The organism is Sphingomonas sp. URJC2, assembly GCF_059803575.1.
On sequence record NZ_JAPFGX010000015.1, the window covers coordinates 1 to 57,671 of the forward strand.

General features: G+C 62.6%; 44 protein-coding genes, 5 pseudogenes, 1 CRISPR repeat array and 1 other annotated feature. Of the genes and pseudogenes, 23 read left to right on the forward strand and 26 right to left on the reverse strand.

The genetic code is table 11. The features are described from left to right. From OPU66_RS07510 to OPU66_RS07550, 9 genes and pseudogenes are all read right to left on the reverse strand, one after another. Window positions 1-231 (reverse strand): FecR/PupR family sigma factor regulator (locus tag OPU66_RS07510; protein WP_498552991.1); only part of this gene is annotated, 231 nt, incomplete at its 3' end. A 27-nt stretch (window positions 232-258) separates the two neighbouring features. Further along, complete coding sequence (locus OPU66_RS07515) at window positions 259-771, reverse strand: RNA polymerase sigma factor (RefSeq protein WP_498552992.1); 513 nt, start codon at window positions 769-771, stop codon at window positions 259-261. 98 nt (window positions 772-869) lie between these two features. After that, on the reverse strand, window positions 870-1,034 hold the full coding sequence (locus OPU66_RS07520) for a hypothetical protein (RefSeq protein ID WP_498552993.1): 165 nt from the start codon (window positions 1,032-1,034) through the stop codon (window positions 870-872). A gap of 159 nt (window positions 1,035-1,193) precedes the next feature. Further along, a pseudogene (locus OPU66_RS07525) lies at window positions 1,194-1,322 on the reverse strand (helix-turn-helix domain-containing protein); the annotation flags it as partial. A 245-nt stretch (window positions 1,323-1,567) separates the two neighbouring features. Further along, window positions 1,568-4,069 carry a S8 family peptidase gene (locus OPU66_RS07530; protein WP_498552994.1) on the reverse strand — a complete coding sequence of 834 codons (2,502 nt, stop codon included), beginning with the start codon at window positions 4,067-4,069 and terminating at the stop codon, window positions 1,568-1,570. Between the two features lie 5 nt (window positions 4,070-4,074). Continuing rightward, the gene (locus OPU66_RS07535; RefSeq protein ID WP_498552995.1) at window positions 4,075-5,070 is read right to left on the reverse strand and encodes an AAA family ATPase; all 996 of its coding nucleotides are present in this window, start codon (window positions 5,068-5,070) and stop codon (window positions 4,075-4,077) included. 313 nt (window positions 5,071-5,383) lie between these two features. After that, window positions 5,384-6,304, reverse strand: a complete 921-nt coding sequence (locus OPU66_RS07540; protein ID WP_498552996.1) for a nucleotidyl transferase AbiEii/AbiGii toxin family protein — start codon at window positions 6,302-6,304, stop codon at window positions 5,384-5,386. Next, window positions 6,294-7,133: a type IV toxin-antitoxin system AbiEi family antitoxin domain-containing protein gene (locus OPU66_RS07545; RefSeq protein WP_498552997.1), complete on the reverse strand. Its 840-nt coding sequence runs from the start codon at window positions 7,131-7,133 to the stop codon at window positions 6,294-6,296. Before OPU66_RS07545 ends, OPU66_RS07540 begins: the two co-directional genes overlap by 11 nt. 151 nt (window positions 7,134-7,284) lie before the next feature. Next, window positions 7,285-7,833, reverse strand: a complete 549-nt coding sequence (locus tag OPU66_RS07550) for a 3-methyl-2-oxobutanoate hydroxymethyltransferase (RefSeq protein WP_498552998.1) — start codon at window positions 7,831-7,833, stop codon at window positions 7,285-7,287. 291 nt (window positions 7,834-8,124) lie between these two features. Here OPU66_RS07550 and OPU66_RS07555 point away from each other — a divergent pair, with 291 nt between their 5' ends. Both OPU66_RS07555 and OPU66_RS07560 read left to right on the forward strand, forming a co-directional pair. Next, window positions 8,125-9,354, forward strand: a complete 1,230-nt coding sequence (locus OPU66_RS07555) for a hypothetical protein (protein ID WP_498552999.1) — start codon at window positions 8,125-8,127, stop codon at window positions 9,352-9,354. Beyond that, window positions 9,327-12,425 (forward strand): hypothetical protein, encoded by a 3,099-nt coding sequence (locus tag OPU66_RS07560; protein WP_498553000.1) that lies wholly within the window; start codon window positions 9,327-9,329, stop codon window positions 12,423-12,425. Before OPU66_RS07555 ends, OPU66_RS07560 begins: the two co-directional genes overlap by 28 nt. 158 nt (window positions 12,426-12,583) lie before the next feature. On the opposite strand, the gene OPU66_RS07565 is transcribed toward OPU66_RS07560, so the two are convergent. The 4 genes and pseudogenes from OPU66_RS07565 to OPU66_RS07580 all read right to left on the reverse strand — a co-directional run bounded on the left by OPU66_RS07565 (window position 12,584) and on the right by OPU66_RS07580 (window position 15,387). Further along, window positions 12,584-13,675 (reverse strand): Fic family protein, encoded by a 1,092-nt coding sequence (locus OPU66_RS07565; RefSeq protein ID WP_498553001.1) that lies wholly within the window; start codon window positions 13,673-13,675, stop codon window positions 12,584-12,586. Window positions 13,676-13,913: 238 nt separating this feature from the next. Next, window positions 13,914-14,591, reverse strand: a pseudogene (locus OPU66_RS07570) (IS5 family transposase); the annotation flags it as partial. 93 nt (window positions 14,592-14,684) lie between these two features. After that, window positions 14,685-15,002 (reverse strand): helix-turn-helix domain-containing protein, encoded by a 318-nt coding sequence (locus OPU66_RS07575; RefSeq protein WP_498553002.1) that lies wholly within the window; start codon window positions 15,000-15,002, stop codon window positions 14,685-14,687. Then, entirely contained in the window at window positions 14,986-15,387 is a 402-nt protein-coding gene (locus OPU66_RS07580) for a type II toxin-antitoxin system RelE/ParE family toxin (RefSeq protein ID WP_498553003.1), read from the reverse strand. The genes OPU66_RS07575 and OPU66_RS07580 overlap by 17 nt, the downstream gene beginning before the upstream one ends. A gap of 369 nt (window positions 15,388-15,756) precedes the next feature. Between OPU66_RS07580 and OPU66_RS07585 the strand changes: the two are divergent. Then, window positions 15,757-16,137, forward strand: a pseudogene (locus OPU66_RS07585) (IS66 family transposase); the annotation flags it as partial. Window positions 16,138-16,406: 269 nt separating this feature from the next. On the opposite strand, the gene OPU66_RS07590 reads toward OPU66_RS07585, so the two are convergent. Next, window positions 16,407-17,606, reverse strand: a complete 1,200-nt coding sequence (locus tag OPU66_RS07590; RefSeq protein WP_498553004.1) for a hypothetical protein — start codon at window positions 17,604-17,606, stop codon at window positions 16,407-16,409. A gap of 128 nt (window positions 17,607-17,734) precedes the next feature. On the opposite strand from OPU66_RS07590, the gene OPU66_RS07595 reads away from it, so the two are divergent. Further along, window positions 17,735-18,963, forward strand: a protein-coding gene (locus OPU66_RS07595) for an IS3 family transposase (RefSeq protein WP_498553005.1) whose coding sequence is annotated in 2 segments (ribosomal slippage) — window positions 17,735-18,023 and window positions 18,023-18,963 — 1,230 coding nt in all. Because the reading frame shifts where the segments join, the coding sequence is not laid out codon by codon here. After that, window positions 18,016-18,132 (forward strand) — a sequence feature (AL1L pseudoknot). It overlaps the preceding gene by 117 nt. A gap of 55 nt (window positions 18,964-19,018) precedes the next feature. On the opposite strand, the gene OPU66_RS07600 is transcribed toward OPU66_RS07595, so the two are convergent. After that, window positions 19,019-19,915, reverse strand: a complete 897-nt coding sequence (locus OPU66_RS07600) for an HNH endonuclease (RefSeq protein WP_498553006.1) — start codon at window positions 19,913-19,915, stop codon at window positions 19,019-19,021. A gap of 243 nt (window positions 19,916-20,158) precedes the next feature. On the opposite strand from OPU66_RS07600, the gene OPU66_RS07605 reads away from it, so the two are divergent. After that, entirely contained in the window at window positions 20,159-21,040 is an 882-nt protein-coding gene (locus tag OPU66_RS07605) for a 2OG-Fe(II) oxygenase (RefSeq protein WP_498553007.1), read from the forward strand. A 55-nt stretch (window positions 21,041-21,095) separates the two neighbouring features. Beyond that, a complete protein-coding gene (locus tag OPU66_RS07610) occupies window positions 21,096-21,251 on the forward strand; it encodes a hypothetical protein (protein ID WP_498553008.1) in 156 nt (51 codons plus the stop codon). A gap of 227 nt (window positions 21,252-21,478) precedes the next feature. Here the strand turns inward: OPU66_RS07610 and OPU66_RS07615 are convergent, their stop codons facing one another. The 3 genes from OPU66_RS07615 to OPU66_RS07625 all read right to left on the reverse strand — a co-directional run bounded on the left by OPU66_RS07615 (window position 21,479) and on the right by OPU66_RS07625 (window position 23,790). Then, window positions 21,479-22,474 carry a hypothetical protein gene (locus OPU66_RS07615; RefSeq protein ID WP_498553009.1) on the reverse strand — a complete coding sequence of 332 codons (996 nt, stop codon included), beginning with the start codon at window positions 22,472-22,474 and terminating at the stop codon, window positions 21,479-21,481. Next, window positions 22,471-23,220 carry a hypothetical protein gene (locus tag OPU66_RS07620; RefSeq protein WP_498553010.1) on the reverse strand — a complete coding sequence of 250 codons (750 nt, stop codon included), beginning with the start codon at window positions 23,218-23,220 and terminating at the stop codon, window positions 22,471-22,473. The genes OPU66_RS07615 and OPU66_RS07620 overlap by 4 nt, the downstream gene beginning before the upstream one ends. A gap of 105 nt (window positions 23,221-23,325) precedes the next feature. Then, on the reverse strand, window positions 23,326-23,790 hold the full coding sequence (locus OPU66_RS07625; protein WP_498553011.1) for a hypothetical protein: 465 nt from the start codon (window positions 23,788-23,790) through the stop codon (window positions 23,326-23,328). Window positions 23,791-25,612: 1,822 nt separating this feature from the next. On the opposite strand from OPU66_RS07625, the gene OPU66_RS07630 reads away from it, so the two are divergent. Continuing rightward, window positions 25,613-26,512 carry a hypothetical protein gene (locus OPU66_RS07630; protein WP_498553012.1) on the forward strand — a complete coding sequence of 300 codons (900 nt, stop codon included), beginning with the start codon at window positions 25,613-25,615 and terminating at the stop codon, window positions 26,510-26,512. 457 nt (window positions 26,513-26,969) lie between these two features. Here OPU66_RS07630 and OPU66_RS07635 read toward each other — a convergent pair. Then, window positions 26,970-27,212 (reverse strand): annotated as a pseudogene (locus tag OPU66_RS07635) (transposase); the annotation flags it as partial. Window positions 27,213-27,338: 126 nt separating this feature from the next. On the opposite strand from OPU66_RS07635, the gene OPU66_RS07640 reads away from it, so the two are divergent. Further along, the gene (locus tag OPU66_RS07640; RefSeq protein WP_498553014.1) at window positions 27,339-27,713 is read left to right on the forward strand and encodes an antitoxin Xre-like helix-turn-helix domain-containing protein; all 375 of its coding nucleotides are present in this window, start codon (window positions 27,339-27,341) and stop codon (window positions 27,711-27,713) included. Then, entirely contained in the window at window positions 27,685-28,422 is a 738-nt protein-coding gene (locus OPU66_RS07645) for an RES family NAD+ phosphorylase (protein WP_498553015.1), read from the forward strand. Before OPU66_RS07640 ends, OPU66_RS07645 begins: the two co-directional genes overlap by 29 nt. A 136-nt stretch (window positions 28,423-28,558) precedes the next feature. Here the strand turns inward: OPU66_RS07645 and OPU66_RS07650 are convergent, their stop codons facing one another. The 3 genes from OPU66_RS07650 to OPU66_RS07660 form a co-directional block, all read right to left on the reverse strand. Further along, the gene (locus tag OPU66_RS07650) at window positions 28,559-29,668 is read right to left on the reverse strand and encodes a Fic family protein (RefSeq protein WP_498553016.1); all 1,110 of its coding nucleotides are present in this window, start codon (window positions 29,666-29,668) and stop codon (window positions 28,559-28,561) included. A gap of 278 nt (window positions 29,669-29,946) precedes the next feature. Beyond that, the gene (locus OPU66_RS07655) at window positions 29,947-30,273 is read right to left on the reverse strand and encodes a transposase (protein WP_498553043.1); all 327 of its coding nucleotides are present in this window, start codon (window positions 30,271-30,273) and stop codon (window positions 29,947-29,949) included. A 125-nt stretch (window positions 30,274-30,398) separates the two neighbouring features. Beyond that, the gene (locus OPU66_RS07660) at window positions 30,399-31,391 is read right to left on the reverse strand and encodes a helix-turn-helix transcriptional regulator (RefSeq protein ID WP_498553018.1); all 993 of its coding nucleotides are present in this window, start codon (window positions 31,389-31,391) and stop codon (window positions 30,399-30,401) included. Window positions 31,392-31,497: 106 nt separating this feature from the next. On the opposite strand from OPU66_RS07660, the gene OPU66_RS07665 reads away from it, so the two are divergent. From OPU66_RS07665 to OPU66_RS07675, 3 genes are all read left to right on the forward strand, one after another. Next, complete coding sequence (locus OPU66_RS07665; RefSeq protein WP_498553019.1) at window positions 31,498-31,770, forward strand: hypothetical protein; 273 nt, start codon at window positions 31,498-31,500, stop codon at window positions 31,768-31,770. Window positions 31,771-31,984: 214 nt separating this feature from the next. Beyond that, complete coding sequence (locus OPU66_RS07670; protein ID WP_498553020.1) at window positions 31,985-32,242, forward strand: hypothetical protein; 258 nt, start codon at window positions 31,985-31,987, stop codon at window positions 32,240-32,242. A 144-nt stretch (window positions 32,243-32,386) separates the two neighbouring features. Next, a complete protein-coding gene (locus OPU66_RS07675; RefSeq protein ID WP_498553021.1) occupies window positions 32,387-32,815 on the forward strand; it encodes a hypothetical protein in 429 nt (142 codons plus the stop codon). 62 nt (window positions 32,816-32,877) lie between these two features. On the opposite strand, the gene OPU66_RS07680 is transcribed toward OPU66_RS07675, so the two are convergent. After that, window positions 32,878-33,063, reverse strand: coding sequence for a hypothetical protein (locus OPU66_RS07680; protein ID WP_498553022.1), 186 nt, complete (start codon window positions 33,061-33,063; stop codon window positions 32,878-32,880). A 181-nt stretch (window positions 33,064-33,244) separates the two neighbouring features. On the opposite strand from OPU66_RS07680, the gene OPU66_RS07685 reads away from it, so the two are divergent. The 11 genes and pseudogenes from OPU66_RS07685 to OPU66_RS07735 all read left to right on the forward strand — a co-directional run bounded on the left by OPU66_RS07685 (window position 33,245) and on the right by OPU66_RS07735 (window position 54,790). Further along, the gene (locus OPU66_RS07685) at window positions 33,245-33,556 is read left to right on the forward strand and encodes a Fic family protein (RefSeq protein ID WP_498553044.1); all 312 of its coding nucleotides are present in this window, start codon (window positions 33,245-33,247) and stop codon (window positions 33,554-33,556) included. 602 nt (window positions 33,557-34,158) lie between these two features. Continuing rightward, window positions 34,159-36,468 carry a CRISPR-associated endonuclease Cas3'' gene (locus tag OPU66_RS07690; protein ID WP_498553023.1) on the forward strand — a complete coding sequence of 770 codons (2,310 nt, stop codon included), beginning with the start codon at window positions 34,159-34,161 and terminating at the stop codon, window positions 36,466-36,468. 68 nt (window positions 36,469-36,536) lie between these two features. Next, window positions 36,537-37,202, forward strand: a complete 666-nt coding sequence (gene cas5c / locus OPU66_RS07695) for a type I-C CRISPR-associated protein Cas5c (RefSeq protein WP_498553045.1) — start codon at window positions 36,537-36,539, stop codon at window positions 37,200-37,202. Beyond that, window positions 37,199-39,025, forward strand: coding sequence for a type I-C CRISPR-associated protein Cas8c/Csd1 (gene cas8c / locus OPU66_RS07700; protein WP_498553025.1), 1,827 nt, complete (start codon window positions 37,199-37,201; stop codon window positions 39,023-39,025). Before cas5c ends, cas8c begins: the two co-directional genes overlap by 4 nt. Beyond that, entirely contained in the window at window positions 39,022-39,954 is a 933-nt protein-coding gene (gene cas7c, locus OPU66_RS07705) for a type I-C CRISPR-associated protein Cas7/Csd2 (protein WP_498553026.1), read from the forward strand. Before cas8c ends, cas7c begins: the two co-directional genes overlap by 4 nt. Before the next feature lie 9 nt (window positions 39,955-39,963). Then, entirely contained in the window at window positions 39,964-40,620 is a 657-nt protein-coding gene (cas4, locus tag OPU66_RS07710; RefSeq protein WP_498553027.1) for a CRISPR-associated protein Cas4, read from the forward strand. A 3-nt stretch (window positions 40,621-40,623) separates the two neighbouring features. Then, window positions 40,624-41,664: a type I-C CRISPR-associated endonuclease Cas1c gene (gene cas1c / locus OPU66_RS07715; RefSeq protein WP_498553028.1), complete on the forward strand. Its 1,041-nt coding sequence runs from the start codon at window positions 40,624-40,626 to the stop codon at window positions 41,662-41,664. Window positions 41,665-41,668: 4 nt separating this feature from the next. Then, the gene (cas2, locus tag OPU66_RS07720; RefSeq protein WP_498553029.1) at window positions 41,669-41,959 is read left to right on the forward strand and encodes a CRISPR-associated endonuclease Cas2; all 291 of its coding nucleotides are present in this window, start codon (window positions 41,669-41,671) and stop codon (window positions 41,957-41,959) included. A 196-nt stretch (window positions 41,960-42,155) separates the two neighbouring features. Further along, a CRISPR array of direct repeats spans window positions 42,156-46,918; the repeat unit is 32 nt; unit sequence GTCGCCCTCCGCGCGGGGGCGTGGATCGAAAC. 70 nt (window positions 46,919-46,988) lie between these two features. Then, window positions 46,989-48,160: pseudogene (locus OPU66_RS07725) on the forward strand (IS3 family transposase). Window positions 48,161-48,266: 106 nt separating this feature from the next. Next, window positions 48,267-48,746 (forward strand): hypothetical protein, encoded by a 480-nt coding sequence (locus OPU66_RS07730; protein WP_498553030.1) that lies wholly within the window; start codon window positions 48,267-48,269, stop codon window positions 48,744-48,746. Between the two features lie 545 nt (window positions 48,747-49,291). Beyond that, entirely contained in the window at window positions 49,292-54,790 is a 5,499-nt protein-coding gene (locus tag OPU66_RS07735) for a PDDEXK-like endonuclease domain-containing protein (RefSeq protein ID WP_498553031.1), read from the forward strand. 523 nt (window positions 54,791-55,313) lie between these two features. Here the strand turns inward: OPU66_RS07735 and OPU66_RS07740 are convergent. The 3 genes from OPU66_RS07740 to OPU66_RS07750 all read right to left on the reverse strand — a co-directional run bounded on the left by OPU66_RS07740 (window position 55,314) and on the right by OPU66_RS07750 (window position 57,586). Next, window positions 55,314-56,168: a PDDEXK family nuclease gene (locus OPU66_RS07740; protein WP_498553032.1), complete on the reverse strand. Its 855-nt coding sequence runs from the start codon at window positions 56,166-56,168 to the stop codon at window positions 55,314-55,316. Between the two features lie 724 nt (window positions 56,169-56,892). Then, complete coding sequence (locus OPU66_RS07745) at window positions 56,893-57,267, reverse strand: helix-turn-helix domain-containing protein (RefSeq protein ID WP_498553033.1); 375 nt, start codon at window positions 57,265-57,267, stop codon at window positions 56,893-56,895. Next, window positions 57,257-57,586, reverse strand: coding sequence for a type II toxin-antitoxin system HigB family toxin (locus OPU66_RS07750; protein ID WP_498553034.1), 330 nt, complete (start codon window positions 57,584-57,586; stop codon window positions 57,257-57,259). The genes OPU66_RS07745 and OPU66_RS07750 overlap by 11 nt, the downstream gene beginning before the upstream one ends. Window positions 57,587-57,671: the final 85 nt, after the last annotated feature.

The window sequence follows — 57,671 nt, forward strand, 5'->3', positions numbered from 1 at the left end:
GCCGCGCATTGGGGCAGGCGCGGCGGCGACGGGGCGCGCATGGCGGGGGGGCAGCGCGCCCAGCGCGTCGTCCATCAGGGCGACACGGTCCCATGCGGCCGGATGGGCGGCATCCGCCTCCAGCCAGTCGGTAAAGGCGCGCCAGTCCTCGGCCGATCCGTCCCGCAGGCGGATCTGCCAGGTGATCGCCGCGTCCATCGCTGCGTCGGGCTGCTGGTCGCGCGGGGTCATCGCGGCACCTGGCGGGCGACGCCGGGGTCATTCGTCATCAAGGCGTCTCCTCAATCCCAGCAGCGCCCGATAGGCGCGCTGCAAATGCTTTTCGACCGAGCTGAGGCTCAGCCCCTGTTCGTCGGCGATGCGGCGCTGGCTCACCCCGTCGAGGCGGAAACGCCGGAAGATCGCCTCTGTCCGGTCGCCCAGTCCGGCGAGCGCGGCTTCGGCGGCGTGCAGCTGCTCGCGCGCGATCAGCGCTGTCTCGGCATCCGGATCGGGGGCGATATCCGCCAGGCTGCCGGTCGCGTCGGACCATGCCTCGTCGCGGCGCGCGGCGCGCAGCTCGGCGCGGCGGCGGTCGAGCATCAGATTGTTGGCGACCCGGTAGAGATAGGCGAGCGGATCCTGGATCGGCCCGTTCGCCCCCGCCGCCGCCTTGATCCACAGTTCCTGCACCAGATCCTCGGCCGCATCGCCGGCCCCGCGCGCGCGCAGGAAGCGCAGCAATTCGCCCCGATGGGTGAGGCAGATGGTCTGAAGCCCGCCCTGCGTCATCGGTTGCTGTGTCTGCGGCGGCGGTGCGCTTGGCAAGGGGTGACGGGCAGCGGTGCGGGGCGTGACGGTGCGCGACGCGGCAGGCCGGCCGCCCAGCGTCAGTTCCATGCCACCGGGGCCGCGGCCGTTTCCAGCCGGTCGCAGCCGGGGCCGGGCCATGTTGTTTCGCTGCAGGTCGCAGGAGCGGCGAACAGCGGGGCGAGCAGGGCGAGCAGCGTCATGGCAAGGACGCCGGCCATGCCGATCACGAGCCTTCGTTCCATCGCCGATCTTCCCTCCCTCGCCACCGCAAAACCGGGTGAGGGACGCGCGGACCGAAGCGTCCCTCGCCGACAAGACGCCGCCCATGCGCCAAACCCGCACCGGTTTTTTTGCCCGCATCTGTTTTTCTGATCGTCGCGGCGGAACGCCCCGGCCGCCGCTCAGCGCAGCTGGCGCTTCTCCAGCTTCCGGGCGAGGGTGCGGCGGTGCATCCCCAGCCGCCGTGCAGCCTCAGAGAGGTTGAAAGCCGTTGCCACCAGCATCTAATGGATATTTTTCCATTCTGACGTGATGGGGTGGACGCCCCCTGCACAGGCGAAGCTGTGCAGGGGGCGTCCACCCCATCACGTCACTTTGACCGCCTGGCTTGCTGGCGCGTATATGGCAAATTTCGCCCATATTGATGCCCGCCATGCCTGGGCCGTCTTCGATTATGGGTGCAGTACAGCTGGAAAACGCACAGCGATTGCCTGACATCGCGTAGAGGCGTTGAATGGCCCGGATCCAAGGCTTCGGCATTGGCCTTGCTTGCAACTCAAATCTCGATGGGGACCTCGACCAGCACAGGGACCAACGCGGAAATTGGCGTGTGAAGGTCCACTTCAACGCCCGGCGTCTCAAGGCTGATCACCAGCGCGTAGCGCGCCTCTTGGTCATGTCTTCCGAGCGACTTGCGCTCGCGCCACCATCCCGAGATCGGATGGACATATAGAGCATTGCGGGCGGCAAGTTCGACGGCAGGTCCCTCCCAGATGTCGACATGCAGCGAACCCGACGAAATCTGCTTCTCGCCAAACAGCCAGCCGTCGTTCGTTTCATTGACCGCGCGCGGAGCGTCTTTGTCGTATCCTTCGGCATTGTTGCGGCGATTGAAGTTTCCAATCGTCTCACGTGAGCGCTTGAGATCGAAGCGCAGACCGAAGGACTGGTAGCGGGCCGGGTCCAGATTGGTAGCAAAGCTGGGGTTGGGTTCCACGAAATAGGAGAGGGCGACTTTCAATCTCACCCGAGTGTTGTCCAGCGCTTCAAGTACATCCTGGGGCCAGGGAAGCTGATAGATATGCGAATCATTGAACCGCACGCTGCCGCCTTCCATACGGAACGGACGTATCGTGTTTTGTGCGACCAGGGCGAGGTCATCGATGGCCGACGCCATCGCACGCCTCAGATCAGGGATGCCGTAACCGAATCGCCTCAGGCAGTCGGCCTTTTCTCGCTTTGTTGCACACTGCGCGACGATTTGATTCATGTGCCCGGTCCAACGGGCACTATGCACCATTAGAGCACGGATCGTTTCCGGCCAGTACTGCGGGTAAGCTGCGGTCAGCTGAGCCGCCATTCGCGCCGCCTGTGCGGTAGCGGCACTTGTCGCCCAGAATGCGTCGAGCGGCCTCTGGGCGACCAGACGGGAGGCCGTGAGGAGGGAGAGGGAATCGAGTCCCGCTACCGCTTCTGCACCGCAAGGGCTGAGCGCCCTGTTCCCGGCCTCGAAAACGAGTTCAGGTTTGAACGGAGATTGGCTGGTGTCCCAGAGGAAGGATGTCCGGCTATAAGGACTGGCGGCACCAGCCGGTGCCATCGTGGTCCAACCGTCATAGCCTGCCTCGTCGATCCCGGTCTTGTCCGTATATCCGCCGACCGAGAGGGCATTCCACGCCTGGGAGGGGTCTTCTGCCGGGAAGGCATCAGCATCCGCGATTGCGGCGGCGATGGAATTGTCGGGAATGTTGCCTGCAGAGAGCAGTATCAACCGTCGGGGCGATGGATTTTCAGCATCGCCCGATTCCGCGCCGGCCGCCGCTTGGTCGATGGCTGCGCTCCACGCCGACGCGTCTGATCCGCTGCGCCCCTCGTTGGTGACTGCCATGCAGAAAACACGTTCACGATCCGGGTTGTTGATCTCCGCGAGCAGAATGGCGCTCTGAGTGATCGGCCCATAGCAATGGGGATCATTGTCCGGGACACCGGGAGGGGGCAAAATCTTGACTGATTCCAAACGGTGGGTGAGTTCGATTGGCTGATTGCTCGCGAGGGGAGCGACAAGATCCCCATGCAAGGCGAGACCCGCCATGCCGGTCCCATGGCCAGCGCCGTGTTCATGATCGTCCCCGCCCCAGGCCTCGTCGATCGCCATCAGATCGTTTGACGACAGAGCGGGTTCGATCAAGGGATGCCCCCGATTGACCCCTGTGTCGAGCAGGCAGACCGCCGGCGCATCATTGCCGGGCCAGGTTACACGCTCTGCTAGATCATCGATAAATGCCGGAACGTCATCCTTCAGGTCCCGGGTAAACACTAGCGGGCTATCGCTCGCGCGACGCAGCTCCGAAATGCCTGCGGTTGCGAACAGCAACATCTCGATTGATGCACGCCGTCCGTATGCCGGGATCACCGTCGTCTCCGGAAAACGCAGAAAGGTGTCGGCGTTGCCGACTTGCAGCCCCAACACCGCGGCGCTGCCCAGAACTCTGTCAATGCGATCTTTGAAGCACCAGAGTGCCCACCACATCTGCGCCTGGGGGTCTTCCGGCAATGCCTCGGGAGCATCGCGCCAGAAACTTTGCAGGCGTGCCGCGCGAATGTGTTCGATCGGTTCGACCCGGGTCTTCTTGGGCGGCGATCCCTTTCCGCTCAGTTCCCCGTTCGTGTAGTCCTCAAAGACTTGGGAAAAGGCATCGCGCATGTCATCCGGCACGAACAGGGCGATGCGGCGCACGCCGTTCTCGTCGACGATTTCGGCCGCTTGCCGTGTGCCCTCCCTTTGCCGTTCAAGGTTGGTGGCGCCTGCGCTCCGATTGAGTTCGACCTCAATGAAGACGCCGCCAGCAGGCTCGAGGTCTGCTGGCTGTTCAGGCAGACCGCGCTGTCCGGCCTCAGCCTCTGCAAAGGCATTGCCAATTTCCGCAATGAGGCGGAGGCCATGATCCCCGCGAACCCTGTTCAGTGCGCGCTGGCGCGCGTTACTGCCCGGCGATTTGAAGGTACGTCGCTGGGCAAGTGCGGTGATATCAATGTGCGGTCGGTCGTGTTCGCTCACAGGGCTCAGCGCTTCACCGCAAACGCCGCTCGCATGGCCTGACGCTCAGTGAGCTTGGCGACGACTTCCTGGGTCGTCGTCTGCTTCCTCTGCTCGAGGATCGCAGTCTTGACGACTTCATTCGCAGCGCGGGCGACTTCGGCCTGGCTAAGCCCGCGCGCCGCCTGCTCGATCGCGGCCCATCCTGCGCGCTGGAACTTGAGGGGTCTGAGGTTGGCCTTGATCACCGCACGAATCTGCGCGGCGGTCGGCATCTCAAATGCGAGCACGTCGTCGAACCTGCGGAGGAGCGCCCGGTCCAGCAGTTCCGGATGATTGGTGGCTGCGATGATCGGGCTATCCGTCGAGGTCTTCTCTTCCATGAACTGAAGGAAGCTGTTGAGGACGCGACGCATTTCAGCGACGTCGTTGGTCGCGGTGCGATGACCGCCGACAGCGTCGAATTCATCGAATAGGTAGACCCCGCGCCGACGCCGGGTTTCATCGAAAACCAGACGCAGCTTTGCGGCGGTCTCACCCACATAGCGAGTGATCAGTGTTTCGAGCCGAATGATGAATAGCGGAAGCTTCAACTCACCAGCGATCGCCTCGGCCGTCATGGTTTTGCCGGATCCCGGGGGGCCGACGAACAGCAGGCTTCTTGACGGAACCTTACCGTGTTCGCGCAGCCAATCGCGTTTGCGCTGCTGCAAGAGCATTCCATGGAGCCGCTCGGACACCGACGCGCTCAGAATAACGTCCTGAAGATCAACCACAGGATCGCGATAGTCGAGCAGTCCTTCGAGATCGCCGCGCGGGGCAGCAAAAGATACGGGAATAGAAGCCTTCACGCCGCCCGCGCCGCGCGCGGCATCAACTGCGGAACGAAGTTCATTCGCGGTGTCGCGATGGCCTTGGCGAGCTTCAGAAGCCGCAACTTGTAAGGCAATAGAATAGAACTGCGCGTCGTCACCTTCGGCGCGACTGCGTAACATCGCCAGTATTTGCTTGGCGTTTGACATCTATTCTACTTTCCATCCTCTTGCGTCGCAAACCTGTAACGCCGCCAGCGATACGTCATGCTTCCTGAAATTTGAAGCGCGATTATGGCCCCAGGGCTATCCGATCACCCGAGCCGGCTCAGCCCGCAGCTGCGGCATTGCGAACGCCCTTCGTTGCTGCCCCCATTTTACCGGACTGCGTCGGACGACCACCAAGGGTTTCGAGCCAGGCGAGCCTGCGCAGGTTGCGAAGGGTTACCGGGACCGGGCGTTCCCGAGTGATTACCGAACACCTTGAAGCTGATTCGATAGCTGCCAGGCCTACGACGCCAGATTATCTGCCCATGGCAGCATTCAACCTGCCCCGCAGATCGGCATGCTTTCCAGGGTTTGCCACCATCAGCTTCCTGAGATTGAACAGTTTCCACCGCACCGCAGGCAGGTCAGCCGCTTCCGGTAAGCCAATCAGGCTGAAGTCAGGCTGTGCATCGTGGAGGGACAGGAGAAATTCGGTTGCGGGGCCATTGATCCGTGCCCGGATATCCTCGATCACACGCTCGCGGGCAGCGAGCAGCGTTTCGAGCGGCACATGCTCGATTGTCATGCCGTCGAATTCCAGCGCGAACGCACGGTCAATATCGATGCGGTTGGGATCGATCAGTTCGTGGGCCGGACGGCCCGAGCAGGCGACATAGACCAGGAAAGTGCGGAACAGGTCGTCGTCGATGCCTTCGTGCTGGTAGAGCAGGTGGATGTCGTAGAGGTCCCGTGGATGCTGGCGATCGAGTGCCGCGCAGATCTTGCCGGCATAGATGTCCTCGAAGGAAAGTACGGACATTTCAGCAAAGCCGAATGCCTCCTCCACCGCATCCGTAACCCGCATGGTGCGAGGCGCCTTCACGGTGCCTCGAAGAACGGGCGAGACTTCGATCTTCACTTCGGCATTGGCGGAACGGAGGAACACCCGGGTATCGCCATCGCCCCCGCCGCTGATCCTATGCGCATTGACGCCAGCAAGGCTTTTCCGTGTGCGCTCGACGATGCGGTCGAAGGCGGCATCAATGTTGGCAAGGGCGGTGTCGCGATCGTGGAGCGGCACGTAGGTCAGGTCGATGTCGACCGAGAGCCGCGGCATGTCCCGGTAAAAGAGATTGATCGCCGTGCCGCCCTTGAGGGCGAAATCCGGCTCGTCGGCCACGATGGGGATTGCGCTCACCAGGAGGCTGACTTGGGCTGCATAGCGTTCACGCGCCATCGTCGACCTCATTGGCTGGCTCGGGCGCCGCAAACTCCTCTGGCACGACGAGTTGATAGGCTGCCGCATAGCGACCGCCTTCGACCAGCATGCGCGGGCCCTTGCCCATATCGATCCCAGAGCGATCGATATGCGACAGCCACCGGTGCCGATGGCGATCGGCAAACAGGAAGAACAGCCGCTTCACCTTTATGCTCTTGCAGGCGCCGAGCAGGGCACTCAGCCGACCAGGGCGCAGCGTCGCCAGTCCCTGGAAAAGCATGTCTACCTTGTGGAAGCTCTCTTGGTCGGGAAGTTCGTTCAAGGCTTCGAGCACCGCGCGCTCTGAGGTTGAGCGCCGCAACGGCCAGTCCCAGGGGTTGGGTCCAGTGCCTGCCGCAGGGTCGAAGTCATTATTCTCGATTCCAAGAGAATCCGAACCGAACAACTGCCGTCGCCGCATCGAGACGTGCGCATCGACAGTTAGCCTAGACAGCCAGGACGGGACGTCGCCGTAGAGATAGACGTCCGCGCTGCGGCCGAGGCCGAGATAGTGGCTGTGCCCTTCGAGGCTCAGCGCGCTCATGCCGCCGACGTGGAAATCATAACCCATGATCCACTGGGCCGAGAGCACCGCCATCTTCCATTCAACAACGTTTCCCGGTGGCTTGCCCGGGTAGGGTCGGCGATAGACGCCGCGTGCGACACGCTCGAGCCAGCCTTCTCGGTCATAGCTCGCTGCGGAACTCTTGGCGACGTCATGGGCACTCAACCATTGCGAGTCGACCAGGAAGCCAGCCGGAACCCGATCAAGGACATATTTTAGTCGATTACGATTTGGTTCAGCCATAATGGCCTAAATAGCGAATTTTCAAAATTTCTGCAAATCCGATTTCGACAAAATAGGATTTGGTACATTTAGGATAGACCAAATCTCGAACAGGAAAAGTTTCGAACAGCCGACGTCTGATCACCACGCCCAGCCCCACACGATCCAGAAGTCATGCTCCAGGCAGCCCATACAGATGTTCGCGGGCAGGGAATGCCCCCTTCCTGACTGCATCGGCAAATGCTCCGATCACGGCATCGGCCTCTGACCCGAGATCCGCGAGCCGGCGAACGAAGCGCGCCGTGCGCTCCGTCATCCCGAGCATGTCTTCAAGGACCAGGACCTGCCCGTCGCAAGCCTGGCTCGCACCGATTCCGATCGTGGGTACGGCAACCCTCTCGCTGATGGGCCGTGCCAACGGTTCAGCCACAGCTTCTATCACTATCGAGAATGCACCGGCCTCGGCGACAGCGATGGCATCAGCCTCGATCGGGCTATGCATAATCTTAAATTCGAACGCTAAAACACCCATTACTATCGCAATCGATGGAGCCAGGCGCACGTCCGGATTTTGTGATTTAACTGGTTTACGGCGCAGGATTTGGGGATGGCAAGTACCGCACCATTGCCGACGGCTCAGGCGGCCAGGGCAGAACGTGATGCCCATGCGTTCTCGCTGAAATCCGGCCAGCCAACCCCGTTGAAGCTCGCTCGTCTTCATCGGGCCTTTGAACTCATGTTGGCGGCACCGCAGCGAGCTACGTCTGGGGAGCGATCCTGGGTCGAAGGCGCACTTGCGCTTCGGCTCGCCTTGATCAGTGGCCGAGCGCTGGAGGAAGTCCACGCCCTGCAGATCTTGCCTATCGTCAAGGCGCCCCACCCCGGTTGGCCGGCGCCGCGCCTGGTCCAAGTGCGTGGCTATGCGCCAGCCTTGTGGTTGGAGGCAGGCGTTGCTCCCCATGTCACGGCGTATGAGCTGGAGTCCGGGTGTGTCGGACAAGCATCGCATGCCGTGTGGCTGGCCCTTGATCCATTGTCCGAGAGTTGGCTGCGCCAGGTGCACTGGCGGCCCCAGTTGACGAGGGCCAAGCCAGAAGCGGTCGCGGGCCGCCCCCTGTTCTCCAAGACCCTTCCCGACCTGGAGAAAGCGGTTGAGGACTTCCGGGGCAGGGCCACGCGGGCCATGGGCAGCAGTGAGAGCGATTATCTGCCCAAGCTTGAGGACTGCACCAGGTTCCTGCGGCGGCAGTTGGCGGTGTCGCATCCTGGTGACCCAGCTGTGTCCTGGCTGATCACCAAGACGGTGCCGACGCGCAACGCGACTACGTCCTACTATTCGTCGGTCTCGCTGCGGGCGGCCCAGTGCTACCAGGCCGCCGCTGTTGCCGAGGCGGCCAACCGCGCGGCGAACGTCGGAAGCTCGGTCCCGCCTGAACCCGATCTGCCAGCTATGCTGGCAGATCGGGTCATCGGCAGTCGCTTCTGCCCGTCCGAGAAGGCGTTGGCGGGCTTGCGTGAGCGTTTGCTGGTCAAGGCCCGCATCAGTCGCGGCGCCATGACGGCAAAGCGTGCGTCCGAGGTCGACCACGCCTTTACCGCTTACGCGTGGCTGTTCTTCAGCCTGCACTCTGGCTGGCGCCCGCCGGACCGGCTGTTGCCTGACCCGGATGATCTCGACTGGGCCACGGGCATGTTCTTTCTGGAGGATAAGCCGGTGCATTCGAGCACAGCGCCGACCGACCCCGCAGGTGACGAGGCGGGGCTTGAGCTTCCTGCCGAGCTGGAAAGCGAGGACGTGATCCGGTTGCCTGCCGCGGTTAACGGCTTCGCGAAAAGCGCTGGCGGCACGGCCGCTGGCACGAGGCGGCGCTGGTTGCCGCTCGGCAAGCGAGTGATGGCCCAGCTGCGCGCGTACCATGTCCATGTCAAAGCGCGCGATGGACGGCAGCTTGCCGCAGAGCCTCTGAAAGACCGCGCCGCCGTGCTGAAGTACCTCGGAGAGGTCCCCGGGCTCGGATGGGACCTGCCCCGGAATTTTCCGCGGCACTATCTGCGCTCAGCTTTGGTGGGGCGAACCAGTGTCGAGGTAATCAACGCCTATCTGGGGCATTGGGAAACCGGCGCGGAGCCGTGGTGGAATGGGTCGTGCCTTGACCCGGTGGCCTATGCCCATGACGCGCGAGCTGCAATTGATGCCGTTTTCCCGGAGAGCGATTGGCCAGTGTTGGCGGGGTTTCGGTGATCAGCGCTTGCCATGCTGCCAATCCACTGGCTGCGGTCAGCTCAGCAGATTTTCAGGTGCTGGCGCGTGTCGAACATCATTTTCTCGCGTGGGCACCCGGGGCAGGCGAGGGTCTCGGGGATCTGGCTGGCCGGGCGCTGTTATCGGCCATCCTGTTTGGCGGGCTGAATGATCCGGCATGCTGGTCGGGATGGCTGTCGTCCGCGATGAAGGCGCGCATCGTGCGGTCGCATCAGAGCTTCTGGTTCTCGATCAAGGGCGCGACGGGAGCACGTGCGTTCTGCACATGGTATCCTGATCCCGTGACCGGGTGCTACGTGCAGGCCTTACGGGCCTGCTTTCAGCGTCATCCGTCGTTCAGCCCGCCATCGGATTGGGCCGAAGCATGCCTTAAAAAAGCGCTCGATGCGCTGGCGGCACAATCGCCGGGCACAGAAGAACTCCAGCTAGCAGCGTCAAACGGGCTGTCGTGGTTGAACAAGGTCTGCGCCGTCCGGCTTCACGTGCGTGTGCCCGGCCTGCTGGCTGAGCATGCAGCGGGAAAGACACGCACGCACGTCTGGCAACAGCCCGCCGGGATCGCCGAAAACCCGCTTAAGCAGTTGGACGATTTCCTGGCCACGGCGGAGCCTGTCTCGCCTTGGCGGCCATGGTTCACCGACCAGGCCTTGCTGCACCTGAGGGACGATTTCTTCCCGGCGGATCCCGCAGCATTCGACAGTTCCAGGAAATTGCGCGATCGGATGCTGGAAAGCCTCGATCAGCAACTCCAATTATGCAGCGACAGGAAGTGGAAAAACAGCATCCACCGCCATATCCTGTTGTGGCTGAGAGGGCGTCTTGACAGGAACAGTTCGTCTAAGTTGCCCCAACAAGGAACCATCCGGCCGTCGACGGCGCGTCGCTACCTTCTGGAACTCGCATCGTACGATTGGCAAGGGAACCGGCTCCGGTCCATAGCCAACGAGGGCGGCAAAGCTGCGCTGGACCAGGCGTTCACGATCATGGAACAGGCGGCCGAAGGAAGGCCGCCCAAGCGCCAGACGGTGACCAGGGCGGTGTTGACGTCATTCTCGACTTACCTGCATGCGCAGAATCCAACCATCCCGATCCGCACCTTCGAGAAAACGGACAAGGACCGCCAGCAAACACAGGTCCCCCGCCGGACCGTGCTCGACCACCCGGCCTTCATGCGCCTTTTGGGCCTGTTGGAAGATTGGGGCGCCTTGCCGCAAAGGGAAGGTGAACAAGGCCGGCCGGAGCGGGTGCAAGCGTGCATTCTCGCAGCGATCCTCATGTTCAGGACCGGCCTTCGCGGGCGGGAAGTCACCAACCTGGCGCTGAACGACATCGGGTTCGAAGGCCCATTTGCCGAGCTTGTGGTGCGGGGCAACGCCGCCCGCTCCAACAAGAATCAGTATGCGCGGCGCACGTTACCCCTCCACGCTCTCCTCGAAGAGGACGAACTGGCGCGCTTGCGGCGCTGGCATGCCAAGCGGTGCAACGAGGAGTTCTATATGGCACCGCGAGCGCGGCTGTTTTCCGCGACACGCGCGGCACCGCTCAGCGTTGACCAATACCTGCTTGAGCCGATCGATGCGGCCATCAGGGTGCTGTTCGAAGGTTCTTCGCTCGGGGCGGCGATCCGCCAGCGGCACGGTTATTGGTACGCGTTGGCGAGTCCGCTTCGACACAGCTTCGCCAACCACCTGATTGCCAGCCTTCTCCTTCCGGACGAGCCGCCCAACCTGCCGCCGCCCCAAGGGCTCACGCCGGACTTGGTTTCCCTCGAGCGTAAGCGACGATTGAGCGTTGCTTTGTTGCGCCCGAAGCAGCGCGGCCTCGCGATCATGCAGGCAGTGCGGCACGTGATGGGCCACGCCTCCTACAAGCGCGCGCTGGAAACCTACATCCATAATGTGGACTGGCTGCTGGCGCTGCACATGTGGCGCGATGTCCATCAACCGCCGCTGTCCGAGCGAGAAATCGATGGCTTGCTGGGGCTGTTGCAGCCTGTGGCGCCCGATGGCGCGCCGTTCAGGCACGAGCTGGTGAGCGATCGTCAACTGCGCCGCCGGCGTGCAAAGGCCGCCTCGCAACTCTCGGCGTCCTCGGTGCTGCACTCGGCGCCCTTGGTGCTGCCAAGACCACGGCGAGGTCGCCCGCCTGGCAGTGGTCAGGTAGACGACCGTCGCCTGTCGACGACGTACAGGGCGTTTCTGCACCAGCTACTGCCGTCAACCGTCTTCGGTGAGCGCGCGCCGGGCGACTCCGACGTTTTGGTCGGGAAACGGCGCCATGACCAGCCATTCGAATGGGGATGGCGGGTTATTCACAATTACCTGTGCCTGCGGGCGAAAAATGTCGGTCCGGCAGAGGCGGCTGAACAATTGGCCATGCCAGAGGCAATTTGTCTGCGTTGGGCGCAACGTGCTGACGAGTTGGCGGCGATAACGAAGCACCTTTATGTCCGGAAGCAGGGCCGCACGGTGCCGCAGGCATTGGAGAATCCCCGGTTTCCGCAGTTGTCGGGCAGGGGCTTTCCCCATCCGCGTGGGGCCGCTGCCAGGCTGATCGATCAAGTCTGGACGAAGCGTATCCAGCTTGAAAAGCCGCGGCGCTGGGCGTCGATACAACGCGTGCTGGCCCGCTGGCAGTTGGATCCGCCGCGCATGACATCCAAGAAGGCCCTTCAGACGCGGGCGTCATTTTATCTGGCGCTCGGCATTCCCGAAGACACGCTGTTTATCCGTATCGGTGGTGGGCAGTGGGAGCGCTACCGGCCGGAAGCGTTTTGCACATCCGATGATCGAAGGGTCATGCAGTTGTCACCTTTGCGGCCGCGTGGCGGTGACGAAGAGGGCGGTCTTTTGCACAACAGCGTGCTGCACGCACTGCTCATGCTGCTGATCGATTCCGAGCTGGACTTTGAGAAGCTGAAAAATGCCAGCGCGGCACGAAAGGGCAGCCGCCCGCCGGCACGTGCGCGCCCCGCGCGACTGGCCGAAGCGGATCTGCTGACCAAGGATGTTGTGGCCGGGCATGAAGACGCGGGCCAGAGCAAGGGATGATCCGTTGATCCCCTGATATCCCCTTGTGTCGCTTGCCATTTTTCAGGTGGCAGAGCAGAGGCGGTCGAGGTGCTCGACAAGCCGAGGCCCCGTTTGAAAGTGGTCGCCACAAACTAAGCCGTGCCGCTTCGCAATGCCCGACGGGGTAATGGCGAACCCTATTCCTTTTCAACAAACAGTCCGACGAGCGGCTGGTTGATGTAGTAGTTGTTCCGCCCCGCCTTGTGCTTGATAAGCAGTCCGCCATCAGCCAGCTCCTCAAGGTACTTTGTGGCGGTAGGCCGGGACACCCCCAACTCCGACTGAACGAATTCAATCCGCGTGTAAGGGTGGCGAAAAATGTTGTTCAGCAGGTCCTGAGAATAGATTTTCGGATGCTCGGTGCGCATCCGGTTTTTGGTTTGCGCCATAAGGTTCCTGATGCCTTCGACCAGACGGAGTGTCTCGATGGCGGTCTCTTCCACCCCGTTGACGATGTAGAGGATCCACTCCTCCCATCGCCCCGTCTCTCTCACCGATTGGAGGAGCCGGTAGTATTCGGGTTTGTTGCGGGTGATGAAGCGGCTGAGATATAGAATGGGAATATCCAGCAGACCGCATCGGGTAAGATAGAGAACATTGATAATGCGACCGATTCGTCCATTGCCATCGGGAAATGGATGAATGCTCTCGAACTGGTGATGGATGATCGCCATGGAGGTAAGCGGGTCCAGATCGGTGTCATCGGCGCCTGCGTTGATGAATGTCTCAAGCGCCGCCATATGGGCTCGAACGATGTTGGCGTCTTGCGGTGGAACATAGACGATCTCCCCGGTCCCCTCATTTTTTAGGGCGGTGCCGGGTGTCTCCCTGAAGCCCGCGTTTGAACGCTTAAGGATCTGGAACATCGCGATGAGGATGTTATTGGTCAGCAACCCGTCGAGCCGCCGCTGCTCTTCGAAGCCATGCCGGAGCGCGTCACGATAGCGTGCCACCTCTTTCGCGGCGGGAGAGCCCGGGATCTCCGGAAAAGCATTCACCTGGAAGAGTTCGTCCTGGGTTGTGACGATGTTCTCGATCTCTGAACTGGCCTTCGCTTCCTGAATCGAGAGCGTATCGATCAGGATGCCCTGATTGGGAATTGTCGCTGCGCGTCCTTTGAGCTCGGCTAGGTAGCGATGGGCACGGGCCAGAGCCTTAAGCACCTGAGGTGTCTCGATCGCTCCGGGTGGTGGAAGGCCGGGGATGGCGTAGGTGGGTTCAAGGGCCATGGCCGCCTCGTGCAAAGGATTTCCCAGAACCTTACCAGGTTCCGCCGACGTGTAAAGAAAGTCGGGTTTTCTTTACACGTCTGGCGAAAATGTAAAGACGGCTCCACCTCGCCGCCATCGTGCCAGCCAGAAACGCACTGCATGACCTGACGCCACAATCCGACTCTGACTCAAGAGAGTAAAGCTGCCGAGGTTTCCCCCGACCGTCCCCATTCAGGACTTGAAGGTTGGAACCTAAGGCCTTGTTAACAAGGGACTTCGGCCATAAGCGGGTGGCGGCGAGATTGAGGACGTTCTCGAACGAGAGGCTGGTCTTGTCGTAGCGGGTTGCGATGCGGCGCTGTTGCTTGAGCTTGCCGAACATGCGCTCGACGCGGTTTCGGTCCTGGCAGCGGCGATAGTCGGGATGCTCGGGCACCTTGCGGTTCGATCGGGCTCTCCATGAGCCGCTCGGCTACGGTGTAATCGGAGGCCTCTCCGCCGGTCATGATGAAGCCGGGAGGCAGTCCCTGACTGTCACAGAGGGTGTGGATTTTGCTCGTAAAGCCGCCGCCTGATCGACCAAGAGCGTTCGCATCAGCCCCCCTTTTCCGCCCGCTGTAGAGACGTGGCAGGGAACGCTGGTTCAGTCGATCATGTGCTGTCAGTCGTCGGTCAGCCCGAGGTCGACCAGCGTTTGCAGAAGGGCGTCCCAGACGCCTTGTTAGGCCCGGCGCCGGAACCTCACATAGACCGAGTTCCACTTGCCGTAGCGCTCGTGCCTGTCGCGCCAGGGGCAACCAGTCCGCAGCACGTGGAGCATGCCGTTGAGGAGGCGCCGGTTATCGCCCGCCGGTCGTGCCCAGCGAGCTCGCTCTGGCGGCAGCAGCGGTCCGATCAGCTCCCACTCCGCATCCGACAAGTCCCCACGACACATGACTGCCCCTCAAAAACCAGTCTTGAATCAGAAGTCGAAGTGATTGGGAATCCCTTTTGTCAACACGGCCTAAGACGTTGTAGCTCGTTGGTGCTATGCGACTGCCTCAAGCCCCTTACGCTGAATAATTGAAAGCAACCGCAACGCCGGTCCGCCGGGCTTCTTCTTGCCCCTCTCCCAGTCGGAAACAAGGTTCTTGGACACGTTGAGGTAGCGAGCGAAAACCGGCTGAGAGACGTGCTGCGCCTCCCGAATTGCCTTGATCTCGTCGGCCTTGAGCGGTGTCGCCGGGGCAAGGCATGCCTCGTCGAAGTCGCGCAGGGTTCGCTTGTCGATGGATCCGGCCCCATGGAGCCCTTCCATCATCTCGTGAACGGCGGCTAGCGCCTCGCTCTTATAGGTCTTGGGCATCGTCATTCACCTCGAACAATCTTCCTTCGCGCACCTCGGTATCAACCTGAGCCGGTGTCAGCGCGAGGACGATCTTGGCGGCCTGCTTGTAGGTCCGCAACTCGACAGCATTGAGGTTGGCCTTGCTGCTCTTGGCGAAGCCAAAGGCGAACACAGCCATCTCCTCGTGGCGGAAGAAAACTAGCGTCCGATAGCCGCCGGACTTCCCACCGCCCTCGCGCGCGACGCGCTGCTTGATTAGGCCTCCGCCTAAATCCGCATCGACCAGGCCGCTGTTGGCCTGATCGACTGCGGCGAGAAGCGCCGCGTCGCTGATCCCTTCCCGGCTCGCATACTTTGCAAACCAGCGGTTCTTGTAGATGCGGGTTTGCTGCTTGCCGGCCATAGGTCCGTGAAGACCTATCACACCTTGTATTATGGCGCAATGAATGGGTCTCGCCCAAAGCGTCCGCGATTAACTGCCTGATACCCTTGGGCGACACCGTTGATCAGCGTTCGCACGATGTAGAAGCTGTGACTGCTACTGTGGTGGCGGATTCGAGCTCGGCAGGCGCTCCGACCTTTCCATTGGCTTGGGACGGTCCGAAGGGGCCTTGCCCTGGCGAAATCCTCCAATGACTGTAAGCGCTTGGGCGAAGATGCGTGCGAGGGGCGGCCGGGTCATGCCGAAAGCTCCGAACAACGCGCCAGCGAGCCCGTTACGCGCTTGGTGCCGCGGGCAATCGCCCCGTCGGCAAGTTGGGTATGGCGTATGCGTGCCGAGCACAGTGCTCCGTTGATGGCGGACCTCCACAGTTGGCTCGCCGCTCAAGCGGCGAAGCTCTCGCGCGGCAGCGATCTGTGGAAGGCCTGCAACTACAGGCTCAAGCGCAGGGAGGCGTTCACCGCCTTTCTCGACGACGGACGGATCTGTATCAACAACAATGCAGCCGAGCGCGCACTGCGCTGCGTGCCAATCAGGCGCAAGGCATGGCTGTTCGCCGGCTCGGACCGGGGCGGCGAGCGCTCCGCTGTCCTCTACACGCTGATCCAGACGGCCAAGCTCAACGAAGTCGACCCGCAGGCCTGGCTCGCCGACGTGTTGGCGCGCATCGCCGATCATCCTGCTCAAAGGCTCGACGAACTGCTCCCGTGGCGATCGCGGCCTGACTGTTCCCGCCTCGGCAGCTTCCGACAAATCGACACCCGAAGCGGACCTTCCGTTCGCGACCCAACCTGGTCATTCCGAGCATGATCGGAAGCAGCCCCAAAGGGGACATCGTGCGACAGGCGGTCATGGACAACCGGGGCTGTCCGGCATTGAGCAAAGCATGCCTGATGTCCGGCGATCGTGGGTTGGCGCGTTTCGGTCCTCGTCTACAAGAGCCGCCGGTGCTGGCCAGACCTCACGCTTTATCGCCTTTATTAGACCCAATGCAGCTTCGCTGCCATTCCAAGCCGTTTGAACTCTCGCAAGAGGCTGAGATCCCAAAGGTTAGATGCCTCCGGCCCGGGGGCAAAGAGATGCGCAATACCCGCCACGCTGTCGTCAGCGAAGTCCGGATCGGAAGCCGCGCAGTCCAGGCCCGCGGCTCTCACCGCGACCGCGAAATCAGTCGCCGAGTATAGTAAACGCGCCTGATCGACCAGCGAGGAGACGCAAGGGAACACCGCACCGGAGGAGCCTTGCAGCTCCTCACGCCACATCGCGCGCAGGCCCCACTCGATCACCTCCCGATCGCTCCAGCCATTTGTCTCTGAAATCGCGGGCAACACATGGTCTGGACCATAGGAGTCGTGGTCCGGCTTTCTGCGAAACCAAAGGTCCAGCAGCCGCCACGCCTCGGGATCAAGCCGCGCATATGCGAGCGCGGCATGAGCGAAAAAGGCGGTGGCCCCGTCATAACGTGCGTCCAGCTGGTAGTCGCCCGACGATCCGTCGTTGAATGCCTGCCACAGCCGCTTCATCGCCAGCGCCAGTTCAGAATGGCGAACGACCAGCTTAAAAAACTCGGGTTCTCCAAGCTTTCGATCCGGTAACGCGAAGCGGACCTGAACCCTCTCACGCCCGAACACGGCGGCGAAATCGTGCCGCACGCGTTGTGCCAGAGCGTCAATTGCCGCACTGAGGTTACCCGGATCTGCTCCCACCAGATCGATCGTCAGAGTGCACGAGTTTTCGATGTAGTCCAAAGCGAGCGCATGTAGCGCTTGCGGGATCGAGACGGGCTTGATCTCAAGCCAGCGGCCCTCCTTAACCGGGCGGCCATCCACCCGGAGCTCGCGCACTCCGGCAGTGCCCAAGGAGACGCGAATCGCCTCGCCGTCTTCCGACCACACGATCGAGCCAATCGACTGGCTCAAGCGCCAGATCCAGTGATACTCTGCCTGACGGTCCAACGTCGATGGCAAAGGGGGCAGGTCCGGCGTCCAGTCGGCGAATTCGCGATCGAGAGATGCTTTGGAGAGCGCTCCATAGCCTTCGGCAATTAGGCTGGAGCCGGCATCCTCGTTGAGCGCGAGTTGGTCCGGCGTTATGCTGGCCAGCGTCGGAATAGCGACCTCACCCACCACCATCCGGCGCTCGAACCCCAGCGGCTGCGCCCGCCAAAGCTCCAGAACCATGTCGACTCTGGCGGCTTTGGCCCTGGCCTGGAGCGCGCGCTCGAATGGCGGTTTTCCGATCAACCGCCCGAGGAGTGAACCGCGCCGGGTTTGCCGGAGGCTCCAACTCCTGAGAAGGTGGAGCCCTTATGAGCAAGACGACGAACAAGTATGCGCCGGAGGTGCGCGAGCGCGCGGTGCGGATGGTGCTGGATCACGAGCGGGATTACGGGTCCCGTTGGGCGGCGGTGGTGTCGATATCAGGCAAGATCGGCTGTGCGGCGCAAACGCTGCATGAGTGGGTCAAGAAGGCCGAGGTTGATGCTGGCGGCCGGGCTGGTGTTCCGACCGAGGTTGCCGCCAAGCTGAAGGCACTGGAACGCGAGAACCGGGAGCTGCGCCAGGCCAACGAGATTCTCCGGAAGGCGTCGGCATATTTTGCGCTGGCGCAGCTCGACCGCCCGTTGAAGCGATGATCGCGTTGATCGACGAACATCGCGCCGTTCATGGGGTCGAGCCGATCTGCAGACTGCTGCCGATCGCCCCATCAACCTATCACGCGCATGTTGCCAGGCGCGATGATCCATCGAAGCTGTCGGACAGAGCGCGGCGGGACGCCGCGCTCAGGATCGAGGTGCGGCGCGTGTTCGATGCCAACTTCCGCGTCTATGGCGTCCGCAAGGTCTGGCATCAGCTTCGACGCGAAGGCTTTGATGTTGCTCGCTGCACGGTTGCCCGGCTGATGCGGGCAATGGGCCTGGCGGGCGTGATCCGGGGCAAGCCAGTGCGCACGACCGTCAGGGATCGCTCGGCGCCGTGCCCGCTGGATCGGGTCAACCGGCAGTTCCACGCACCAGCACCGGACATGCTCTGGGTCTCGGACTTCACTTACGTCCCGACCTGGGCGGGGTTCGTCTATGTGGCCTTCGTCATCGATACGTTCGCACGCCGCATCGTGGGCTGGCGAGCATCACGCACCGCGCATGCCGGCTTCGTGCTGGATGCGCTGGAGCAGGCGCTTCACGCACGCAGGCCGGCGCGCAGCGGCGGCCTCATCCATCACTCCGATCGCGGCAGCCAGTATGTCTCGATCCGCTACACCGAACGGCTTGCCGAAGCCGGGATCGAGCCATCGGTCGGCAGCGTCGGCGACAGCTATGACAACGCTTTGGCCGAAACGATCAACGGCCTTTACAAGGCCGAAGTCAGCCATCGCCGCGGCCCATGGCGATCGTTTGAAGCCGTTGAATACGCCACGCTGGAATGGGTCGACTGGTTCAATCACCGCCGGCTGCTCCAGCCTATCGGCAACATCCCGCCCGCAGAAGCAGAGGAACGCTACTATGCGCTGATCAACGGAACGGCTATCGCCGCGTGACTGAAACCAAATAGCCTCCGGCAAACCCGGCGCGGTTCACTTTTGTCAACACGGCCTAGTGCTTGAAGCAGTGCTCGCGATGCCAAGCGAGGAACGCTGGATGCGGCCGTTCCTGCGCGCGCTGCGGGTGGTTGGCGAAGCCGGTGTTGTTGAGCAGCGAGCGGATGCTGTCGCGGTCATTGGCTTGTCTGCTTACCAGGATTTCGAGGTCGTCGTTGAGGCTGATCAAGCCACGATCGAACATCCAGTGGACGGTCCCGGATAGGGCGATTCCGTTGGTGACGATGTCTGGCCCGCCGCGGTCCACCGGGCGTATATGGGCGGCCTCGACTTCTGCGCGACCGCCGCCGTTGATGAGTTTCAAGCCGGTCATTGCGCAGCGGGCATCATATGCCTCGACGACCCGGCGGCGGAATAGGCGATCACGAACGAGACGGGAGCCGAGGTTGGCCACGCGGTCGCGCTGGATCTCGAGCTGGAAAGATCCCAGCACGTCGCTATCGCTTGCTCCCGAGGTCTCGCCGATCCTCGGTAGAAAGCTACGGTCGTCTGCAAGTCCGAGGTCGACGATGCGGTTGAAATCCTCGATCGAAAGGGCGCGCACTGCCGACTGGGCGCGGCCCGAGTTCCGGCCCTGGTGGTTGAGCACACCGCGTTCGACCACCCCAAGTGGACCGTTGAAAGGGACCGGGTTGGGGAAGTCGAGATATGTCCCGGGCTCGATCAAGGCGAGATACATATTCGGGGCGGTTGGGTCGGATACCACCTGAGCCACCTTGGCAACCGCAAAGTAGCCGCGCGTGTCTCTGACCTTGCGAGGTTCATAGTATATGATCCAATCCCCGATGCACGCAGTGACGCGTGTCAGATACTGCTGGGGGAACTGGTAGCGTTCGGCTGGGCTGTCGTCATAGATCGAGTCAGTCCGGTGAACGAAGACGCCCTTTGTCATACCGACCGAAACACCTTCCGAGCTAGCTTTACGCACGATTGCCGGATCCCGCAGCCGCTTGTCAAAGCCACTTCTCGTTGTCGAGTTATGGACGCAGACCGGAAAGGGGATAACAATCAAGCAAAGGACAGAAGCATATCATAGCCCGTTCGGGTGATGCTCGAATCCAAGCAGCGGTCATAGTGTGGGCGAGCCTGTTCGTTCGATCGGGCACGTCCATAACATTGGGGCTTGGGGTTGTGCATGCATGATCAAGTTTTGACAGATGAGGGACCCCATCATCTCCGATCGCACCTGAATGCCTGGGTAAGCCAGTATGCTGATGAATTCGCGCGGGCCCGGCCTTTCCCCTTTGTGGTGATTCCGGATTTCTTTCCGGACGATGTTGCCCGCGCTATCGGCGCTTCATTCCCAGCCATTGAACAGCCGGTGTGGGATCTCAATGGCCCCGGTGATGTGAGGCATAGCGGGGACAAGAACATCGAGAAGGTGAGTTGCTCGTTCGAGGAGTTTTACCCACCGATTATACGGAGCGCGATCCATGGCTTGAACTCGGGTATTTTCATTCGTTTTCTGGAGGATTTGACGGGGTTCAAAAACCTCAGCCCTGATCCTTATTTCTTTGGAGGCGGCCTGCACAGCACGGGCCGAGGTGGCCGTCTCATGATTCATGCCGATGCCTCGAGGCACCCGAACCCGAAGCTCGAGCAGGTCATCAACATGATCTATTACGTGACGCCTGAGTGGCGTGAGGAATGGGGCGGTCATTTGGAGTTGTGGGATTCCGACTGCAAAGCGTGTGTCCAGCGTATTGCCCCCTCATTCAACTCGGCTGTGATCTTCTACACGGGCACGAACTGCTATCACGGCCACCCGCAGCCTCTTGCGACCCCGCCGGGCGTGCGGCGCAATTCGATCGCGCTTTATTATTACACGACCGACAGGGTTCACGATGAGAGCTATGCCGGCTACCGGAACTATGTGGATTGGAAGCATGTCACTGAGCATGATCAGGACCGATCCGCGGTTCATGTCGCCAAGGGTTTGATCCGCAGATATGCCCCTGCTGCGGCGACCAATGCGACAGCCAAGCTGTATCGGACAATCCGGGATCGCCTGCGCTAGCTTCGGCGGGCTCTGGCGCATCAGTATGCAGATGCCGTCGGCGCCCTCCGATCCCGTGACGACCCACAGGGTGGGAGAAACGATCGACGCCAAGCGCGCCCATCTGCGCGCTCAGGCTGGTGAGCTGATCCGGCCGGTGCGCGGCGTCTATGTGGACACGATGCCGTCGCGGCGATCTAGGGCAAGCGGTCTGGAACGCGCATTATCTTGACCCCAGCGCCTATCTGTCGTCGGCCAGCGCGGTTGTTGCTCGGTGGTCGGTGCAACAGATGCGCGTCCAGATGGCGGCGCTTCTCCTCCTGGTCGTCTGGCACGGCGAGCCTGCCTGGTGACGGGGCAATCGTCACCAGTTGGGGGAGGCCCTCCCTTAAATCGAGGCAGTCAGCCTTCATGGGACTTGTGCTATTGTCCCGCCGCCATGTGGGGATCCGGTGTCTTTCAGGAAGACGCGACGGGTAGAAACAGCAAAGGGCTGCTCCCTTCGGATCGCGACGCCTCCAGCCATGCCCGCCCGGAGATCTCTTGCCTTGCGAGTTCCTCCAGCGTTTCTGCGCTAGCGGCGGCAGCAATTTCACGCTCGCGGGCTGATTTGACGACCTGGCGGTAGTCTTCAGCTTGTCGCTCCATTCGTTCCTGCCACTGCGGCGTTGCCGCCGTTTCATTCTCTGCTGCAGCGGCCATGGCCAATCTGTTCAGCCGCACGGGCTGACCGAGCGCGATCAGCGTGTTAGTGCGAGCCGAGGCGGCTTGGCGTGCCATATCGTCCTGGCCAGCTGCCAACCTTGCTGTGATGCGTAATCCCGAGGCCAATGCGTAGGCATCGACGAACGCTTCGCCGGAAAGGCGCGCATTGGCTTCAACAAGGTCGCGAGCACGGCGTTCGAAATTGTCTGCCAGGAAGTGGGCGTCCCGCGCGATGGCTGTCCATTCGTTGTGCGTGGCGGAGGGAAGCCATGCTTCTTCAACCTGATCGGCCAATGTGCGCAGACGCGTGAAATCCTCCGCGATGCGCTCAGCCCGCAGCCCCTCTATGCCACGCGCAATCGCTGCAAGTTCGGGAAGAAGCGCATCGACTTTCTTTTCGACCCGCGCGATCCGGTGGACAAGCAAGGCGGTGCCGGCAATCGACACCCCGATCGATATTCCGCTCAGCGCGAGGTTGGCGACCTGCAGCGCCTGCACCATTTCGATCGCCGCTTTGATTTGCTCGTTCTGGACGACGCTAACGGCATCGAGCGCCAGTTGAGGCAAGGCAAGAGGGCCTGAGCTCAGCAAAGAAGACAGGGCTGCCGTTTCCTGCAAATGTCCGACGACCTTGCCCGATGTGGCGGACTGGATGACTGAGCCCGCGACACGATATTCCCCCGAGGCGACGCCAGCCAGAAGGTGGCCCGGGACTTCGCGAAGGAGCTTGCCTGTAATACCACCGATCATAGAGATTTCGCCCGCTTGGCGGCTCGATCAAACTCGGCCGCGAGTTGCTCTCGGATTGCAGGAGAGCGCTCATTTCCATTGATCAGCGATGCAATAATGAACGCCCGCACGCGCTTTCGAAGACGGGCCCGCGTGCGATCTCGCATCTTGGCTGTGTTGAACACGCCTGTGGCGAGACCGACCCCGACTACTGCACCGCCGCCCAGCACGATCGGCCAGCTGATGGCCGTGGTGGTCACTAACCCGAAAAAGAGGGATGTGCTCGTCACTGCTGCGAAGGGCAGGGCGGCAGCGGCCGCAACGCCGGCGGCCAAGGGGACTGCGACCACCGCGACATCTTGCGCTCCTTCGAAGGCGCTGTCTGGTTCCTCCGTATGCTCTGGCCCGCGTGCCCAAACGGCCTGCTCGTCGACCAGTTCAAGAAGGGCTGCGTTTGCCTCGGCAAGGATGTTGACGGCAACGGGTTCTGCCACGGCTCGCACCATGGGTGCGATACGCCCCTGGATAAAGGCGGCCTGGTTGAACAGCCCATCCTTCAGCCCGACCTTCTCGATCTCATCTTCTGCCGAGAGAATGAGGTCGGCTGCAACCTGATTGAGCGTTCTTGCTGCGATCAGGGTGTATTCCGCCGCCCAATCGTCAATTCGTTGACCGGCAAAAATCCGGTTTAACAAGCTCATCAACTTCCCCCGCAGTCTCTCGGTCGAATCCGATTCCTCGGCCGGGACTTTCTGCCCAGTCTTCACGACGGAACCGGTCGTTTCAAGCTTGAAAGCTAAGCAGCTCTGGGAAGGTCTCCTGCATGTGAGCGGCGAGGCCTGCGCCACCGATGCGAATGGCATTGTCCCAACTCAATCTGAGCCGCGTTTTGTGGTGCCGGAGTTCGCTTGGCCTTTTGGTGGCGATGCCATTTCCGATCGGGCGCGGATGATCAACTGCACGATCGGGAAGGCTGCAAATATGATTTGCGCGGCAAGGCCGGCGAGCCCCGGACCGCTTGCCATTGCGAGGATCTGCTGCAGCAGAGTTCTGCCGAACAGGCTGATGCCGAGCAGCGTCTCCGCCATCCAGAGCAATATGAGCGCGATGGCGCCCATTTGAAGCCGCGACCCGGGCCGTGCCGGCACTTCGAGCCACAGGGTAAGCCAACCGCAATACACCCATGAGACCGCCAGCATCACGGGTAGTTCGGTGAGGGTGGCTCCCCAATCTCCGATCGCCGGGACGAGCAGGAGCACACGCAGAGTGCCGAGTACGAAGCCGATTGCGAACATGCCCGCGAAGTAGGTGACACCTGCTTGCGCTGTGCGCTTCATGGCTGTTTCTTCCCCCGAAGGCCGTGGCTGTACGCCAGATTACAGCATGTGTGCCTGGGTGGCGAAGCCGTCGCCCGACGGGCTCTTCGTCCCTTGATCAGGGGCTCCATAACGTCGCCCAGATTGCGGATCTGATCAAGCTGCAGCAGCCCGTAGACTGCCAAGATGATCCGTTTTCCTGAGCCCGCATTTTTCGGGCTCGCCCTTTCGCATTTGGTCCGATCCAGGCAAGAGCGGGCGTTCACAATCGGACGCACCTGATGAGAAGAGATTTTGCCAAACGACCGTCCGGTCCCGGTCATTGGGACCGTCTTGTTCATCACATCCACGGGCGACATTGGTGGCCTCAGATTTGATCCCGATATGCCATGACCGTGGCGCTCAGGCTGTGCAGTCGCGAGGCAGGCCTTGGTTTGTTTCAGCCATGCTTTGGAGCATCTGGCGCCAGAAATCGGGGGCCGATTTTGTCGTCGGTCGAAAGGGCTCTGAGCTCGGCTGATCGTCGTTCGGCCACGGCTGTTCTGCGCTTGAAGTGCGGCTCTGGAGCACCTCGAACGAACTCGGAAAAGTGGCGGTCGGCACCAGAGCCTGATGATCAATCGAGGCCCCGTGAACATCGGCATTTGCTTGTCGGACTGAGCCTGGCTGCACGCCGGGATTTGCCCGATATCGGATGCTTGCAGTGGCGCGCGCTGCTGCATGTTGCTTCAGCGTCCGTGAACGACCGCGGTGACGCTTTCAGCGACTTGAGGCGCACCGCGATTGTTGGATGAAGTTGCGCACCGACAGCGTCGGCTTGCCACATTTATCGTCGCGCTGTCGCCCAAGGCGGGTCGATCCACTTTGATGCAGAATCTCCCTGCCGGGAGCACCGTAAGGTGCGTGAGGCCAGCTGGATTCATAGATGCGGCGAGTGTCGGAGAATCCCGCCCGGGCGATTATCGCACTCTGGCCCCTCGGAGAGCGCAATGGGGTTTTGGGGCGGATCGCGCCCAAAAAACCGCCTGAAAATCTCCGTGCGGGAGATTTACGGTATTGCGCCGGATAATGCGAGTGTCGGCAATCGTCAGTTTACCGACACTCGGAGCATGGGTCCTTTTGCAAAAAAGCCGTATTTTCCGACAGTCGTTGCGCGATCGGGGTCTTATTCAATGAGTGTCGCTAAACCGGCATCTGTCGATTAGGGATCCTCGCTCTCTCCGGTCCGGGCACGCAGGATCTGGACGCTATTGGATTGGGGCCAGGAGCATTAGGGAAGCCAGCACCTAAACGCGGCTACGCACAGCTACGGTCAGCGAAGAGTCTCCCAAGCTGCAATCTGAAGCAGAGTGCGGACGATGGTCCGATTGCCGGGCTGTCGACCAAGGCTGGTAGACCCACTGCGATGCAAAACTTCTCTACCAAGCGCGCCGTAAGGTGCATGAGGTCAGCTCGATCCATGGGCTCGGCGAGTGTCGAAAAATATCGCTCTTGGCGATTATGTCGCTCCGGCCCTCGGAACGCGCAATGGGGTTTTGGGGCGGTTCGCGCTCAAAAATCCCACATAAATATGGCTTGAACAGATTTGCGGTATTGCGCCGGGTTCGGTGTGCGTCGTCAATCCTTGACTTATCGGCACTCACTGAGTGAACCTTTCTGCGAAAAAGTCGAATTTAGCGACATTCAAAGATTTCGAGTTATGTGATCAAGTGAATGTCGCTGAATCGGGTTTTGTCCTCGGAAAGCCAGTTCATCAGGATGGTAAGGCTCTCGATATTCTCCTAGTTTCATGCGTGAGCTCGCATTCGTACGTATATAAAGACTTGGAGAGGAGATTTTGGCGATGGAAGGTAATTCCAAAGGGGTTGAGGGTATGACGTCAGATCATGCGACAGACGTTAACTCTGAAGTTTTCAAAGTCGCTCTTTTGGCTGTTCAAAAAATCATGGAAAATTGCGAGTTTGACGCTTATTCGTCTGGGGTTTTTTCAGATTTTCTGCGGAGCGAGGATGCTCCTGAATTTTTCGATTTTTTGCTGTCGAGCATAGCTCCCAAAGGTATCGATCCTGCTTTGTGGATGCGTTGGTTGAGAGGGGGAGAGACCCCTCAAATCAAGAACCCTTGGGCTATCCGGTCGGCTAATCCTTCGTCACGGAAAGTGAGAAAGACCGAGTTTATCGAAACCGCTACAAACCGGTCGAAGCGCCAGCGCGACCTTGTTGCAAGGCTCATTGCCAAACGGGCGGAGATGGATCGTGAGATCGAGCAGGAGCAGCAGAAGCTGCAGCTGTTTATGAACGCCGAACGCGCGGCCTTTATGGCTGTTTTAGGCAACGAGGTCGCTCGCCTTATGTCGGCTCGCATCGCTGTTGGTCCGCTGTTCACGATTGCTCGTGCAATCTCGGCCACCGTACCGGAATCTCATGTTTCTGAGCGCGTGAAAGTGAGCATCGATCCTGACCGTGAGAAGGTTCGTGCAGCGCTGTCGATAGGCAGGGCTGAGACCACGGATTTCATCCTTCAGGAGCTTGATTTTTTCTGTGGCTATCCCTTTGCTGAGGATCAGCTTCGGTCTGCAATTTTGGATTGTCTGCAGCGTCTGCGAGACGACCGAGAAGAGGCTGAAAAGATGGGGCGTAAGGCCCGTTCGAAGCCTTGGTTTTCGGTTAGCGCAAGGCCCGAGGTTCTTAACGATGCGAGCGACGTTCTGAACGGCTTGAAGCCGTCGAAGCGTGTTGGATGACATGGGCGCTAAGCGCGTTTTGGACGGCATAAGCCAGGCCGTTTGAGGATCGATTTTTATAAAATCCCGGGGGCCGTTTTGCTCCTTCGCTCCTGAAAAATGCCCTACTAGGATGTGATCTGGCAGGGCATTTTCGGTGAGATTGGATGGAGCCGCTTGTCGGCGGAGTGTGTTTCGCTGAAAGCAGTTTTTGATAGCCTGGGCTGCCCGCTTTGCGTGTTTTAGCGTAGGCGGTGTTCTGACGTCACCTTGCTTGGCCTGGGGGCGGTGGTTGAAGTGCGGGGATGGACGAGCCGCACGTTACGACCGCATTGGACACCCACATTGGCACATCGATGCCGTCGTGGGGGCGTCCACCCCATCAGGTCTCGTTGATCATAGCCAGCAGATCACGGTGGCTGCGAGGGCGACGGCGGATAGGAAGGCGGTAGGGCAGTGGTCGTAGCGTGTGGAGACACGCCGCCAGTCCTTCTATCATGCGGACGAACACGCTTCGCCCGCCCCACCGCTTCCACCGACTGTAGAGCGTCTTGTGCGCATACTCCCTCGGGGCATCCCGCCACCGCAGGCCTTTCCAAATGACGAACACGATGCTGCCCAGCACCCGTCGATCATCAACCCGAGGCTTGCCGTGGCTGTTGAGGAAGTACGGCCGCAAGCGCTCCTTCTGCTCTTCAGTCAGCCAAAACAGCTCGCTCATCCGGATCTCCGCACGGAGCCCGAATCAGATCGCGAACCTCACATCAAGGGGTCCGACCCTCGGTGCCGTCTAGCCTATTCAAATGAGCGAAATCATGATATTCGCATCAAATGAAAGGATAGTGTCATGTCCGCACGCGCCAACCCGCAGCCGGATCGCGCCACCGCGCTGAGCGCTGCCATCGTGCGCATCGCCGAGTTCTGGTCGCTGAGCAACGCCAAGCTGGGCGTGATCCTTGGCCTTTCGGCGCCGACGGTGTCGCGGTTGAAGCGCGGCGCCACTGCGCTCGACCCGGCGTCCAAATCCTTCGAGGCGGGGCAACTTCTGCTGCGTCTGTTCCGCAGCCTGGATGCTTTGTTGGGCAGCGACGATGCCGCCGCCAAGCGCTGGCTGGAAACGCTCAATCTCGATCTTGGCGGCAAGCCGATCGAGAAGCTCGACACGATGCGCGGCCTGATCGAACTTTGTGATTATGTGGACTTCTACCGCGCTCGCGTCTGAGCACCGGGCCTATCGCGGCAAGGTCTGGCGGCTGGTCGAGGGGCAGCACCGCATCTCCACCAATCGCCTTGCCAGCGACGGCGCGACGCAAGCCCTGCTGGAGGAGCTGGCCGAAGAGGTGAAGCCGCAGGTGCCGGAGGGCGCGCGGCACCTCCATTTCCTGCTCGCCACGCCGTTCCGCTATGGCCACCGCAGCGCCAGTCGTTTCCGCCGTGCCAATGAACGACCGGGTATCTTCTATGCCGCCGAGGCGGAGGCCACTGCCATCGCGGAGACGGCCTATTGGTCGCTGCGCTTCTTCAGCCGCTCGCCGGGCTTCGTGCCGCCGACCACCACGGTGGAATACACAAGCTTCCATGTGCGCGTGGCGACGGATCGGGCTCTGGACCTGACACAGGCGCCTTTCGCGGAGCGTGAGGAGGATTGGATGGCGGATGATTATGCCGCTTGTCAGGCCTTGGCCAGCGAGGCGCGGAAGGTGGAGACAGCCCTGATCCGCACCTTGTCGGCGCGGGCAGGGGAAGGGCGATGCAATGTCGTTGTGTTTGACCCCGCCGCTTTTGCGGAGGCTGCGCCGGTCATCCACCGGACCTGGCATTTCAGGCATCAGGGTGGACGGCTGTCGGTGCTGGGGGCATTTCCGTCGACCGAGCGGTATGACTTTTCTGCGACCGGGTTGCGTTCGAGCATGACGCCGACGCACCGGTAGTCGAACTGGCGGCGCTAAGCGGCGATCTCGCGTGTGTCTCCACGCGGATCAGCAGTTTTTGGCGGAAATGGATGCCGTGATTGCCCCTAAAGGAGATATTCCGATTATCACGTGGCCGACGGACGGAAGGTCGCCTTCATGTGGTGGTAGCGATCGCTAAGGCGTAACTGGTGCTGCGTCCGCCCCCCAATTCTTTGACTAAAATGCCCCGTTGAACGAGATCGGTAATGTCGCGTAGCGCTGTGTCCGGCGACGTTTTGGCGATGTTTGCCCATTTGGCGTTGGTCAGTTTTCCGTCGAAGCCATCGAGCAAGCGGTTGAGGATTTTGCGCTGGCGGTCATTCAAGCGCTGGCCGGCGACTGACTCCCAGAATCTTGCTTTGCGCACGACGCTGGCGAGGATGGTTTCGGCACCGCTGAAAGCCCGGTCAAGACAGCCGATGAACCAGAGCAGCCAGGGCGTGATTTCAACGTCACTTTTTTGTGTGGATTCCAGCATCTCGTAATAGGCGTTGCGCTCAGCCCTGATCTGCGCGGACATGCTGTAGAAGCGCTGCGCGGTGCCTTCCGCGCGCGCAAGCGCGAGGTCTGCGATGGCGCGGGCAATGCGGCCATTGCCATCATCAAACGGGTGTATGGTTACAAACCATAGGTGCGCGACACCGGCTTTCAGCACGGGGTCGGGCTGAGCAGTTTCAAACCACGTTAGAAACCGGCTCATTTCGGCGTCAAGCCGGTCGGCTTCTGGCGCTTCGTAGTGGACCCGCTCACGACCAATTGGCCCTGATACAACCTGCATCGGGCCATCGTTACCGGTGCGCCAAGCGCCAACCGTGATCTTGCTCATGCCGCTGCGCCCTGTTGGAAACAGGGCTGCGTGCCAGCCATACAGCCGCTCCGCGGTTAACGGCGAGGCATAGTTCTGCGTGGCGTCTATCATCATTTCAACAACGCCATCGACGTTGCGATCCGATGGAACGAGACCGCCAATATCCATACCAAGACGTCGGGCAATAGACGATCGAACCTGATCGCGGTCCAGAAGCTCGCCTTCGATCTCGCTCGACTTGATGACATCTTCGGTAAGCGTTTGCAGCACTGCTTCTTTGCGCAGCGGAAAGCCAAGGGCTTCCATGCGCCCGATCAATCGTCCTTGGCGGTGGCGCACGGCGGCAAGCGGCTGGGCAAGCCGCTCGTCGCTCCAACGCAGATTTGGCCAATCGGCTCGTTCATGGATATAGGCCATAATCACCGCATCCCCTACGGCGATTATGGCTCTTATTCACCGCAAAACGCAAGAATGTTCACCGCATCGGATGCGGCGAACTTTTCTAGGCACGGCGCTGGACCCTCGGCCCTGCAATCAGCAGCGTACCGCCGTTATGGCGGACAGAGATCTCGACAGGCTTGCGAGTTGTGAGAACATCCAGAACGCTATTGCGCTGTGCCACCAGAGCCAGCCGTACAATGTTTCGTGCTGGACGGCGAGCTTGGCGTAGGGGGGCGCGACGCGTCGAAAGGCCTTCAACCGGCAGAAGGCGTTTTCGACCGGTATCGTGCTCGTTGACGCTCTCGACCATAGCGGATCGCGCGCTTTCGGCTCGAGCAGCCCGGGATGACCGGGACGGAGTCATGGCTCCTGAGCGAACGGGGGAGGCCGTAGGCATCGTAGCCTTTGTCATCGATCACGTAGCGGGCGAGAAGCTCGGGCGCGGCCTTCACATCGGCCACATTGCCCGGCGTTAGCACCAACGCATAGGGGCGGCCGAAGACATCAGTGAGCGTGTGGATCTTGGTCGTGTGGCCTCCGCGCCAGCGCCTAATCCCTCGCGTCCGCGCGCCTCGGCAGATACGGCTCGATCGCGGCCCATGCCCCGTCCGACAGCCAACTCAGGCCCCGGATCGGATTTGGAGTCTGATAGCTGGGTCGGATCACAAACGTCATATCGATGGGTCCTCATTGGAAGGGCTGTATCTCACGGCAAAGCCGGAAAGCTCCGCCGATACGCATGAACCATCTCCCTGAGTGCGGCAGGCTGAAGCACCTCGACCGATGTTCCCCAGGCATAGAGATGCCAGCACATTTCCAGATGACCTGATGCCCTGAAGCGGACGAGAAGCGAGCCATCGGGCTCATCCTCGGTTTGTTGCGTTGGATGAAACACGAACCGGCGCGCATGGGGCGCTGCCTCTGGCGAGAAGCGCCAGACGACATCCGCTTCCTCCCTGGCGTTCTCGAACGATCCAAAGCCGCGCTCTGCGTGCCGCCTGATATCGAAGTTCCGGTCAAGCTCGAAGCTCTCGTCCAGCACTTCTGCTTCGACGATCTCCTCCACGCGATAATGCTGCAAGGGCGCGGTCGCTGGCTTGGCCCTATCGCGAGCAACCAGATAGCGCCGAACGCCAAGCAGCAGCCCGTGCGGCGCCACGGTCCGCATGGTCGGCTTATTCTGGTTTCGCGTGCGATAGGAGAAGCGCAGCAGGAACGGTCCTTTCAAGGCTTCATAAATGGCGGCGTCCACGGCGCTGTTGGACGCCGGCCGCGGACCGGGGCGCGCTGCATGTCCCAGGGCTTCAAGCAGTGCTTCCTCATCAACGGAAATGCGGGTTCCGGCTTCCGGGGGGATCAGTGCGCGCACTTTCTGGCGCAGCTGGCGAAGAGATGCTGCCTCTGAGGCAAGGCCCGAGTTCTCCAGCTCCGAGATCGCAGTGGCTAAGGCGGCCAGCTCCTCGGCGGATGGGGTGAGGAGAGGAGCGACAGCTCTTGCCGGGATCCGCCACCTTCGCCGGCGGTCATCCCCGTCTTCGGTTTGTGTCTGAGGAAAGGCGGCCTCCAGCGCGACGGTCATGCGCTGTGCAGAACGATAGACGCACCCGAACTCTTCGACGATTTCGTCGAGGGTTACGCCGGCGCGCCGTGTCGCCATCATTGCGAGCCGGATAAGATCCTGTGCCTTTGCAAATGACATTTGCTCTCCCTGACAGCTTTTGTCGTGGCGATCGGGCATAGCGCAGGCAAGGGGTGTGTGCATGCGGAATGTCCACGGGGAACTGAGACTTAGTGCGTCGGACCTGATGCGGTTCGTGGGCTGCCGTCATGCGACAACGCTTGATATGCGGTTGCTTGAGGTTGGGGATATCTCGCCGCGCGATGACGGTGCGGGTGCCGAGCTTCTCCAAAAGCGCGGTGATGAGCAAGAGCGGGCGCATCTTGATCGACTGAGGGCGGTCGGCAAGACGGTGATCGAGATCGCCAAGGACGGAATCTCGCTGTCCGAGGCAGTCCGACGGACCTGGGAAGCGATGCAGCGCGGTCCCGATGTGATCTTCCAGGGGGGGCGTTCCTGAGAGGCAGTTGGGGTGGCTATTCCGACTTTCTCGAGCGAGTGGACCGACCGAGCTAGGGTCATTCTCCTAAGTGGACACCAAGCTCAAACGCCGGGCCGATCCCAAGCACAGATGGCGCTTGTGAATGCACTTTGCCTGCTTCGCGAACATGGGGGTGACAGGTTTTGACGGGGTGCCCCGCCATAAGGGTCTCATCGCAACGAGGAGATACCGAATGGCTTGGGATCTGGGGCTTCAGCATATCGTGGACATCGATGGCCAGCTGCTTGGCATTGACGCGGAAGTGATCGACACGACGTCGTTGCTTGCCCGGGCCACCCTCCCGGCTGATCGTCAGCTGTGGCTGGTTCGCGCCGGTGAACGCTTCCAGCTTGCGGCAAGGCAGTTGGTCAGGCTGACCAAGGATGAGGTGCTGTTCTTCGAGACATCGGAGCCCGGTGTCCGTGGTAGGCGGCAGCTGCTCGCAGCCTGATGCGCCACATTCCGGCGCCGAAGAGGGTCCGGCTTATGCTGTTTCTCGCTCAGGGGGCGATGCCGGCTGACTAGGCTAACGTTATGTAGCAAACGCACCAAGCCCCGCCCACCTTTGCCAGCGCAGATGATGCCATAAGGCGGCATGACCGATTACGTCGCCACGGACCTTTCGAAGAAGCGGGCGGAGATCGCCGGTGAGATCAAGTGGACGCATGAGCACCTCCGCCAGCTATGCAGGGACTTGGAGCATGTGGATGCCACGCTCCGCGTCGTCGCACTCTATCTTGAGGTAGAAGCGATCAGGCCCGCGTTCCGACCTCCGGAGGACTGGAGCAAGCGAGGCGAGATGTCCCGCGTTGTGCTGTCGATCCTCCGAATGGCGCGGGAGGCGCTGAAAGCGCGTGAGATCGCGATGCGAACGATTGCATTGCGGGGCTCGGCAGCGGACGAGCGCATGCTACGTACCATGACCAAGCGCGTTGGCAGCGCCTTGTGGGATCAGCGCGACAGGGCGCGCGCTGTGTCCAACGAAGGGCCTGGCTCGCACCAGCTTTGGACGTTGGCGGCCTAGGTGGCGCCAAACTGCTCGTAACTCGTTGTCGTGGCACAGATTTTCGGGTACAGTTGAAGACGTCATTGGTGACGATGCTCAGTGCGATCAATTGCGATGCGTTTTAGCGCATCGGCGGCAAAGCGCCGATGTTTTGTAGGAGGAAGGCGTGGTTCAGAATCGTGAAGGATGGTGGGGCGGCCGATAAGCCAGCGTATATCAATAGAACTGTTATTTGGAATGGCCTCCATCTCATAATGGAAGGTCATCCTTTTGAATGACATATTTGCGGCACTGTGTACCGGCTATCCTGCCCACATGCCTGTTGTCGAAAACAATGAGATGGGCAGGTGCTTTCCAGTTGTGTTAGGCGGGTTTCGTGCCGGACACGTACAGGTAGGCAGTCAAGTTGCAATAAGCCGAGGCGCCATTCCGCTCTTCCCAGAGCGCATGCATCGGTTTTACTCGCGAGTCTGGTGGATAGACCAGATCCTAACTATAGCTTATGCCCATCACCGTTTGTTGTGGATCCATCCGTTTGCGGACGGCAATGGTCGTGTGGCTCGCGGTCTCGTGCGTGATGTCAATAAATATAAAGCTCATCTCGAAGCCTGTGACGCGCATCGTCAGGCCGATCGAGATGGCCGTGGCAATCTTAGCGAGGCATACCTTGCGGGCTTTGTAGAGTTTTTTCTGCGCACTTGCATTGATCAAGCTAGCTTCATGGCCGCCCTCATGCAGCTGGATAAACTGCGTAACTAGGTCATCATCTGGGCCGAAGAAGAGATGCAGGCGGGTCGTTTGCCACCGAAATCCGACACGGTCCTCAAAGCGCTTCTCTATCAGGGTAAGCTTCGCCGCGGTGAAGTGCACGACATGCCCGGCATGAGCGAACGGGCTGCGCGACGCATCAGATCTGCCTTGCAGCAATGCGGCGCAATGACCTCAGAGAGTTCGTGAGCTCCTCACTATCTCGCCTTCCCGGCGAAGTTAGCTGCGCGTTGGCTGCCAAACTTGTTTTCCGATCGGCCTATGGCAGCGTGAAAGCGCTTGGTGCCCCGAAGCAAAGGCGATTGGCGATTGTTAAGACAGTGCGCGGTCCGTTTAACGGGCGAAAATCTTAACGCGCCCATGGATTCGTGTTGTTAGGTTCTTTAGGTTATCAACAGTGGATGAGTACTGGAATAAAAACCGACAGGCCGATATTATTTCATGTTTTTATGTATTAAAAAGACACGACGTTAGGGTTTGGCGTATTTATATGGCAATGTATGCTCACATCGAAATTGCCGAGAACATGTCTTGAACCAGTTTCGCCGGGCTTCCAATCTGAGCCGGGTGTTAGGGCTTGAGGGGGAGGGGAGATGTACGCGCATTCCGTTGAAAACCAACCTCCGTCAAGCTGGGAGCCGCTTGCGCATCATCTGAAGCAGGTCGGCGAGCGGGCCGGCGTGTTTGGGCAGGCGTTCGGTGCGGCGCTGCCTGCACAGATTATGGGTGCGCTGCACGATATCGGCAAATGTGCCGAGGCTTACCAGCGTTACATCCGTGCGCCGCGCGTGCTGGAGGGGCAGGTGCGGGGTCCGGACCATAGCACTGCCGGAGCGCAGGTGGCGTCGCGCCTGTTTGGCAAGACGATGGGGCGGCTGATGGCGTTTGGGATTGCCGGCCATCATGGCGGGCTGATCGATGGTTGTGACCTAACCAAACGCGAGGCCAAGCTGGTCGAAGACTATGCGGGCTGGGAAACCCATGCGCCGCCACTGCCCGATCCGACTGTCCTGCTCGCAAGTTTGAAGACGTTAAGGCGCAACGCGGTCGAGCCGGCGTTCAGCCTCTTCTTTCTGGGGCGAATGCTGTTTTCCTGTCTGGTCGATGCCGATTTTCTGGAAACCGAGCACTTCTATGCGGCCGCTGCAGGGCTGCCGCCGCCTGCGCGCGGCGGGCGGCTCGAACTGCGCCACCGCGACGCTGTGCGCGCCTTCATGGATCGGCATCGCCGCGACGATCCGCCGGTCAACCAACTGCGTTCGCGCGTCCTCGACCATGCGGTGGGCAAGGCCGCGGTGGCACCCGGGCTGTTCACCCTCACTGTGCCGACCGGTGGGGGCAAGACGCTGACATCGCTCAGCTTTGCGCTGGAACATGCGATGGCGCACGGGCTGGAACGGATTGTCTATGTCATCCCCTTCACGTCGATCATCGAGCAGACGGCGGACGTGTTTCGCACCGCGCTGGGCGATGAGCTAGCCGGGGCGGTGCTGGAACATCATTCGAGTTTCGACTGGGATGACCGCGCGCCGGCATCGGACGGAGACGTTGAGGAAGAGGGGCGCAGTGGCGTCGCCAAGCTGCGCCGGGACGCCGAGAACTGGGATGTTCCGATCGTCGTGACGACCGCGGTGCAGTTTTTCGAGAGCCTGTTTGCCGCCCGTACCAGCCGGGCGCGCAAGCTGCACAACCTTGCCAACAGCGTCATCGTGATCGACGAGGCGCAATCGATCCCGGTCCATCTGCTGCGCCCTTGCATGGCGGCGATCGACGAGCTGGCCAAAAACTACGGCGCGAGCGTGGTGTTGTGCACCGCCACCCAGCCGGCGCTGCGGGTGCAGGATGGTGCGCTGCCGCGACGGCGCGAGGGCGATCCGGCCGAAGGTCTGGATATCCCGCCCGACCGTGAGCTGGCGCCCGATCCCGCCGGGCTTTACACCGCGCTGCGGCGGGTCGCCGTCACATGGTTGCAGCAGCCGGTTCCGGACACTGCGGTCATCGCCCGCTTTGCCGAACAGTCGCAGATGCTCTGCATCGTGAACAGTCGCGGCCATGCCCGCACGCTCTTCGATGCGATTGCCGATCAGCCGGGCGCGCGTCATCTGACCACGCTGATGTGCGCAAAGCATCGTCGGGAGGTGCTGGCGGAACTCCGATCCGACCTGACGGCGGGCAGGCCGGTCCGTCTGGTCGCGACCAGCCTGATCGAGGCGGGGGTGGATGTGTCCTTCCCCGAAGTATGGCGGGCCGCGGCCGGCCTGTCGAGCATCGCCCAGGCGGCCGGGCGTTGCAATCGCGGCGGCGAACTGGCCGGGCTGGGCAGGACAGTGGTGTTCGAGCCGGACGGGTACAGGATGCCGCCCGCCATCAACGCTTTCTACACGCCGGCGCGCGAGGCGCTGCGCATCCATGCCGGAGACCCGCTGGCCCTGGCGGCGATCGAGCATTACTATCGCGCGCTCTATTGGCATCAGGGCTATGCGGCGCTGGATCGGGCGACCGGCATGGGTCAGGCCTATGCCATCCTTCCGGCCGTTCGGATCGGCATGGACCCCCGGGGGGTCGACTTCCCGTTCCGCACGATATCGGATGCGTTCCGCCTGATCGACGAGGTCATGGATCCGGTGCTGATCCCCCATGATGTGGAGGCGGAAGGCGCGCTGGATGCGCTTCTGCATGCGCCCGTTCCCCCGGCCGGCATTTTGCGAAAACTTCAGCAATATGCCGTGCCGGTTCCCAAAAAGGTGCGCGCAACCATGCTTGCCAGCGGGGTCGCGAGGGTTGTGCGCGAGGACTATGGTGATCGGTTTGTCGTGCTTCAGGACCCTGAGCGTTATGACCGATTGCGAGGGCTGAACATTGATGACGCGCTTTGGAGATCGAGCGAGCAGAACATGTTGTAACCTGTACCGGTAATCGCCCTTGTCACCCCGGATGTTTGTGCTTAGCTTGTCGAAATCGGGGAAGGGTGATGGCAGTTCGATTGCATATCTGGGGCGCGCGCGCTTGCTTCACGCGGCCGGAGATGAAAGTCGAGCGCGTCAGTTATGACGTCATCACGCCATCGGCTGCGCGCGGTATTCTGGAGGCGATTCACTGGAAGCCGGCGATCCGCTGGCATGTCGACCGCATCCATGTGCTGCGGCCCGTCCGGTTTCAGTCTGTCCGGCGCAACGAAGTCGGTGCCAAGGCGAGCGCCGCCAACGCCGCCAGTGCGATGAAGCGCGGGACCACCGATGGTCTGGGCATCGCCGTCGACGACAATCGCCAGCAGCGCGCGGCGCTGGTGCTCGTGGACGTCGCTTATGTGATCGAGGCGCATTTCACGATGACCGACCGCGCCGGGCCGGAGGATAGTCCGGCCAAGCATATCGCGATGTTTAATCGCCGGGCGCGCCAGGGGCAGTGTTTTCATCGCCCCTGCCTTGGCACGCGCGAGTTTCCGGCCGAGTTTGCGCTGGTCGAGGAAGGCGCAGCGCTGCCGCACTCGACGCTCGACAGGCCCGATGTCGATTTCGGCTGGATGTTGCACGATATCGATTTTGCGCGGGGCAATGAATCGCGCTTCTTCCGGGCACAGATGCAGGGTGGCGTGATCGAGGTGCCGACGTTCGACGCCGACGAGGTGATCCGATGACGATCCTGCAGGCGCTGCACGCTTATTATGATCGGCTGGATGATATCGCGGCGCCCGGGTGGAGTCAGGAGAAGTTCGGCTGGTGCATCGTGCTCAGCCCTGAAGGCGCGGCGATCGACGTCGAGAACATCCACGACCTGACCGGCAAGAAGCCCAAGCCAACGCTGCGGATCGTTCCGGCGTCATTCCCTCGACCTGGGACCACACCTCGATCATTCTTCCTCTGGGACAAAACGGCCTTCTCTCTGGGGGTTACGAGGGCAGCAACCGCTTCTGGGTGGCAGATTACCGAGCGACAGCACGCGGCGTTTGTCGCGCTGCACCTCGAGCGCTTGGCGGGGCAGTCCGATCCTGGGTTAGTTGCTTTTCGTCAGTTCATCGAGCGCTGGCGGCCGGATCGATTTGAGTCGTTGCCGCGCTTTAGTTTGGACATGCTCGATGCCAACGTTGTGTTCCGGCTAGACGGCGAACACGCTTTCCTTCATGAGCGTGCCGCTGCACGGGCGTTGGTCGAAGGAGATGTGCCAGGAGAGTCGGGTACTGAACCGCTCGGCATTTGTCTCGTTACCGGTCAGTATGGTCCGATTTCTCGCCTGCATCGGCCGATAAAGGGTGTCGAGGGGGGGCAATCTTCAGGCGCGCCTCTGGTTTCGTGCAACAGTAACGAAAGTCCTGCTTTCTCATCGTTCGGCAAGGGACAGGGATTGCTGTCCCCTACAGGCAATGATGCCGCCTTCAAGTATGCGACAGTACTCAATCGCATGTTGCAGCGCGACAGCGGCAATCGCCTGTCGCGCCCGATCGGCGATGCCACGGTGGTGTTTTGGGCAGATGCCAGCAAGGCCGAGGCGGAGGCTGCCGATGCCTTCATGGCGGTGCTGATGGAGCCGGATGCGCAGACCATCACCGATGAGCAGGAGGTTGCGCGGCTGCGGACGCAGATTGAGCAGATCGCCGCCGGACGCCTGGTGGCTGACCTGCGGGCCGATATTGCGCCGGGCACCCGGTTTCATATTCTCGGGCTGTCGCCCAATGCCGCGCGCATCTCGGTACGGTTCTGGCTCAGCGACACGCTCGATACCTTTGCCCGCCGCTTGGCAGAGCATTACCAGGACATGCGGATTGAGCCGCTTCCTCGCAACTGGGGTGCGGCACCCTCTGTCCGCAGGCTGCTGGCCCAAACCGTCGCTGCGCAAGGCGAGATGAAGAATGTTCCCCCGCTGCTGGCGGGAGATATGATGCGCGCGGTCCTTTCGGGCGCCGCCTATCCGCAGACGCTGCTTGCTGCCACGCTGACGCGGCTTCGTGCTGGCGACTACGCCGCATCTGGCTGGCACGCCGCTGTGATCCGTGGCGTGCTGATGCGCGATCCCATTTTTGTTTCTGCCTCTGGGGAGCCTCCGATGAGCCTGCAACGGGACTATGCGGAGCCGGGCTATCAGCTCGGCCGGCTGTTCGCCGTCTATGAACTGGCGCAGCGCGCAGCGTTGGGTCGTGTGAATGCAAGTATCCGCGACAAGTATTTCGGTGCTGCCTCCGCAACCCCTGCCAGCGTGTTTCCGCTGATCGTACGCGGAGGCCAGAACCATCTCGCCAAGGTGCGTAAGGAGAAGCCCGGCTGGGCCACGCTGATCGAGCGGGAACTGGAGGAGATTCATAGCCATCTCGATCCCGCGCTGCCGCGTTCACTGAGCTTGCAGAAGCAGGGCGCTTTCGCGATCGGCTATTACCACCAACGCGCCACCAAGCTGAGCAGCGACAAGGTCGGGGAACTCGACCCGGCCGCGCTCACCGATTCCGATGAGACCGAGGGGGAAGCATGAGCACGCCGGTTACCCAGCGCCACGAGTTCGTCCTGTATTTCGATGTGACGAACGGCAATCCGAATGGCGATCCCGATGCCGGCAACATGCCCCGGCTCGATCCGGAGACCAACCAGGGGCTGGTGTCGGACGTCGCGCTGAAGCGTAAGGTCCGCAACTTCGTCGCGCTGGTGAAAGATCAGGAACCCGGCTTCGAAATCTACATGACCGAAGGCGCCACGCTGAACAACCAGCACAAAAAGGCGTGGGCGGCGCTGCTGCCCGACGTCACAAAAGACGACGAGTTCAAGAAGTTGCCCAAGGACCAGCAGAAGGCGCAGGAGCTCACCCGCTGGATGTGCGCCAACTTCTGGGACATCCGTACCTTTGGCGCGGTGATGACCACCGGCGTCAATGCGGGACAGGTGCGCGGTCCGGTGCAGTTCGGCTTTGCCAAGTCGGTGGAGCGGATCCTGCCGCTGGAAATCTCGATCACCCGCATGGCCGCGACGACCGAGAAGGATGCCGAGGAAAAGGGCGGCCGCACCATGGGCCGCAAGCACATCGTGCCCTACGGCCTGTACCGCGTTCATGGCTTCGTCTCCGCGCCGCTTGCCAGCCACCCGACCAAGGGCACCGGCTTTTCGGAAGCCGACCTCGACCTGTTGTGGCAGGCGCTGGGCCAGATGTTCGACCATGACCGCTCGGCCGCGCGCGGCGAGATGGCGAGCCGCAAGCTAATTGTTTTCCGCCACCAGAGCGCGCTCGGCAATGCCCAGGCGCACAGCCTGTTCGACCGCGTGAAGACCTGGCGGGTCCATGAAGGCTCGGTCCAGGAAATCGGCAGTCCCGCCACCGACAACTGGCCGCCTGCACGCAAATGGGAAGACTATAAGGTCACCATCGACCGCGAGGGATCGCCGGCGGGCGTCGAGATCATCGAATATTGACGCACAGTGATGCGTGCGCCGCCCCCGGACCCTGCTGCTGAAGACGCGCTGGTGCCGGTGTCGGCGTTGCAGCATTATCTGTTCTGCCCGCGCCAGTGCGCGCTGATCCATGTCGAGCGGATCTGGGCGGAGGACGGCGCCACCGCCGAGGGGCGCATCCTCCACGCGCGGGTGGATGGCGGCCGGCCGGACCGCCGCGCCGACGTCCGCACGGTGCGCGGGCTGGTCCTCCGCTCGTTCGAACATGGCCTGGCGGGCAAGGCCGATGCGGTCGAGTTCGTGCGCGGCGTGCCCTATCCGGTCGAGTATAAGCGCGGCCGCCCCAAGGCGCACCGCGCCGATGAGGTGCAGCTCTGCGCCCAGGCGCTGTGCCTGGAGGAGATGTTCGGCTGCACCGTGCCCGAAGGCGCGCTGTTCTATGCCCAGACGAAAAAGCGTAGCCGGATCGCCTTTGATGCCGATTTGCGCGCACTGACCACCGCGATCGCCGCCGAAACGCGCGCGATGCTTGTGGCCGCCCATACCCCGCCGCCCCAGGCAAAACCCGGTTGCCGCCGCTGCTCGCTGGCGGACACCTGTCAGCCCCGGCGGCTGGAGCGTCCGCCCGCCGTCCAGCGCTGGCTGCTGCGCATGCTTGGGGACGACGATTCCGGGCAGGATGCTTGACCGATGCGGCGTCACCTCAACACCATTTACGTCACCACCGAGGATGCCTGGCTGCGCAAGGACGGCGCGAACATCGTGGTTGAGGTGGAGGGTGCCGAACGCGGGCGTGTGCCGATGCATCTGCTGGAGGGGGTGGTGTGCTTTGGTCGGCCCGGTGCCTCGCCAGCGCTGATGGCCGCCTGTGCGGAGGCGGGGATTACGCTCTCCTTTCTCACCCCCAATGGCAAGTTTCTTGCCCGGGTGGAGGGGCCGCGCACCGGCAATGTGCTGCTGCGCCGGACCCAGCACCGCGTCGCCGACGATCCGGCGCGCGCGGTGCCGATCGTGCGGGGTATCGTCACCGCCAAGGCCGCCAACCAGCGCACCGTTCTGCGGCGCGCGTTGCGCGATCATGGCGACCGGCTCGCTGCTGTCCCGCATGCCGCGCTTACCGCCGCCGAGGCACGGTTGGGCCATGTCGCGCGGCGGGCCGCGCAAGCGGAAGATATCGACACATTGCGGGGGCATGAGGGAGAAGCGGCGCAGATCTATTTCGGCGCGTTCGATGCGATGTTGCAGGGGGAACGGCCGGATTTCTGCTTCGGTGGCCGCTCGCGCCGGCCACCGCTCGACCGCGTGAACGCGCTGCTCAGCTTTCTTTACGCCATGCTCGGCCATGATTGCCGGTCCGCGCTGGAGGGCGTGGGATTCGATCCGCAACTGGGATTTTTTCATGCTGATCGACCCGGCCGTGCCAGCCTGGCGCTCGACCTGATGGAGGAGCTTCGTCCGGTGCTCGCCGACCGTTTGGCGCTGACGCTGATCAACCGCGGGCAGCTGAAGCCGCGCGATTTCGTGGTGGACGAAGGGGGTGCGGTGGCGCTGACCGACGACGGTCGCAAGACGGTGCTGGTCGCGTGGCAGGAACGCAAGAAGCGCGAATTGCGGCACCCGTTTCTCGGCGAAACAATGCCGATCGGCCTCGTCCCACATGTTCAGGCCCAGTTGCTGGCGCGGCATCTGCGCGGCGACCTTGATGGCTATCCGCCCTTTTTTTGGAAGTGATGCCATGTTGATGCTGGTGACATATGATGTGAACACGGAAGATGCCGCAGGTCGGAAACGGTTGCGACGCGTGGCAAAGGCGTGCCTCGACCTTGGGCAGCGGGTGCAGAACTCCGTGTTCGAATGCGATGTGGATCCGGCGCAATGGGCGGCGCTGCGCGCGGCCCTGATTAAGGAAATCGACGCCGCAAAGGACTCCTTGCGCTTTTACCGTCTGGGCGCCGATGGCAGGCGGCGTGTCGAACATATCGGGGCCAAGCCGGTGCTGGACCTGGCCGGCCCCCTGCTGCTTTAAGGGACGGCGAGGCGGAGTGCGCGAACCCAAAGCTGTCCGATCATGTCCGTGCGGTTCGCGCAACAGGCAATCCCCGACAGATCAAAGGGATCGAAAGGGCATCGCCCCAGACCGCGCCCGCCCGCGCGCATGACCCCCGCAGTTCGCGCGGCAGCGATGATTTACTGCTCATTCTCATTGTATTAGCTCTACAGCTGTCGCCCTCCGCGCGGGGGCGTGGATCGAAACTCTTGGTCGTTCGGCTCGACGACGCCCAGCGCCAGTCGCCCTCCGCGCGGGGGCGTGGATCGAAACGTCTACACGCAGGCCGGGCAGCTTGCCGCGATCACGTCGCCCTCCGCGCGGGGGCGTGGATCGAAACACGCCAAGATCATCAGCCGCGCCGCCGGCCAGTCGTCGCCCTCCGCGCGGGGGCGTGGATCGAAACACGCTGTCGCCGCCGTTCGCACCGAACAGGCCCGGTCGCCCTCCGCGCGGGGGCGTGGATCGAAACAGCACCGACGCGACGGTGCGGTTCTGCGCTCCGGGTCGCCCTCCGCGCGGGGGCGTGGATCGAAACGGGTCGAGCGGCTGCCCGCGCAACATCTGGGTGAGGTCGCCCTCCGCGCGGGGGCGTGGATCGAAACACATTCGTTGCGGTTGCGGTGATGGACGCCTGCGCGTCGCCCTCCGCGCGGGGGCGTGGATCGAAACTGGTAGAATGGCCGCATGGCCATCTACCACCTGTCCGTCGCCCTCCGCGCGGGGGCGTGGATCGAAACGGGGCCGGGGCCGACAACGACTTGCAGGTCGCGCAGGTCGCCCTCCGCGCGGGGGCGTGGATCGAAACTCATGCGCGGCATCACGCGCTTTGTGCCGTTCGGTCGCCCTCCGCGCGGGGGCGTGGATCGAAACCGTTTCTCCGGCGTCTCGCCCGGCGATCAGGTGGTCGCCCTCCGCGCGGGGGCGTGGATCGAAACACCGACATGACCCGTCTGGCCGTGCCGGTGAGCAGTCGCCCTCCGCGCGGGGGCGTGGATCGAAACGTCAGCCCGGACCCCAGCGCGCCACCTGCCAGCCCGTCGCCCTCCGCGCGGGGGCGTGGATCGAAACCGCGATCTCTCCGAAATGGTCACACACCTCATCCGGTCGCCCTCCGCGCGGGGGCGTGGATCGAAACCGTTGGGCTGAGCGAGCGCGGACGCGGCACGGTCGTCGCCCTCCGCGCGGGGGCGTGGATCGAAACCCGGATCGCGATCCGCTCGGCCAAGGTAAAGCGGCGTCGCCCTCCGCGCGGGGGCGTGGATCGAAACCGGGTGCTCGCCGGGTCCAAGACGCGCGGCGTGACGTCGCCCTCCGCGCGGGGGCGTGGATCGAAACATCGCGGCGAGCAGCGAGATGCAGGCGGACAGCGGTCGCCCTCCGCGCGGGGGCGTGGATCGAAACGCGGCCAGTTGGTCGCCGTCGAGGTGGCGCATGGTCGCCCTCCGCGCGGGGGCGTGGATCGAAACTCGCGCGCGCGCGAGAAGAACGCGCGCGCGCGTATGTCGCCCTCCGCGCGGGGGCGTGGATCGAAACACCTGCGCCGGATGGGGCATCGCCCCAAGGTGGCGGTCGCCCTCCGCGCGGGGGCGTGGATCGAAACCTCAAACGCATTGTCGCGGGCCTGCGCTGCCGAAGTCGCCCTCCGCGCGGGGGCGTGGATCGAAACATGCGATACCGCATCTGCCGGCCATGCCTCTCGCGGGTCGCCCTCCGCGCGGGGGCGTGGATCGAAACGCGGTCAGGGCGCGCGCGGGTTTAGCGTGACCGACCGTCGCCCTCCGCGCGGGGGCGTGGATCGAAACACCGCCTCGGCCCAGGTGCTGCGCCAGGTCGCCATGTCGCCCTCCGCGCGGGGGCGTGGATCGAAACACCGAGTCGCGTATGCTTTTCTGAACCTCGCGAGCGTCGCCCTCCGCGCGGGGGCGTGGATCGAAACACCGCCTCGGCCCAGCTGGATCGCCAGGTCGCCATCGTCGCCCTCCGCGCGGGGGCGTGGATCGAAACCATCCCGGCAGCCAGCGGTGTCTCCGTCAGAGAGGAGGTCGCCCTCCGCGCGGGGGCGTGGATCGAAACTTGCTGCGCGCCGCGATCTCCGTCGGGCCAAGCGAGTCGCCCTCCGCGCGGGGGCGTGGATCGAAACCAGCTATTCCGAGGACTATGCCAAGCGCGACAACCGTCGCCCTCCGCGCGGGGGCGTGGATCGAAACTGCAGCGTGTAGATCGAACCCCCGGCTTCGAGATGTCGCCCTCCGCGCGGGGGCGTGGATCGAAACTGTCATAGGTCCAGCGCCGCCCGAGCTTCGCCGCGTCGCCCTCCGCGCGGGGGCGTGGATCGAAACCTGAAGCGCGGCCGTTTCCAGCGTCAGATCGACCGGTCGCCCTCCGCGCGGGGGCGTGGATCGAAACATGTGCGTCGTCTCGACATCCTCGGTCTGCTCGTGTCGCCCTCCGCGCGGGGGCGTGGATCGAAACGCGGCATATTCCGCCGTGCTGCGCGCCGCCGCCAGCGTCGCCCTCCGCGCGGGGGCGTGGATCGAAACACCAGCGCGTCTACGAGGCCGCGTCGGCAGAAGGGTCGCCCTCCGCGCGGGGGCGTGGATCGAAACGTGATGCGGATCACGCGCGGCCCGGCGATCAGGTGTCGCCCTCCGCGCGGGGGCGTGGATCGAAACATGTCAGCAAGCGCGGTCGCGTTGTCGCAGTAAAAGTCGCCCTCCGCGCGGGGGCGTGGATCGAAACTCGTCCACAAATTCGCCAAACTCTACCCAAATGACGTCGCCCTCCGCGCGGGGGCGTGGATCGAAACCCGCAGTTTTCTGCGGTTTTGGGCGTATCGTTGGCGTCGCCCTCCGCGCGGGGGCGTGGATCGAAACACGGCTGAGATCGAATGCGCCCCGGATGCGCAGCGGTCGCCCTCCGCGCGGGGGCGTGGATCGAAACTCGCACCCGATGGGCGGCGAGGTCACGATCTGCTGTCGCCCTCCGCGCGGGGGCGTGGATCGAAACCTGATCCGCAACGACTTCTCGCGCGGGCGCTACAGTCGCCCTCCGCGCGGGGGCGTGGATCGAAACCTACAATCACCCTGCTCGTTAACGGCATGGCCGCGTCGCCCTCCGCGCGGGGGCGTGGATCGAAACGACACCGGTCGCCCCCGGACCGCTGAAGGCGCGCAGGTCGCCCTCCGCGCGGGGGCGTGGATCGAAACTTCAAGGTGACCGACTTGACGATAATCCCCGGCTGTCGCCCTCCGCGCGGGGGCGTGGATCGAAACACGCCTGTGGCGCAGATCAGCGCGGATCAGGCCGCGTCGCCCTCCGCGCGGGGGCGTGGATCGAAACATGCCAAGATCATCAGCCGCGCCGCCGGCCAGTCGGTCGCCCTCCGCGCGGGGGCGTGGATCGAAACCGACAATCGCGGTTTTTCCTACCGACGTTCTGTCGGTCGCCCTCCGCGCGGGGGCGTGGATCGAAACGACGCGCGGATCAATGATCGCTGGGACGGGTGCCGTCGCCCTCCGCGCGGGGGCGTGGATCGAAACCGCAGGTGGATAAGGAACTGATGGTGGCCACGGCCGTCGCCCTCCGCGCGGGGGCGTGGATCGAAACGAGGGCGTGATCGTCGGCGAGTATGAGCGCTATGGTCGCCCTCCGCGCGGGGGCGTGGATCGAAACTTCGCCGCACGCACCGGCTGCACAAGCGCGCCGACGTCGCCCTCCGCGCGGGGGCGTGGATCGAAACAGGACGTTGTTTGCCGCCACCGCCGCGCTGAGAGTCGCCCTCCGCGCGGGGGCGTGGATCGAAACACGCGGCGGACGGCATCTACAGCCTGACCTATCGGGTCGCCCTCCGCGCGGGGGCGTGGATCGAAACACGCGCGCTGCCGAGATCATCGAGCAGGACATTGGTCGCCCTCCGCGCGGGGGCGTGGATCGAAACACATTCGTTGCGGTTGCGGTGATGCTCGCCTGCGGTCGCCCTCCGCGCGGGGGCGTGGATCGAAACAGTTCGGCCTGCACGTTGCCGCCGCCGGTCGTGCCGGTCGCCCTCCGCGCGGGGGCGTGGATCGAAACCGCGAGAGCGTCGACCCGCAGCTTGAGGTCCGCGCGTCGCCCTCCGCGCGGGGGCGTGGATCGAAACGCGCTGTCTACGGGTATAGCGCACAGCCTCGAGCGTCGCCCTCCGCGCGGGGGCGTGGATCGAAACAGCGGCGGTCTTGGTGCACTCGTAGGTTTGCCATCGTCGCCCTCCGCGCGGGGGCGTGGATCGAAACCGCTCCAACCGCGCTCAGCCGGCGAGCTGGAGCGGTCGCCCTCCGCGCGGGGGCGTGGATCGAAACAGACATGTCGGGTCTCCTCGGTGTTGGATTGGGCGGTCGCCCTCCGCGCGGGGGCGTGGATCGAAACATCAAGCGCGATGGCGACACGCTGGTTTGCGACTGTCGCCCTCCGCGCGGGGGCGTGGATCGAAACTCGCGCTGATCCGGGTCGTCGCGCAGCCCCTTGGGTCGCCCTCCGCGCGGGGGCGTGGATCGAAACTGGATCGTCGTCGTGTAAACGCCTCCGCGCGGTGGTCGCCCTCCGCGCGGGGGCGTGGATCGAAACCCGTGTCCGTCGCGGATCACGAACTGACTGGGGTGTCGCCCTCCGCGCGGGGGCGTGGATCGAAACAAGTCCGGCACCGGCACGACCAGCGAAGCCCAGGTCGCCCTCCGCGCGGGGGCGTGGATCGAAACCTGCTCAAATATTACGGGACTGATCAGGATCCCCAGTCGCCCTCCGCGCGGGGGCGTGGATCGAAACGATCTGCGCGGGAGACAGGACGCCGGGCACGCGCGTCGCCCTCCGCGCGGGGGCGTGGATCGAAACCTTGTCAGTGGTGCCTAAACGAACCGCCGCGTTGCCCGTCGCCCTCCGCGCGGGGGCGTGGATCGAAACGTCGTAGTGATCTGCCCCCTTCTGGGTGGTCCATCGACTATCTTAGTCTGGACCAGGAAGGAGTGTTTGGATGGCCGGCAGGAGGCACAAGCCTGAGGAGATTATTGGGAAGCTGCGGGAGGCGGAGATCGTGCTGGCGCAAGGCGGCACTGTGCCCGATGCCTGTCGGCGGATCTGGGTCACGGAGCAGACCTACTATCGGTGGCGCAAGGAGTATGGCGGCCTGAAGGTCGACCAGGCGCAGCGGCTCAAGGAACTGGAGCGGGAAAATGCCCGGCTTCGCCGGGCGGTATCGGATCTGACGCTGGACAAGCTGATCCTGCAGGAGGCTGCCCGGGGAAACTATTGAGCCCCGCGCGCCGGCGCCGTTGCATCAATCACATCCGGGCGATCCTGCCCGAGTCCGAGCGGCGGGTGTGCCGGGTGCTCGGGCAGCATCGGTCAACACAGCGCAAAGAGCCACGCGGGGCGGATGACGAGGCGGCGTTGACGGCGGACATCATCGCGCTTGCACGGCAGTATGGACGCTATGGCTATCGGCGCGTGACGGCGCTGCTGCGCGATGCGGGTTGGCAGGTGAACCGCAAGCGCGTGGAGCGCATCTGGCGCAAGGAGGGGCTGGAAGGTGCCCCAGAAGCAGCCGAAGCGCGGCCGGCTCTGGCTGAACGATGGCTCGTGCATCCGGCTGCGGCCTGCGTATCCGGGCCATGTCTGGTCGTACGACTTCGTGGAAGGGCGGACGCATGATGGCCGCAAGTTCCGCATCCTGTCGATCATCGACGAAGCGAGCCGGGAGTGTCTGGCACTGCCTGTGGCCCGCCGCTTGCGGAGCCAGGACGTGCTGGCGGCACTGGCCGACCTGTTCGTGAACCGCGGCCCGCCAGCACATATCCGTTCAGACAATGGCCCCGAGTTCATTGCGAAGGCGGTGCAACAATGGCTGGGCAGGATCGGTGTGAAGACGCTCTACATCACCCCCGGCAGCCCATGGGAGAACGGATATTGTGAATCGTTCAACGGCTCATTGCGCGACGAGCTGCTGGACGGCGAGATCTTCTATACGCTGGCCGAGGCCAAGGTGCTGATCGAGGCCTGGCACCGGCACTACAACACCATCCGCCCGCACAGCAGCCTGGGCTATCGCCCGCCGGCCCCGGAAGCAGCCACTCCGCCAGTGCCGCCCTCCGTCCCGCTTCGCTCCACCTGCGGCCGACACTGGCGGAAAGCGCTCCCATGCACTAACAATCAAGACGGACCACTCAGTGGGGGCCAGTCACAGATGGTCCCTCTATCTAGGGTGGGTTGCCAGTGGGCGCAGACCAAGAAAACAAAGGGTTAAGTAAATAGAATGACGCATATCCCGCAGCCCGAGCCCGGCGATCTCTTGGTCTGCCTGCTGCTCGAGGATCGGCAGACCATCGTCTTTGGGCTCAAGGCGGACAGGCTTGATGAGCAGCTCCAAGCGATCGAGGGCGCGCGTGGTTTTGAGCCCGCCAGCCGCAGCGACCGGGCGCTGCAGATTGGCGGCCGCATGTATGCCTATCAGGAACTCTGCGGCCCGGATGCCGCGGATGCGTTGCAGACAACGCTAGGGCTCGAGATCGTGTGGCTCGCGGTTAACTCCTACGCAGCCAATGGCGAGGTGCGTGGCGCTATTGATAGGGCGATCGAGCGAGCGGGGTCCGCGGTCCTGACGGTTGTGATCGGTACGGCCGCGGGCGAGCCGGACGGTACTCACTGGGCCGTCACGGTCGGGAACAAGCCTTATTCGTCAATGAACGAATGGGGACAAAACGCGGCCACTGAGGCGATCGCCATTTTTGTCTAGGCGGCAGCAGGCAACAGATCTGCCCGCCCAGTCGCCCATCCAGAGCCGCACCGCGCAATCCAAATCAACCAGCCTCCGCCAAACCCGGAGGCGGTTCACCTGATAACGCAGCAGGAACAGCACTTTAGGGTCTCGCGAAGCGGAACCGGACTTGGTAATCAAGCCTCAGTTCGGGCTGTGACGCCCATGCGCCAAGGGGGATGAGAATGCCTCGGCCGCTCTTTCACAAGACGACCGATGATCTGAAGTTAATTGTCGAACGGAACTCGGCTAACTCTGCTGAGCTACGGCTCGTCATGTCAGAGCTCCGTCACCGGAACACGCCTTCCGCGAAAGCCCTCGCGAAGAAGGTCGAAAAACTCCTGCAAGCTGGAGCCGTTAAACCCGCTGCGGTCAAGGCCAAGCCGAAAGCCGCAGGCGCACGGGCTAGGGGGTCGCGTGCGCCGAGCGCCATTAACTTGCCCGACAAGTCTGGGCTTCCGACCGCCCTAAAAATGTCCGCCGCGACGCCAGAGCCGCGGCCAACTTCAACGGAGCCGAAGCCCATGGCCGAAGAGCAGCGCCGCACCGAAGCGGAAGTCGCTGCGCTGCGCACCCGGCTCATCGATCTCGGCAAGCGCAACCCGCTGATCGCCTTCAAGCATGGTGGCCGCTCCACCAACCATATCCGCATTGTCGACGAGCGCCCTGACCTGCTGCTGGAGGCGCTGGGCGAGAGCCCGCTCGGTTTCGAGCCGCTGCCTGACGAGGAAGTAACGCCGAAGGACGAACTTACGCCTGAGTTCCGTATCGCCTATGAGCGCGCGAGGCTCACTGACCCCGTGTTTCTCAAAGCGACTGAACAGCTGGGCGAGGATGAATCGGATATGCGTGCCTGGCAGACGGCCGAGCGCGCGTTGCGCCATACGGTCCGGCAGCAGCTGGGCCTCCCCAAGCTCGATTATGGCAAGTCGCTCGATGTGAAGGCGCTCGCGGCCGCGCATGGTTTCGATCCCTCCTTCGACTTGCGCAGTTCGGACGGCGACGATGTCGAAGATCATCACGAAGACGATCGAATCCGTGTCCTCCTGACCGCCAAGGAGCTCGAAAAGCGGCTGAAAGGAATTTACGAAAAGTATCGGACGCACGAACGGGAGACTGGGTTACACACACTCTTCCTCTGCTTGGGTTTCGTCCAATGGTACGAGGACGACGAGTCTGACATACAGCATCACGCACCCGTCCTGATCCTGCCGGTTCGGCTCGAACAGAAGGTCGTACGCAGCCGCTACGAATATGCGCTGGTCGCAGGCGATGAAGGTCTGGAGGTGAATGTCGCGCTCCAGGAGAAGATGCGGCAGCATTGGGGGCTGGAGACGCCGGCGCTTCGCGAGGACGAAACGCCCGAGTCCTACTTCATCCGGCTGAAGGCTGTCCTCGATCAAGGGCGGCGGCTGACCCTCAGGCGGTTCGCGACAATCGCAGTCCTGCCGTTTCCGCGCATGGTGCTGTGGAAGGACCTTGATCCGGCCATCTGGAGCGATGGCGCCTTCGCCAACCATGCGCTGCTGCCCGGCCTTCTCAGCGCGCGCTCCTTCGCCGAGGACCCAACGCCACTCGAGGCGCCAGATATCGACGCCGAGCCGCTCGCAAGCACGGCGCCACCGCTCATCCAGCCAGCGGACGCCTCGCAACATGCCGCGCTTATTGATGTCGCAGCGGGCAAGTCGCTTGCCATCGAAGGGCCGCCGGGAACCGGCAAGTCGCAGACGATCACCAACATGATCGCGACGGCTCTGCGGGACGGCAAGCGAGTGCTCTTCGTCGCCGAGAAGCAGGCCGCGCTTTCCGTGGTCGCCAGCCGCCTGCGCAAGGCCGGGTTTGGCCCGCTGCTCCTTGAGCTGCACGGCGACACGGCCAAGCGCGACACCGTCTACGCGGGTCTGCGCGAGCGTTTCGACGCAAAGCCGTCCGTCGATCGAACACGCCTCGAAGAAGCGCGCGCCGAGCTCGCTCGCAAGCGCGACCTGATCCGGCGGTACTTGGCGCTGATCGCAGAGCCGCTCGGTCGGCTGGGACGTAGTGCCTATCAGCTCGCTTGGCGTGAAATCCTGCTGCGCAAGTCGCTGCCCGCGAGCGTCGAGGCCATCGCCAATCGCTGGACGCCAGACAAGGTGTCCGAACTCGAAGCGACGATATTGAAAGAGCGGCGCAGTGCGCTCGAGGATTTCGGGCGCGCACTGATTGCGCTGCGCAGCGACGGCAGCGGGACGCGCTGGGAAGGCGCTGAACGGCTCGATCCTTTCGACCAGCGCAGCGAGCTTGCTGCCGCACGCGCGGTTGAGGCCGCCGCAGCCGAGCTTGTCGCGATTGATCGTCGGCTGGCCGAACTCGGAATGTTGCTGCCGCCGCCAGGGGGCGACCTGGCCGGTGCCGTGGGTCAGCTCGTCGCGCTCAGCATGCCAGATACGGTTGACGACGCCGCTCTGAGATCTGCGCTATGCTACCCGGCAGCCGCCCGGGCGCTGCTCGATGCCGCTGTCAGATGGCAGACGCTACGGCAGCAGCTTGATCAGGATCTTCTTGCTCCGGCCGGGGTCCAACCAGCGCAGGTAGACGAGCTTGCCGAGGCCCTATGGGCGGCCGAAACCCCCGATTCGGTCGCGCAAGCCGGGGAGCAGCTCGCTGCTTTGCGCGAGACGGAAGCCGCACTGCTTTCGACAGGCGACGATCTGGCGATGCTCGCGCGATTGGTCTCCATCCCCGAAACGCTCAGCACTAAGAGCGCCCGGGTTGCCGCTGAGGTGATTGGTGCTCTTGGTCGCTTGTCGCCGATCCCGGCCGCGCTCGCCGCGCCGGCGATGCTTGACCCGATGGTACGTGCCGCGCTGGAACGCGAGGCGGCTTTGGCCGAAAGCATCTGTGCTGAGCGCGAGACGCTTGAGGCTGTGCTCAGTCCCGAAGCGCTAGCAGTCGATCCCGGCGAACTGGGCGCAACGGCGGACACTGTCGAGCAGGCCGGCTTCTTCGCACGGCTGTTCAATGGCGATGTCAAGGCAGCCGATCGCCGTCTAAAGCGCTGGGTACGGGCAGAGCAGGAGCGCGCAACCGCAGTCGAGACGCTGCGCCACGCCGCACGCCACATTCGGCGTGAAGCTTCCTTCCGTCAGGAAAGCACGGTCAAGTCTCTCTTTCCCGCATTACTCTGGACTGGCGCCGGGTCTGCTTTCGGCGCAGCGCTCGAAGTCGCAACCACATTGCAGGAGGCGCAAGCGCGTCTGCGGGAATGCCGCGCCGGCGACGTGCTCGACGCCTGGCTGAAGCTCGACGCGGCGGATCGTACGCGAGCCGCCGATCTTGCCCGTGCTGCTGCCGACCTGCTGTCGAACGCTGAGGCGCTCGGGACGGGCAGCGTGCCGTGGCCGGCGCTCACCCACGCTATCGAGGCGAAGCGGGTCGCGGCCGAGCGCCTGGACGCAGCGCTCGGCGAAGTCGGCGCCAAAGCAGATGGCATGATCCGCCGGGACGGAGCTGATCTCGCGGTTCGCCTGCGCGATCTTGCTGACGCAGAGACTGTTTTTTCCGATATCACCCGCGGTGACGGGTTCGAATGGGTAAGGTCCATCGATAGGGATCTGAGCCTGCTTGCCCAGGCGCTAGAGTGCTCTGCGAAGCTGTCGGCCGAGAACGGGCCGCTGCCGATAGCCGCTGTAGCGCGCGGTGCCGATGGCCCAGCCACTCTGATACGGGAACTGATCGCGCTGTCGCCGCGTGCCTTGTCAGCGTCGTCGGCATGGTCGGACGCCTGCGCAGCGCTCCGGTCGCGGACGGGCCTCGACGCGAGTTGGTTAGAGTCGAACTGGGCTGAGCTCTCTGACACGCTCGCCACACTTGCGGCTGATCAGGATGGAGTGCGCGCGGTTGCAGATCTCCTCAAATACCGGGCGAGTGTGCGCGAGGCCGGGCTCGACCCGCTTGCTCAAGCCGCACTCGCGGGCGAGGTCGCGCCTGAGCTGCTGCCTGATCTTTACGAGTGGCTGGTCGTGCAGGCGCTTGTCCGCGACTATGTTGGTGGCTCGGGTGAAGAGCTGGGGCGCCTCGGGGGCCTTTCCCTCGAAAGCGCGCGACGCGCATTTGCCGTCATCGATGAGGAACTGCAGCAGCTCGAAGCGAAGGCGATCGTAGCGGCGCGGCTTCGGGACATAGCGCCTTGGGGGAACGACAAAGGCAGGGCAGGGGACTTCACTGAAGGAGCGCTGATCGAGCGCGAGCTCGGACTCAAGCGCTCGCGCACTTCTCTTCGAGACCTCACTTACCGGGCCGCCAAGGCGTTGCAGGCGCTGAAGCCGGTCTGGATGATGTCGCCCACGTCCGCAGCGCAGTACATCCGGCCAGACAGCATCACCTTCGATTTGCTGGTGATCGACGAGGCGTCGCAGATGCGGCCCGAGTTCGCTGTTAGCGCGATCCTGCGTGCCAGCCAGATCGTGGTCGTCGGTGATGCTAACCAGCTTCCGCCGAGCGACTTTTTTGCTGCGGGTCTGAGCGACGGAGACGGAGCAGACGACGATAGCTCTGTGACCGAGGACACAGAGTCCATCCTAGACCTCGCTAACCAGCGACTTCGGCGCAAGCGGCGGCTGCGCTGGCATTATCGTTCGCAGCACGAGCGACTGATCCAGTATTCCAACCGCGAATTCTATGACCGCGACCTGATCGTCTTTCCGAGCCCGACGACGGACGACGAACTGCTCGGGGTCAAATGCCATTATGTTGGCGGCACATACGACGCATCGATCAATCAGCAGGAAGCGCAAGCCGTCATCGAAGAAGCCTATCGCCTGATGCGCGCCTACCCCAACCGCTCGCTCGGCATCGCCACAATGAACATTAAGCAGGCCGAACTCATCCGTGCCGAATTCGATCGGTTGTTGCTCGAGCAACGGGACGTTCGTGATTACATCGAGTATCATAGCGGTGGGATCGACGAGTTCTTTATCAAGAACCTGGAAAACGTACAGGGCGATGAACGAGATATTATACTGATCTCGACCGTTTACGGGCCAAACAAGGACGGCGTAGTGATGCAGCGCTTCGGACCGATGAACCAGAAAGTGGGCTGGCGGCGGCTGAACGTGCTGGTCACCCGCGCCAAGCTGTCTACGCGTATCTTCACCTCGCTCCGGCCCGGTGACATCAAGATCACCGAAACATCCAGCCGCGGGGTCGTCGCGCTCAAATCCTACCTCACCTATGCGATGGGCGGGGCGACCGTCGACAGCGATGACGACGGCATTCCGGACAGCGACTTCGAAGTTTTCGTCGCCGACAGGCTCCGCGCCCACGGCTATCAGGTGGTGAGCCAGGTGGGTGTCGAGGGTTTCCGCATCGATCTTGGCGTCCGTCATCCCGATTACCCTCTCGGCTTTATCGCCGGCGTCGAGTGTGACGGCGCGCGTTGGCACAGCGGCCTCAGCGTTCGCGATCGTGACCGAATTCGCCAGACGGTGCTCGAGAATATGGGCTGGCGCATTCATCGCATCTGGTCGACCGACTGGTTTGCGAACCCTGACCGTGAGCTCGCGAAACTGCTTCAGAAGCTGGAGGAATGGCGCGCCACGGCTGCTGCAGACTATGCGGCGCGTCCGCGTACCGAGCCGTCACCGGACGACCTGGACCTCGAGGAAGAGCTGGTCGAACTCGCACCGGCCCCTGCGCCGACGGCGGCTGGGGCCGTGCCTCTTCTTGCACCCGCGACTCAGCCGCAGGCCGAGATCGAGCCGGAAGACGAGCCGTTGGGCAAGCAGATGCGGGCGCTCGACGGCATCGACTGGTTCGAACTCACCCCTGGCAAGCGGTACGCAGTGATGCTCGATGGCGAGCGCGCCGGCACCGTCGACGTCATCTCCCGCGCTATGACCGCCCCGCGCGTGTACGGCAGCGCCATCGCCGTCGCCCGCTCCGAATTCGAAGGCTGGGTGCGGAAAACCGGTGAACGCTTCCGGATGCATGATATCTACGCAACTGTGCGTGAGGTAGCGCGGCGGGCTGGTCGCCGCGATTGAACCCCTTATGAGCGACAGGTCGACATTTGCCGCCATCAAGCTCTTGAAGCTTGTATGCGGAAAAATCTCGAAGGAGACCGAGTATTTCAAGGCGCGCGTGATAGAACTGATGGGAATTCCACAACGGTTATGAGGAGTATACAGACGAAGAGCACAAAGTTGATTGCCACTCGCTCCGACTTATTTGTAGAGCCTGCCTTCTGAAGATAAGTCATAGGACAAGAAGGCTTGTGGGCTATGGAATGGGAGTTGACCGGGTCGCTATTGCAGCCTGAGCGTGGTCTCTGGGTAGGGGCAGCGAGCGATAATCAGCGCTTTCTTAACTTCAGAAGACGCTGTTCTACTTCCCCTGTTCACGAGGCAGCAGAAGCCTGATGAGAGGCTCCTTAACCTCCGGAAATCCAATCCGCCTTCCCATGGCTGACTCCAAGAAACAGCCGGAAATCGACTTCGGAGTTTCACGTCAAGCCGTGTTCGCGCAGGTTATCCGTTAATGCATCATGGGCTTGCCACAATGTTGGGCCTATGTCCCTGCGCCTCTTCGGATTATGAGATGCCAGCGCTTGTGTGCCTCAATAAGCAGGCCATGGAGAGAACTCAGGTCATGGCGATTCCTCTGAGAACTCACGACAAGGGAGTAGTGGCAGCGACGTTGTTCTTTGTGTTTACCTGTGTTTCGATATACAATAGGGAACCCCATCTGCTCGATCTGTTGATCGAGCATACCAGACCGGTCAAGTTTCAACTCAAGCCGAAATGCGTCGATACCCTGATCGTGCAGCGCTAGGGAATTGAAGTGGCCTCCATTCCTTTTTCCACCGATAAAGCTCTTGTTGAACTTGGGCGACCATTCCGGGTCGATCTCAATAATCGTCTGAAATAATACTTCCGCGACAGGGAACCAAGGCCTTGATCGCCACCAGCTCTCGCGGTCATTATTTTCTTTGGCAGCGGCTTGATTTGGGGGATAATGCTCCGCTAGTCTGAGCGTGTCACCTGATCCGTCCCTATGAATCGACATTCTGAATAGACGGAGCGGTGCGACCCGAGCAATCGCTTCTGCAAGCCGTCCGTGCGCGCCGTCGAAGTCTTCTGCAACGAGAACTCCTCTGCAGTCGAGAGAGGGTTTTGAAACCCTTTCACTGCCGAGATACTCTAAGACCTTAGTGAGGTGGTCGCGGTCGACATTGTTCCGCTGGACCTCAACTATCACGCACTCCGTTGCTCCTGGCGCCGTGAATAGAATGTCGACGCGACCGCCGCCTTGAACATGTTCTTGGGCAGGGTGCCATGTACCTGTCAGTCCTATCAGGTTTGCATTGGCAGCGATCTCTTTCTGCGCGCGCTCCTCACTCCAGCCCGCCTGCTTCAGCCTCATTTTGTGCTTCCCTTTGGGCTCCCAGCGGTCGATTCTAGAACGAAACAAGATGGCTCGCAAATGTGCCTCTCCGGCAGGCACCGGGCTGGAAATTACCCTGGCGACGCAACCGCACCGGGGTTTTTTGAGGTTCTAAAGCCTGAAAAGGTGGAACTTGTATGACCGTCACGAACGCGTAGCCTTTGTCGGTAGCGGTGGCTTTTGGCTCTGGAACTGAGGGCGGCGGCCATCAGACGCGGGCTGGCCAGGTTCGACTTACTCGGCCACCACGTTCCACCCCGTGAGGTGGCGTAGTTCTCAGCCTGCCGCCGCTGGTCGGGAATGGAGAGGTCGCTCTCGGCCTGGCGGCCCGTCGAGACGCGCAGATAGGGCGCAGCGCGGATAGCAGAGCCGGGCGACGCGGCCTCCGCCAAGTGAGAGACCGCATCGGTCATGATTTGTGTCCTTGGCTAGGGGAGCGGTCCGAACAGATCGTCGAGCACGTCGCCGCAGTGGGCTACGATGATGCAAACCTCGGCATCGGTAATGGGTAGGGCGTTGGGTCAGTCGTCTATGACGGCGATCGGCTCTGGTTCAGCTCGGGCCGGTCTCGCGACGCGTTTCGCGGCCTGGGTAGCATAACCGTAGAGGTCGAGTGGCGCTGCCCCCATAGGCCGGCGACACTCGGTCGGGTCGCTGCAGTGAGATGGTGCGCGACGCCGCGCGCCAGTGTGCGCCGCGTCGGTCACGCCGCTTTCCGCGACGGTCGGATCAGCACCTCGGCGGGGATGCCGAGCCGGTCGTGTAGGCGCCGGATCATCTCGATCGACAGGCCGCGCCGCCGGTTCAAGACCTCCGCGATCCGGGTTCGCGTGCCGATCACGCCCTCCAGGTCGCGGCGTGTCAGGCCCTGCTGCTCCATCCGGAACTTGATCGCCTCGACCGGATCGGGCGCATCCAGCGCATGGTGCTTGGCCTCGTAGGCGTCGATCAGCGTCGCGAGCACGTCGAGCCGGTCGCCATCCGGCGTGCCGCTCTTCGCCCCCCAGAGCCGGGCGACCTCCTCCATCGCCGCTTCGTGATCCGCGTCGTTGCGGATGGGCTTCAGCTCAGCCGCCATGCTCCACCTCCTTCACGTCGATCCGGTCATAGTCACTGTGCGTGCCGACCCACTTTATCCAGACGATCGCCTTCTCGAAATCGACCGCGACCACCAGCCGGTAGTTGTTGCCCCTGATGTTGAAGACGATCCGGTCGGCGCTGACGATGCTCGCGGTCGCGTAGAGACGCTTCACATCGGCGGTGCTGGTCCAGCTCGCCTTGCTTACTTCCGCGAACCACGCGTCGAGCGCCGCCTTCAAGGCCGGCTGATCCTTGTGACCGGCCCGGCTCTCAACGAAGTCGCGCAAGGTGCGCCGCGCGATGATCCGCATGGTCATTCCGTTTATCATGCGCCCATATTGGGCGCAAGCTCCGATCTGCCTAGAGCCCGAGGCCGCACGACCGCCCAGTCGATGCCGCCGC

Coding starts and splice junctions, on each gene's coding strand:
- OPU66_RS07660 (WP_498553018.1), bottom strand. CDS start 31,391: ATGTCATTTGCAAAGGCACAGGATCTTATCCGGCTCGCAATGATGGCG.
- OPU66_RS07750 (WP_498553034.1), bottom strand. CDS start 57,586: ATGACCATGCGGATCATCGCGCGGCGCACCTTGCGCGACTTCGTTGAG.
- OPU66_RS07520 (WP_498552993.1), bottom strand. CDS start 1,034: ATGGAACGAAGGCTCGTGATCGGCATGGCCGGCGTCCTTGCCATGACG.
- OPU66_RS07540 (WP_498552996.1), bottom strand. CDS start 6,304: ATGGCGCGTGAACGCTATGCAGCCCAAGTCAGCCTCCTGGTGAGCGCA.
- OPU66_RS07680 (WP_498553022.1), bottom strand. CDS start 33,063: ATGACCTTCCATTATGAGATGGAGGCCATTCCAAATAACAGTTCTATT.
- OPU66_RS07640 (WP_498553014.1), top strand. CDS start 27,339: ATGTCCGCACGCGCCAACCCGCAGCCGGATCGCGCCACCGCGCTGAGC.
- OPU66_RS07600 (WP_498553006.1), bottom strand. CDS start 19,915: ATGACAAAGGGCGTCTTCGTTCACCGGACTGACTCGATCTATGACGAC.
- cas5c (WP_498553045.1), top strand. CDS start 36,537: ATGGCAGTTCGATTGCATATCTGGGGCGCGCGCGCTTGCTTCACGCGG.
- OPU66_RS07730 (WP_498553030.1), top strand. CDS start 48,267: ATGACGCATATCCCGCAGCCCGAGCCCGGCGATCTCTTGGTCTGCCTG.
- OPU66_RS07515 (WP_498552992.1), bottom strand. CDS start 771: ATGACGCAGGGCGGGCTTCAGACCATCTGCCTCACCCATCGGGGCGAA.
- OPU66_RS07650 (WP_498553016.1), bottom strand. CDS start 29,668: ATGGCCTATATCCATGAACGAGCCGATTGGCCAAATCTGCGTTGGAGC.
- cas4 (WP_498553027.1), top strand. CDS start 39,964: ATGCGTGCGCCGCCCCCGGACCCTGCTGCTGAAGACGCGCTGGTGCCG.
- OPU66_RS07685 (WP_498553044.1), top strand. CDS start 33,245: ATGCATCGGTTTTACTCGCGAGTCTGGTGGATAGACCAGATCCTAACT.
- cas2 (WP_498553029.1), top strand. CDS start 41,669: ATGTTGATGCTGGTGACATATGATGTGAACACGGAAGATGCCGCAGGT.
- OPU66_RS07535 (WP_498552995.1), bottom strand. CDS start 5,070: ATGTCAAACGCCAAGCAAATACTGGCGATGTTACGCAGTCGCGCCGAA.
- OPU66_RS07630 (WP_498553012.1), top strand. CDS start 25,613: ATGGAAGGTAATTCCAAAGGGGTTGAGGGTATGACGTCAGATCATGCG.
- OPU66_RS07550 (WP_498552998.1), bottom strand. CDS start 7,833: ATGAAGACGAGCGAGCTTCAACGGGGTTGGCTGGCCGGATTTCAGCGA.
- cas8c (WP_498553025.1), top strand. CDS start 37,199: ATGACGATCCTGCAGGCGCTGCACGCTTATTATGATCGGCTGGATGAT.
- cas1c (WP_498553028.1), top strand. CDS start 40,624: ATGCGGCGTCACCTCAACACCATTTACGTCACCACCGAGGATGCCTGG.
- OPU66_RS07645 (WP_498553015.1), top strand. CDS start 27,685: ATGTGGACTTCTACCGCGCTCGCGTCTGAGCACCGGGCCTATCGCGGC.
- OPU66_RS07675 (WP_498553021.1), top strand. CDS start 32,387: ATGACCGATTACGTCGCCACGGACCTTTCGAAGAAGCGGGCGGAGATC.
- OPU66_RS07625 (WP_498553011.1), bottom strand. CDS start 23,790: ATGAAGCGCACAGCGCAAGCAGGTGTCACCTACTTCGCGGGCATGTTC.
- OPU66_RS07565 (WP_498553001.1), bottom strand. CDS start 13,675: ATGGCCCTTGAACCCACCTACGCCATCCCCGGCCTTCCACCACCCGGA.
- OPU66_RS07670 (WP_498553020.1), top strand. CDS start 31,985: ATGGCTTGGGATCTGGGGCTTCAGCATATCGTGGACATCGATGGCCAG.
- OPU66_RS07580 (WP_498553003.1), bottom strand. CDS start 15,387: ATGGCCGGCAAGCAGCAAACCCGCATCTACAAGAACCGCTGGTTTGCA.
- OPU66_RS07665 (WP_498553019.1), top strand. CDS start 31,498: ATGCGGTTCGTGGGCTGCCGTCATGCGACAACGCTTGATATGCGGTTG.
- OPU66_RS07690 (WP_498553023.1), top strand. CDS start 34,159: ATGTACGCGCATTCCGTTGAAAACCAACCTCCGTCAAGCTGGGAGCCG.
- OPU66_RS07575 (WP_498553002.1), bottom strand. CDS start 15,002: ATGCCCAAGACCTATAAGAGCGAGGCGCTAGCCGCCGTTCACGAGATG.
- OPU66_RS07735 (WP_498553031.1), top strand. CDS start 49,292: ATGGCCGAAGAGCAGCGCCGCACCGAAGCGGAAGTCGCTGCGCTGCGC.
- OPU66_RS07745 (WP_498553033.1), bottom strand. CDS start 57,267: ATGGCGGCTGAGCTGAAGCCCATCCGCAACGACGCGGATCACGAAGCG.
- cas7c (WP_498553026.1), top strand. CDS start 39,022: ATGAGCACGCCGGTTACCCAGCGCCACGAGTTCGTCCTGTATTTCGAT.
- OPU66_RS07545 (WP_498552997.1), bottom strand. CDS start 7,133: ATGGCTGAACCAAATCGTAATCGACTAAAATATGTCCTTGATCGGGTT.
- OPU66_RS07590 (WP_498553004.1), bottom strand. CDS start 17,606: ATGGTTCTGGAGCTTTGGCGGGCGCAGCCGCTGGGGTTCGAGCGCCGG.
- OPU66_RS07615 (WP_498553009.1), bottom strand. CDS start 22,474: ATGATCGGTGGTATTACAGGCAAGCTCCTTCGCGAAGTCCCGGGCCAC.
- OPU66_RS07605 (WP_498553007.1), top strand. CDS start 20,159: ATGCATGATCAAGTTTTGACAGATGAGGGACCCCATCATCTCCGATCG.
- OPU66_RS07740 (WP_498553032.1), bottom strand. CDS start 56,168: ATGAGGCTGAAGCAGGCGGGCTGGAGTGAGGAGCGCGCGCAGAAAGAG.